General features: G+C 57.1%; 53 protein-coding genes and 1 pseudogene (2 of these 54 cut by a window edge). 35 read left to right on the plus strand and 19 right to left on the minus strand.

Annotated features, from left to right (window positions below):
* A protein-coding gene (locus CLV83_RS02935; protein ID WP_132287261.1) for a tRNA-queuosine alpha-mannosyltransferase domain-containing protein crosses the window boundary here: on the plus strand, positions 1-460 show its end. Its footprint begins 683 nt before the window's first position; the window shows 460 of its 1,143 coding nt (coding positions 684-1,143); the start codon falls outside the window, past its left edge; the stop codon is at positions 458-460.
* Here CLV83_RS02935 and CLV83_RS02940 read toward each other — a convergent pair whose 3' ends face one another.
* Positions 461-1,054 carry an NADPH-dependent FMN reductase gene (locus CLV83_RS02940; RefSeq protein ID WP_132287265.1) on the minus strand — a complete coding sequence of 198 codons (594 nt, stop codon included), beginning with the start codon at positions 1,052-1,054 and terminating at the stop codon, positions 461-463. It lies immediately after the preceding gene.
* 246 nt (positions 1,055-1,300) lie between these two features.
* Between CLV83_RS02940 and selD the strand changes: the two genes are divergently transcribed.
* From selD to CLV83_RS02985, 9 genes are all read left to right on the plus strand, one after another.
* Positions 1,301-2,371, plus strand: a complete 1,071-nt coding sequence (gene selD, locus CLV83_RS02945) for a selenide, water dikinase SelD (protein ID WP_132287268.1) — start codon at positions 1,301-1,303, stop codon at positions 2,369-2,371.
* Positions 2,368-3,477, plus strand: coding sequence for a tRNA 2-selenouridine(34) synthase MnmH (mnmH, locus tag CLV83_RS02950; protein WP_243642261.1), 1,110 nt, complete (start codon positions 2,368-2,370; stop codon positions 3,475-3,477). The genes selD and mnmH overlap by 4 nt, the downstream gene beginning before the upstream one ends.
* A gap of 24 nt (positions 3,478-3,501) precedes the next feature.
* Complete coding sequence (locus CLV83_RS02955) at positions 3,502-4,368, plus strand: putative selenate ABC transporter substrate-binding protein (RefSeq protein WP_132287274.1); 867 nt, start codon at positions 3,502-3,504, stop codon at positions 4,366-4,368.
* Between the two features lie 2 nt (positions 4,369-4,370).
* Entirely contained in the window at positions 4,371-5,126 is a 756-nt protein-coding gene (locus tag CLV83_RS02960; RefSeq protein ID WP_243642262.1) for an ATP-binding cassette domain-containing protein, read from the plus strand.
* Positions 5,123-6,643 carry a PhnE/PtxC family ABC transporter permease gene (locus CLV83_RS02965; RefSeq protein WP_243642263.1) on the plus strand — a complete coding sequence of 507 codons (1,521 nt, stop codon included), beginning with the start codon at positions 5,123-5,125 and terminating at the stop codon, positions 6,641-6,643. The genes CLV83_RS02960 and CLV83_RS02965 overlap by 4 nt, the downstream gene beginning before the upstream one ends.
* Before the next feature lie 10 nt (positions 6,644-6,653).
* Entirely contained in the window at positions 6,654-7,502 is an 849-nt protein-coding gene (locus tag CLV83_RS02970; protein ID WP_132287277.1) for a mechanosensitive ion channel family protein, read from the plus strand.
* A 445-nt stretch (positions 7,503-7,947) separates the two neighbouring features.
* Entirely contained in the window at positions 7,948-8,865 is a 918-nt protein-coding gene (locus tag CLV83_RS02975; RefSeq protein WP_132287280.1) for an MBL fold metallo-hydrolase, read from the plus strand.
* 84 nt (positions 8,866-8,949) lie between these two features.
* On the plus strand, positions 8,950-10,230 hold the full coding sequence (locus tag CLV83_RS02980) for an OprD family outer membrane porin (RefSeq protein ID WP_132287283.1): 1,281 nt from the start codon (positions 8,950-8,952) through the stop codon (positions 10,228-10,230).
* Positions 10,231-10,525: 295 nt separating this feature from the next.
* Positions 10,526-10,843, plus strand: a complete 318-nt coding sequence (locus tag CLV83_RS02985; protein WP_132287286.1) for a prephenate dehydrogenase — start codon at positions 10,526-10,528, stop codon at positions 10,841-10,843.
* Positions 10,844-11,156: 313 nt separating this feature from the next.
* On the opposite strand, the gene CLV83_RS02990 is transcribed toward CLV83_RS02985, so the two are convergent.
* Positions 11,157-12,542, minus strand: coding sequence for an HD-GYP domain-containing protein (locus CLV83_RS02990; RefSeq protein WP_279387516.1), 1,386 nt, complete (start codon positions 12,540-12,542; stop codon positions 11,157-11,159).
* A 446-nt stretch (positions 12,543-12,988) separates the two neighbouring features.
* Here CLV83_RS02990 and CLV83_RS02995 point away from each other — a divergent pair, with 446 nt between their 5' ends.
* Positions 12,989-13,780 carry an IclR family transcriptional regulator domain-containing protein gene (locus CLV83_RS02995; RefSeq protein WP_132287292.1) on the plus strand — a complete coding sequence of 264 codons (792 nt, stop codon included), beginning with the start codon at positions 12,989-12,991 and terminating at the stop codon, positions 13,778-13,780.
* 117 nt (positions 13,781-13,897) lie between these two features.
* On the opposite strand, the gene CLV83_RS03000 is transcribed toward CLV83_RS02995, so the two are convergent.
* Positions 13,898-14,914, minus strand: coding sequence for an NADP-dependent oxidoreductase (locus tag CLV83_RS03000; protein WP_132287295.1), 1,017 nt, complete (start codon positions 14,912-14,914; stop codon positions 13,898-13,900).
* Positions 14,915-15,006: 92 nt separating this feature from the next.
* Here CLV83_RS03000 and CLV83_RS03005 point away from each other — a divergent pair, with 92 nt between their 5' ends.
* From CLV83_RS03005 to CLV83_RS03020, 4 genes are all read left to right on the plus strand, one after another.
* Positions 15,007-15,909: a LysR family transcriptional regulator gene (locus CLV83_RS03005; RefSeq protein WP_132287298.1), complete on the plus strand. Its 903-nt coding sequence runs from the start codon at positions 15,007-15,009 to the stop codon at positions 15,907-15,909.
* Between the two features lie 106 nt (positions 15,910-16,015).
* The gene (locus tag CLV83_RS03010) at positions 16,016-16,237 is read left to right on the plus strand and encodes a VF530 family protein (protein WP_132287301.1); all 222 of its coding nucleotides are present in this window, start codon (positions 16,016-16,018) and stop codon (positions 16,235-16,237) included.
* A gap of 156 nt (positions 16,238-16,393) precedes the next feature.
* Positions 16,394-17,110, plus strand: coding sequence for a YebC/PmpR family DNA-binding transcriptional regulator (locus CLV83_RS03015; RefSeq protein WP_132287304.1), 717 nt, complete (start codon positions 16,394-16,396; stop codon positions 17,108-17,110).
* A 152-nt stretch (positions 17,111-17,262) separates the two neighbouring features.
* Positions 17,263-17,484, plus strand: a complete 222-nt coding sequence (locus CLV83_RS03020) for a cysteine-rich CWC family protein (protein ID WP_132287307.1) — start codon at positions 17,263-17,265, stop codon at positions 17,482-17,484.
* Positions 17,485-17,590: 106 nt separating this feature from the next.
* On the opposite strand, the gene CLV83_RS03025 is transcribed toward CLV83_RS03020, so the two are convergent.
* Positions 17,591-19,102, minus strand: a complete 1,512-nt coding sequence (locus tag CLV83_RS03025; protein ID WP_207894699.1) for a M28 family metallopeptidase — start codon at positions 19,100-19,102, stop codon at positions 17,591-17,593.
* Positions 19,103-19,657: 555 nt separating this feature from the next.
* Here CLV83_RS03025 and aqpZ point away from each other — a divergent pair.
* The 5 genes from aqpZ to CLV83_RS03045 all read left to right on the plus strand — a co-directional run bounded on the left by aqpZ (position 19,658) and on the right by CLV83_RS03045 (position 23,455).
* Positions 19,658-20,374, plus strand: a complete 717-nt coding sequence (gene aqpZ, locus CLV83_RS03030; RefSeq protein WP_104002498.1) for an aquaporin Z — start codon at positions 19,658-19,660, stop codon at positions 20,372-20,374.
* Between the two features lie 333 nt (positions 20,375-20,707).
* On the plus strand, positions 20,708-20,848 hold the full coding sequence (locus CLV83_RS22550) for a hypothetical protein (RefSeq protein ID WP_165900223.1): 141 nt from the start codon (positions 20,708-20,710) through the stop codon (positions 20,846-20,848).
* Positions 20,849-20,923: 75 nt separating this feature from the next.
* Entirely contained in the window at positions 20,924-21,676 is a 753-nt protein-coding gene (locus CLV83_RS03035; protein WP_132287310.1) for a metal ABC transporter ATP-binding protein, read from the plus strand.
* Positions 21,673-22,545 carry a metal ABC transporter permease gene (locus CLV83_RS03040; protein WP_132287313.1) on the plus strand — a complete coding sequence of 291 codons (873 nt, stop codon included), beginning with the start codon at positions 21,673-21,675 and terminating at the stop codon, positions 22,543-22,545. Before CLV83_RS03035 ends, CLV83_RS03040 begins: the two co-directional genes overlap by 4 nt.
* Positions 22,546-22,564: 19 nt before the next feature.
* Complete coding sequence (locus tag CLV83_RS03045) at positions 22,565-23,455, plus strand: metal ABC transporter solute-binding protein, Zn/Mn family (protein ID WP_132287316.1); 891 nt, start codon at positions 22,565-22,567, stop codon at positions 23,453-23,455.
* A 351-nt stretch (positions 23,456-23,806) separates the two neighbouring features.
* On the opposite strand, the gene CLV83_RS03050 is transcribed toward CLV83_RS03045, so the two are convergent.
* The 7 genes from CLV83_RS03050 to CLV83_RS03075 all read right to left on the minus strand — a co-directional run bounded on the left by CLV83_RS03050 (position 23,807) and on the right by CLV83_RS03075 (position 33,106).
* On the minus strand, positions 23,807-25,204 hold the full coding sequence (locus CLV83_RS03050) for a hypothetical protein (protein ID WP_132287318.1): 1,398 nt from the start codon (positions 25,202-25,204) through the stop codon (positions 23,807-23,809).
* Between the two features lie 113 nt (positions 25,205-25,317).
* Entirely contained in the window at positions 25,318-26,472 is a 1,155-nt protein-coding gene (locus tag CLV83_RS03055) for an iron-containing alcohol dehydrogenase (RefSeq protein WP_424399118.1), read from the minus strand.
* Positions 26,473-26,543: 71 nt separating this feature from the next.
* Positions 26,544-27,989 (minus strand): NAD-dependent succinate-semialdehyde dehydrogenase, encoded by a 1,446-nt coding sequence (locus CLV83_RS03060; RefSeq protein ID WP_132287324.1) that lies wholly within the window; start codon positions 27,987-27,989, stop codon positions 26,544-26,546.
* Between the two features lie 614 nt (positions 27,990-28,603).
* Positions 28,604-29,626 carry an ABC transporter substrate-binding protein gene (locus CLV83_RS03065; RefSeq protein ID WP_207894701.1) on the minus strand — a complete coding sequence of 341 codons (1,023 nt, stop codon included), beginning with the start codon at positions 29,624-29,626 and terminating at the stop codon, positions 28,604-28,606.
* Positions 29,627-29,656: 30 nt separating this feature from the next.
* Positions 29,657-29,860, minus strand: coding sequence for a hypothetical protein (locus CLV83_RS22670; RefSeq protein ID WP_207894703.1), 204 nt, complete (start codon positions 29,858-29,860; stop codon positions 29,657-29,659).
* A gap of 28 nt (positions 29,861-29,888) precedes the next feature.
* Positions 29,889-31,256: a sigma-54-dependent transcriptional regulator gene (locus tag CLV83_RS03070; RefSeq protein WP_132287327.1), complete on the minus strand. Its 1,368-nt coding sequence runs from the start codon at positions 31,254-31,256 to the stop codon at positions 29,889-29,891.
* Positions 31,253-33,106 (minus strand): sensor histidine kinase, encoded by a 1,854-nt coding sequence (locus CLV83_RS03075; protein WP_132287330.1) that lies wholly within the window; start codon positions 33,104-33,106, stop codon positions 31,253-31,255. Before CLV83_RS03075 ends, CLV83_RS03070 begins: the two co-directional genes overlap by 4 nt.
* A gap of 214 nt (positions 33,107-33,320) precedes the next feature.
* On the opposite strand from CLV83_RS03075, the gene CLV83_RS03080 reads away from it, so the two are divergent.
* The 6 genes and pseudogenes from CLV83_RS03080 (at position 33,321) to CLV83_RS22900 (ending at position 37,706) form a co-directional block, all read left to right on the plus strand.
* A complete protein-coding gene (locus CLV83_RS03080) occupies positions 33,321-33,755 on the plus strand; it encodes a DUF3465 domain-containing protein (protein ID WP_132287333.1) in 435 nt (144 codons plus the stop codon).
* 127 nt (positions 33,756-33,882) lie between these two features.
* Positions 33,883-34,155, plus strand: coding sequence for a PepSY domain-containing protein (locus CLV83_RS03085; protein ID WP_132287336.1), 273 nt, complete (start codon positions 33,883-33,885; stop codon positions 34,153-34,155).
* 334 nt (positions 34,156-34,489) lie between these two features.
* Positions 34,490-34,888: pseudogene (locus tag CLV83_RS22675) on the plus strand (ATP-dependent zinc protease family protein); the annotation flags it as partial.
* 78 nt (positions 34,889-34,966) lie between these two features.
* Complete coding sequence (rimK, locus tag CLV83_RS03090; RefSeq protein ID WP_207894783.1) at positions 34,967-35,899, plus strand: 30S ribosomal protein S6--L-glutamate ligase; 933 nt, start codon at positions 34,967-34,969, stop codon at positions 35,897-35,899.
* Between the two features lie 246 nt (positions 35,900-36,145).
* A complete protein-coding gene (locus tag CLV83_RS03095; protein ID WP_132287342.1) occupies positions 36,146-37,468 on the plus strand; it encodes a diguanylate cyclase in 1,323 nt (440 codons plus the stop codon).
* Positions 37,422-37,706, plus strand: a complete 285-nt coding sequence (locus CLV83_RS22900) for a diguanylate cyclase domain-containing protein (protein ID WP_132287345.1) — start codon at positions 37,422-37,424, stop codon at positions 37,704-37,706. Before CLV83_RS03095 ends, CLV83_RS22900 begins: the two co-directional genes overlap by 47 nt.
* Positions 37,707-37,850: 144 nt before the next feature.
* On the opposite strand, the gene CLV83_RS03105 is transcribed toward CLV83_RS22900, so the two are convergent.
* The gene (locus CLV83_RS03105) at positions 37,851-38,759 is read right to left on the minus strand and encodes an isocitrate lyase/phosphoenolpyruvate mutase family protein (RefSeq protein WP_132287348.1); all 909 of its coding nucleotides are present in this window, start codon (positions 38,757-38,759) and stop codon (positions 37,851-37,853) included.
* Positions 38,760-38,910: 151 nt separating this feature from the next.
* Here CLV83_RS03105 and CLV83_RS03110 point away from each other — a divergent pair, with 151 nt between their 5' ends.
* Both CLV83_RS03110 and CLV83_RS03115 read left to right on the plus strand, forming a co-directional pair.
* The gene (locus CLV83_RS03110; RefSeq protein ID WP_132287351.1) at positions 38,911-39,354 is read left to right on the plus strand and encodes a hypothetical protein; all 444 of its coding nucleotides are present in this window, start codon (positions 38,911-38,913) and stop codon (positions 39,352-39,354) included.
* A 425-nt stretch (positions 39,355-39,779) separates the two neighbouring features.
* The gene (locus tag CLV83_RS03115) at positions 39,780-40,679 is read left to right on the plus strand and encodes an aspartyl/asparaginyl beta-hydroxylase domain-containing protein (protein WP_132287354.1); all 900 of its coding nucleotides are present in this window, start codon (positions 39,780-39,782) and stop codon (positions 40,677-40,679) included.
* Positions 40,680-40,754: 75 nt separating this feature from the next.
* On the opposite strand, the gene CLV83_RS03120 is transcribed toward CLV83_RS03115, so the two are convergent.
* The 3 genes from CLV83_RS03120 to CLV83_RS03130 all read right to left on the minus strand — a co-directional run bounded on the left by CLV83_RS03120 (position 40,755) and on the right by CLV83_RS03130 (position 44,643).
* The gene (locus CLV83_RS03120) at positions 40,755-42,881 is read right to left on the minus strand and encodes a T6SS phospholipase effector Tle1-like catalytic domain-containing protein (RefSeq protein ID WP_132287357.1); all 2,127 of its coding nucleotides are present in this window, start codon (positions 42,879-42,881) and stop codon (positions 40,755-40,757) included.
* On the minus strand, positions 42,878-43,654 hold the full coding sequence (locus tag CLV83_RS03125; protein WP_132287360.1) for a DUF3304 domain-containing protein: 777 nt from the start codon (positions 43,652-43,654) through the stop codon (positions 42,878-42,880). Before CLV83_RS03125 ends, CLV83_RS03120 begins: the two co-directional genes overlap by 4 nt.
* Positions 43,655-43,812: 158 nt before the next feature.
* The gene (locus tag CLV83_RS03130; RefSeq protein WP_243642265.1) at positions 43,813-44,643 is read right to left on the minus strand and encodes a helix-turn-helix domain-containing protein; all 831 of its coding nucleotides are present in this window, start codon (positions 44,641-44,643) and stop codon (positions 43,813-43,815) included.
* Between the two features lie 215 nt (positions 44,644-44,858).
* Here CLV83_RS03130 and CLV83_RS03135 point away from each other — a divergent pair, with 215 nt between their 5' ends.
* The 3 genes from CLV83_RS03135 to ansA all read left to right on the plus strand — a co-directional run bounded on the left by CLV83_RS03135 (position 44,859) and on the right by ansA (position 48,851).
* Positions 44,859-46,340 carry an alanine/glycine:cation symporter family protein gene (locus CLV83_RS03135; protein ID WP_132287363.1) on the plus strand — a complete coding sequence of 494 codons (1,482 nt, stop codon included), beginning with the start codon at positions 44,859-44,861 and terminating at the stop codon, positions 46,338-46,340.
* Between the two features lie 94 nt (positions 46,341-46,434).
* Entirely contained in the window at positions 46,435-47,838 is a 1,404-nt protein-coding gene (locus CLV83_RS03140) for an aspartate ammonia-lyase (protein WP_132287366.1), read from the plus strand.
* Entirely contained in the window at positions 47,835-48,851 is a 1,017-nt protein-coding gene (ansA, locus tag CLV83_RS03145) for an asparaginase (protein WP_132287369.1), read from the plus strand. Before CLV83_RS03140 ends, ansA begins: the two co-directional genes overlap by 4 nt.
* A gap of 133 nt (positions 48,852-48,984) precedes the next feature.
* On the opposite strand, the gene CLV83_RS03150 is transcribed toward ansA, so the two are convergent.
* The 4 genes from CLV83_RS03150 to CLV83_RS03165 all read right to left on the minus strand — a co-directional run bounded on the left by CLV83_RS03150 (position 48,985) and on the right by CLV83_RS03165 (position 51,592).
* Entirely contained in the window at positions 48,985-49,626 is a 642-nt protein-coding gene (locus tag CLV83_RS03150; protein ID WP_132287372.1) for a hypothetical protein, read from the minus strand.
* A gap of 4 nt (positions 49,627-49,630) precedes the next feature.
* Positions 49,631-49,972: a YegP family protein gene (locus CLV83_RS03155; protein WP_132287375.1), complete on the minus strand. Its 342-nt coding sequence runs from the start codon at positions 49,970-49,972 to the stop codon at positions 49,631-49,633.
* 184 nt (positions 49,973-50,156) lie between these two features.
* Complete coding sequence (locus CLV83_RS03160) at positions 50,157-50,972, minus strand: AraC family transcriptional regulator (protein ID WP_132287378.1); 816 nt, start codon at positions 50,970-50,972, stop codon at positions 50,157-50,159.
* 14 nt (positions 50,973-50,986) lie between these two features.
* The gene (locus CLV83_RS03165; RefSeq protein WP_132287381.1) at positions 50,987-51,592 is read right to left on the minus strand and encodes a LysE family translocator; all 606 of its coding nucleotides are present in this window, start codon (positions 51,590-51,592) and stop codon (positions 50,987-50,989) included.
* Positions 51,593-51,970: 378 nt separating this feature from the next.
* Here CLV83_RS03165 and CLV83_RS03170 point away from each other — a divergent pair, with 378 nt between their 5' ends.
* The 4 genes from CLV83_RS03170 to CLV83_RS03185 form a co-directional block, all read left to right on the plus strand.
* A complete protein-coding gene (locus CLV83_RS03170; RefSeq protein ID WP_132287384.1) occupies positions 51,971-52,390 on the plus strand; it encodes a rhodanese-like domain-containing protein in 420 nt (139 codons plus the stop codon).
* A 438-nt stretch (positions 52,391-52,828) separates the two neighbouring features.
* On the plus strand, positions 52,829-54,271 hold the full coding sequence (locus CLV83_RS03175; RefSeq protein WP_132287388.1) for a rhomboid family intramembrane serine protease: 1,443 nt from the start codon (positions 52,829-52,831) through the stop codon (positions 54,269-54,271).
* Positions 54,258-55,607 (plus strand): DUF4013 domain-containing protein, encoded by a 1,350-nt coding sequence (locus CLV83_RS03180; RefSeq protein WP_132287391.1) that lies wholly within the window; start codon positions 54,258-54,260, stop codon positions 55,605-55,607. The genes CLV83_RS03175 and CLV83_RS03180 overlap by 14 nt, the downstream gene beginning before the upstream one ends.
* Before the next feature lie 113 nt (positions 55,608-55,720).
* On the plus strand, positions 55,721-57,671 hold the 5' portion of the coding sequence (locus CLV83_RS03185; RefSeq protein WP_132287394.1) for a primary-amine oxidase. 59 nt of this gene lie beyond the right edge of the window; only the first 1,951 of its 2,010 coding nucleotides appear in the window; it begins with the start codon at positions 55,721-55,723; its stop codon lies beyond the right edge, outside the window.

Raw genomic sequence — 57,671 nt, forward strand, 5'->3', positions numbered from 1 at the left:
CGATTTCCGTCTCTGTATCCTCGGCGAGCGCTTCCGTAACAGCCCAAAAGAGTTCGATACCATCGCCCGGGAGTTCAGCCACCGGCTTGACCAGTGCGGTTATGCCGAGAGCCGTGAAGCTTATCTGAGCTGGCTCAGTGGTGGTGATATCTTCCTCTCAACCGCGACCCATGAGTTCCAGGGCCTGTCTGTACTGGAGGCGGTGGCCCAGGGCTGTATACCGGCGTTACCGGCACGCCAGGCCTACCCGGAGCTGTTCAGTGAGGAATATCTCTATCGCGACTGTGGCGAGGATATAGATCGGGAGGCAGGTCTGGCGGCGGACCTGATTCAGAGTCAGGCTGAGGCACTGAAAAACGGCGCACTGGAGGCGCCGCCGGTAGCGGGATTCAGTTGGAGCGCGCTTAAACCTCTTTATGCGGAGCTGTTCAGCGCGCTTACTGCAATGGGAGCTGAATGATCAGTGTGCCTCTCCCTGCTCGCGCAGGATCTCTTCCAGGCTGACCTTGGCACAGACCGTATCCTTGAGAAACTCAATCAGATTACGGGCGGAGCTGCGGATCAGGTTTTCCATGTTCTCATCCAGGCAGTTGCCGTCCTCATCGAACACCTGCTGTACCTTGGCGACCGATACCACCATCGGCAGTGGCAGGGCGCCCACGTGGGAGCAGATGCCGCGCAGCTGTTCGGTGGATTTGATCGCGCCGATCACGCCGGCGGCGACGCCGAGGATAGAGACCGGTTTGTCGGCCAAAACGCTGGGAAAGCCCAGGTTGTCGATGGCCAGCTTCATTGGGCTGCTGATGCCGCCGTGGTATTCGGGTGAGGCGAGAATGACGCCGGTGGCGCCTTTGACGGTGGCCTGAAACGCTTCGATCGCTTTCGGTTTGCGTGCTTCCAGGCCTGGCAGTGGCAGGTCAAGTTCTTCGAGGTGGATCGCGCTTACCTCGACCTCCGGGTATTTCTTCAGTTCATCCAGCGCAACGGCCAGGGCTTTGGCGGTGTAGTTGCCGGGGCGTACGCTGCCGCAGATGGTGACGATTTTGATAGCCAAGGTGTTCTCCTTCAGCGGGTAGAGTTGAACAATCGGGTTCAGTTTAGTCGTTATAACCAGCGCCGGGTTCTGCGCAGAAACAGAACTCTTTTTTCATACCCCGCCTTTACGTGACAGTTAAAGTGATCGGATTGAGCGTTAGATAGAGAGTTATCGACGTTTAACCTCTTTACCTCATGGGTTTACACTGACAAATGCGGCGCTAGTTCGTATTATTCACCTCCCGATTTATCCCGGAGTCCAAGCATGTCTGACACCCCCGTCCGCCTCACTGAATACAGCCACGGTGCTGGCTGCGGCTGCAAGATCTCTCCCAAGGTTCTGGACCGTATTCTTGAGTCTCAGCTGTCGCTGCCGGATTCGCCCAACCTGCTGGTAGGCAACTCCAGTAAGGACGACGCGGCGGCCTACGATCTGGGGGATGGTCAGGTGGTGTTGAGTACGACGGATTTCTTTATGCCGATCGTTGATGACCCGTTCGATTTCGGCCGTATTGCGGCGACCAATGCCATCAGCGATATCTACGCCATGGGCGGCAGACCGCTGATGGCGATTGCGATACTTGGCTGGCCGATTGATAAGCTGGGACCTGAAGTGGCGCAGCAGGTGGTCGATGGCGGTCGCCAGGCCTGCGCCGATGCAGGCATCCCGCTGGCGGGCGGGCACAGTATCGATGCGCCGGAGCCGATCTTTGGTCTTGCGGTCACCGGACTTACCAGCCGTGAGCACCTGAAGCAGAACGACTCCGCCAAGCCGGGGGACAAGCTCTATCTTACCAAGCCGCTGGGCATCGGTATTCTGACCACAGCGCAGAAGCAGAAGAAGCTTCGTGATGAGCACGCCTTCCTGGCGCGGGACATCATGTGTCAGATGAACCGCATCGGCGCCGAGGTTTCCCGTCTGGAAGGCGTTAACGCTATCACCGATGTCACCGGCTTTGGTCTGATGGGCCACCTGGTTGAGGTGTGTGAGGGTAGCGGCGTTGAGGCGCGTATCGATGCGCAAGCGGTGCCGGTGATTCCCGAAGCGCTGGATTACCTGGCCCAGGGCTGCATCCCGGGCGGTACGCTGCGTAATCTTGACAGCTACGGTCATAAGCTCGCTGAAATGGCAGAAGCTGCGCGTCACCTGCTGTGCGATCCGCAAACCAGCGGCGGCCTGTTGATCGCCGTCGATCCAGCCAAAACCGAAGCGCTGGAAACACTGTTGGCAGAGCAGGGAATACATAACACCTGCATCGGTGAGCTGCGGCCCGCCTCCGGTGCTCAGCGCGTCTTTGTCGAAGGCGTGATTGTCGATAAAGAGGTATGCGCGTGAGCCATCGCCCGGACACCGGAGAGTTCCTTGAGATCTTCCTCAACGATATTCCGCTGATCGATACCCGTGCGCCGATAGAGTTTGAGAAGGGCGCCTTCCCGACCAGCGTCAGCCTACCGCTGATGACCAACGACGAGCGCGCCCAGGTCGGTACCTGTTACAAGCATCATGGCCAGCAGGCGGCGATCGAGTTGGGCCACAGTCTGGTCTGCGGCGAGGTTAAAAATGAGCGTGTATCGGCCTGGGTCGATTTCGCCGAGCGTAATCCCCAGGGCTATCTCTACTGCTGGCGCGGTGGGCTGCGCAGCCAGACCTGCCAGCAGTGGATGCAGGAAGCCGGCTGTGATTATCCGCGTATCAGTGGCGGCTACAAGGCGATGCGCCAGTACCTGCTGCGCGAGTTCGAGCAGATCTGTGAGCATCAGCCGAAACTGCTGCTGGCGGGTAAAACCGGCTGTAACAAGACCGATATGGTCAATGCCTTCACCTTTGGCGTAGATCTGGAAGGGCTGGCCCATCACCGTGGTTCCAGCTTTGGCCGCCTACCCGGCGGTCAGCCGACCCAGCTGAGTTTCGAAAACGCCCTGGCGATCGATCTGCTCAAGGCCAAGCATAGCCCTGCGGTGCAGGCTGGGGCGTCGATCCTGTTGGAGGATGAGGGGCGTCTCGTGGGGCGCTGTGCACTGCCACCGGTATTACAGCATGCCATGGAAATCAGCCCACTGATCGTCATGGAAGTATCACTGGAAGAGCGCGTCGAGCACAGTTTTCATAACTATATCCTCGATAAACTGGCGCAGTGGCAGCGGGTATCGGGTGAAGAGGCGGGTTTTGAAGCCTTTGCCGAAGATCTGACCCAATCACTTTATCGGGTGCGTAAACGTCTGGGTGGTGTGCGCTATCGTGAAACGGCTGAGCTGATGGAGCGAGCCTTGCTCAGACATCGTCAGGGTGATCCCGAGATGCACTGGGACTGGATCCTGGCGCTGCTGGTGGATTACTACGACCCTATGTATGACTATCAGTTACGCAACCGTAAGGGCAGGATCGAATTTATGGGCAGCCGCAAAGAGGTGCGTGAATACCTCGCGGCAAAGGAAGTCTAAGTTTATTACTGACAAGGAGCGACCATGTCACAAGCTAAATCCCTGCTTCGTAAAATTACCGCTGTAGCTGCGCTGCTGCCGGCCCTGGCCCAGGCAGATACCTTCGTTTTTACCGCCATTCCCGATGCTGACGAATCCCGCTTGCAGGAGCGTTTCGGTAAGGTAGCGGAGTACCTGGGCGAGCAGCTCGGCGTGGATGTTCAGTACATCCCGGTTAAATCCTACGCTGCGGCGATTACCGCCTTCCGTAACGATCAGGTTCAGTTGGCCTGGTTTGGCGGCCTGTCCGGCGTGCAGGCGCGCAAACTGGTGCCCGGATCCGAAGCGCTGGCCCAGGGTTACGAAGACCAGTTCTTCAAGTCCTACATCATCGCTAACACCTCAACCGGGCTGGAAGCGGGTGATGATCTGAGCGACGAGATCAAAGGCAAGACCTTTACCTTCGGCTCCAAGGGATCCACATCCGGCCGGCTGATGCCTGAGTTCTACCTGCGCGAGCACTTTGGCGCTGCGCCTGAAGAGGTGTTCTCCCGCGTAGGCTTCTCCGGCGATCACAGCAGCACCATCGCCCAGGTACAGTCTGGTGCCTATGAGGTCGGTGCCGTGAACTTCGCTGTCTGGGAGAAAGAGACCGAAGAGGGCAAGATCGACGCCGACAAGGTGAAAGTTATCTGGACCACGCCGACCTATCCCGACTACCAGTGGACCATCCGCGGCGATGTGAACGAGCGCTTCGGTGACGGCTTTAAGGCTAAGGTACGTGAGGTGTTGCTGGGCATGGACGATCCTGATCTGCTGGCCAGCTTCCCACGCGAAAGCTTTGTGCCGGCGTCCAATGATGATTACGTGCCCATCGAGGAAACCGCCAAGGCGATCGGCCTGCTGGACTGACGATGAGCGCGCTCCAAACCAAGAGTAAAACCGAAGGCAAAATGGTGTTTCGGCTGGCGAACGAGTCGCTGACGCTGGGCCGGAACCCCATACTGCATGGCATCGATATGGAGGTCAGCGCGGGTGAGAAGATCGCGCTGATCGGTCCGTCCGGTGCTGGCAAAACCAGCCTCCTGAACCTGCTGCATCAGCAGCAGTCAGGGCAGGTAGCGCTGCAGCCGCAGCAGACCGGACTCGTCGATCTGCTGTCGACCTACCAGAACATCTTTATGGGTGCGCTGGATCGGGTCGGTACTCTGCCGGCGCTCTGGAACCTGATCCGGCCGCTGGCGCAGCACCGCGCCGAGATTGAAAAGCTGGCCGAGACACTGGGGCTTGGCGACAAGCTCTGGCAATCGGTGGATCGGCTTTCCGGCGGCCAGCGTCAGCGCGTCGCCATCGGTCGGGCGCTGTACCGCCAGCAGCCGATTTTCCTCGGTGATGAACCGGTCTCCGCGGTGGATCCGCTGCAGGCAAAACTGCTGCTGGAGCATCTGCTCGATCAACATGAGACCGCCGTGGTCAGCCTGCACAACCGTCAGCTGGCGCTGGAACACTTCGACCGCCTGGTCATCGTTGTGGACGGTCGCATCGTCTGTGATGCGCCGGCTGCGAGCCTGAACGACGCCAAACTCGACAGCTTCTATCAGCAGGATCCAACGCCCGAACCTCCGGCGGAACCGGCCCCCGCCGGCGAGTGGGCGATCTCCGGTTCATGATCTCTCAACTGTTTAAACCCAGAGGCAACTCTTCTGCACGGGCGCTGAACGCCGTCTGCGGGCTGCTGATTCTGCTGGCTTTGCTGGCGCTGCCCTGGGCCGATATCGAAGTTTACTCGGTGGATCCCTGGATCGAGTTGGGCCGTATCGGCCGTGGCCTGGTGATGCCGTATTGGGACGGCTGGCAGATCCTATTGCAGGCAGTGGGGCAGACCATCGCCTTTGCGCTGCTGGCCGTGGCGATGGCCGTGCCGCTGGGGCTGGCCCTGGCGATGCTGTTCCACTGGCGTGCGGTGCGGATCTTCTGCGCCTCGATCCGTTCGGTGCATGAGCTGTTCTGGGGCCTGATCTTTATGCAGGTCTACGGGCTCAGTGCCACCACCGGCTTGCTGGCGATCCTGGTGCCCTTTACTGGGGTGTTCGCAAAGGTGTTTGCCGAGATCTTTGAGCAGCAGGACAGGGCGCCCGCAGAGACCCTGGGATCCGGTGCGCGTGGCATCAAGCGTTATGCCTATACGCTGATCCCGCAGTCCTGGCCGGCACTGACCAGTTATACCCGTTACCGCTTCGAATGCGCGCTGCGCTCCAGCGCGATCCTCGGTTTTATCGGTCTGCCGACGCTCGGTTTTCATCTGGAAACCGCGTTCAAGCAGGGCGACTACTCGGAAGCGGGTGCGCTGCTCTGGGCCTTTATCCTGTTGATCGCGACGATCCGCTTCTGGCTAAGGCCGAGGCTGTTACCGATCTATATTTTGGGTGCTATCTGGCTGCTGCCGGAGACCATCGGTTTCAGTAACGGCGGCTATCTCTGGCAGTTTATCAGCCAGGATATCTGGCCCAAGGCGCTGCTGGCGGGGCAGTGGAGCGAGGCGGCTGACTGGTATGCCGGCATGTTCAGCAGCCAGGTCTGGCCCGGTATCGTGCAGACACTGCTGCTGACCCAACTCGCGCTGGTATTGACCGCTATCGTCGTGCTGTTCACCTATCCCTTTGCCAGCCAGGCACTGGCCGGGCCGGTGATGCGCTGGCCCGGACGTTTCCTGCTGCTGGTGCTACGTTCCATGCCGGAGATGATTCTCGCCTTTGTGTTCCTGCTGCTGTTTGGTCCTTCCGGACTGCCGGCGGTGCTGGCGCTGGCGCTGCATAACGGCGGCCTGATCGCGTTCCTGGTGGCCAACGCCAGCGATGCGGAGTTTGGCAGCCGCCTGGGGCGGCCCGATGATCCCGGCGGCCTGAAACGCTACGCCTATCTGGAAACCCCGCGCCGCTTTCCGGCGATGCTGGCCTTTCTTTTCTATCGCTGGGAGGTGATCCTGAGAGAAAGCGCCATTATGGGGATTCTTGGTATCGCCACCCTGGGTTTCTATATCGACTCGGCATTCGAAGAGATACGTTACGATCGGGCGTTCCTGTTGATACTCGCTACTGCACTACTGAATATACTGGTTGATGCCGTATCCCGCCGACTGCGTCGCGCAGCGGGCGCCGATACGCCGCAACCGGGCCGAACCCACTAGGAAAGAGACAATGGAAGAGCAGGTGACCCAAGAACTGGCACAGTTCCAGGAGATCTACGGCATCGTCGTGGAATTTTTCGTTAACTACAGTTTCCACATCGTCGGCGCGATTCTGATCATGCTCGTCGGCCTTTGGGTGGCGGGCAAGATCTCTGGCATGGTGTTCGCGCTGACCCAGCGCCACAACCTGGATATCACCCTTAGCCGGTTTATCGCCAGCTGCGTCAAGGTGATCCTGGTGGCGATGGTGGCGATCGTCGCGCTGGGAAAACTGGGGATCAGTGTGACACCGCTGGTGGCCATGATCGGTGCCGTCGGTCTCGGCGCCGGTTTGGCGGTACAGGGGCTGCTCTCCAACTACAGCGCGGGTCTGACCATTGTGCTGACACGGCCCTTTGTGGTCGGCGATACCATCAGTGTGCAGGGCGTTACTGGCCTCGTGAAAGAGGTGCATCTGTCACATACGATGGTGACCAACGAGGATGGCGTCGAGATCTCCATCCCCAACAAGCACATCATCGGCGAGATCATCCAGAACTCCCACCAGCATATGCTGGCGGAACTGAGCATCGATATCGCCTACAGCGCCAAGCCCGAGCGTGCTATAGCCGCACTGAACCGGGCGCTGGCAGAGTACAGCGAAGAGCTCTGCCAGGACCCGACGCCCCAGGTAGGTATCGAGAAGTTCGCCGATAGCGGCATCACTATCGGGATCCGCGCCTGGATTCCCACCGAGCGTTACTACGAACTGCTCTACAAGGTGAACCTGTCGCTGTTTAATGCGCTGAAAGCGGAAGGTATCGAGATTCCGTTCCCGCAGCGCGAGGTACGTCTGCTGAATCCCCCGCCGGCGGCCTGAGGACCGGCTTTTCAGCACCGCCAGTCACAACCGAAAAGGCAGAGAACGAGCTGAGAAAAGCGCGTCTCTGCCTTTTTTGTGGGCGGCGTGTCAGGATCCACCGGCCCTTATCTTAAGGCTGTGCCATCAGGTGGCACACACACTGAAAACCAGTTTTCCCAGGTACTGATCTCGCTTAACTTTTAACCCTAAGAGTACTTAGCCATCAGATGACGCACTCATCGATGCAGCAAAACAATAATAATCAGCGAGCTTCACTATGAACCCTACCCAGCACACAGTCGCTCTGCCCCTCGTTCACACCGCGGTTCCGACCCTTGCTTTTCTTCTGCTCTGCCTGAGCACTCAGGCAGTGGCTAGCGCCTTTGCGCTTGCCTTATGAAGAGCGCCAGAGAGCGTTTTGAAGTTCGCTGCTCCTTAAAACAATAATTATCTGGAGAACTTGATGATGAAACCCAGGAAGTTGTTCGCTGGTCTTGCCTTTGCCGGCCTGTTCGGTCTTTCTGCCGTCTCTGCGCAGGCAGAAACCCAGGTGGTGATGCTCGGCACCGGGACACCGGTACCGGATGCCGACCACTCTGGCCCCTCTACCGCTGTCATCTATAACGGCGAAGCCTATATTTTCGACGTGGGTCCCGGGATGGTCCGCAGCGCGATTACCGCCGCACAGAAAAAGGGGATCGACGCCCTTTACCCCACCAAGATCAGGCGCCTGTTTATCACCCACCTGCATAGCGATCATATTCTGGACTACCCGGAACTGGCCTCTACCTACTGGTGGCGTCGAACCGAGGGTAATATCAGTGTCTGGGGCCCGACCGGTTTGAACGAGATGACCGATGGCTACTACCTGATGACCAAGCGCGATATCGAGTTGCGCACCACCGGTCTCAACCCGGTCAAGGATCCCACCGGCTACCAGTACAAAACCCATGAATACGATCAGGGTGGCTGGACCGTAAAAGATGGCGACGTCACCGTCGAAGCCTTTGAAGTCCCCCATGGCGATATCACCCCGGCCTTTGGCTATCGCATCACCACCCCGGACAAAACCATCGTGATCTCCGGCGATACCAGCTACAGCGAAAAGCTGGTCGAGATGGCCAAGGGCGCCGATATCCTGGTGCATGAAGTGATCTGTGAAGAGGGTTGGGAAAAACTGCCGGAGCACTGGCAGAAGTACCACGCCGCTGCCCACACCAAAACCGACATGCTGGCCCGCGTTGCCAACGAAGCCAAGCCGGGCCTGCTGGTGCTGACCCATGTGCTTAGCTACAGCGCGCCGCGCGAAAACACTCTCACAGAAGTGAAGGCGCTTTACGACGGCGAAGTCGTACTGGCTGAAGATCTGGATATCTACTGATCCCGCCGCTTTATCGACCGGTGGGTGACAAAGAGTCAGAGCCGGCTCTCTCAATAACAATAAGATGCTAAAAAGGTTGTAACTATGAAATTTAGTCGTGATCTCCTGCTGGCCAGCGCCGTTATGGCTGCCATGGGTACCAACGTACAGGCGGATTCCTTCCGCGAAGCGCTTACCGGCGGTAAGGTCAGCGGTGAAATCCGCAACGTCTATGTCGAGGGCTCTGCTTCCGATGCCCGGGGCGAAGCGGGGGCACTGAATAATTCTCATACCCTCGGTTCCGCACTTAACCTGAATTACGCCACCGGCAGTTTTCACGGCTTTAAGGCGGTAGTCGGGTTGCAGTCCGGCTGGGACTGGAACATCCATGATGAAGACAAGGGGCTGACCGTGGCCGGTGGTGAAGATGACAGCCGTGTCTCCATCGACTCCACCGATCTGCGACTGGCCTACCTGGAATATGCATTCGATAAGGAATTAACTGCAACCAGCCTGCGTATCGGCCGCCAGAAGATCGTCAGCCCGCTACTGATGAACAGCGGCGAGTTCGCCATGCAGGACTCCTTCGATGCGCTGGTGATCGAAAATCGCGACCTGCCGAATACCGTATTGAAGGCGATCTATGTGGATCGCTGGAACATGCGCTATGGCGACGATTCCAACGGCGCGGTAACCGAGGAAGATCAGGATTACGACGATGCGATCTACTCGCTCTACCTGAACAACAGCAGCCTGGCGGGCCTGAATATCGAAGCCCAGTGGCTTTCCAACGAGAACGACACACCGGCGGGCGATCCCCCGGCCGCGGTGGTTACCGCGGATCCCTACGATACCGGTTTCCTCGGCCTGACCTACAAGGTACCAAACTCCAGCTGGGTGCTCGGCGCGAAGGTGCTTACTGCCGATTACGAAAACCTGCCGGATACCGGTTACTGGGGCGTAAACGCCAAGACCACCATCGGCGGTGTTGAGCTGCAGCTGGGTTACACCTCGGTGGATGATGAGGCCAACTTCCCGGGATCACTGGGCCATGTGCCGATGTTCCGCAGCTATAAATCCGGCTTTATCGACGAGATCTTTGCTGGCCTCGATACCACCTCGATGAGTGTTGGCTATGGATTCGGGGTACCTGGCCTTAAAACCAAACTGATCTACTCGGGCTGGAAGCAGAGCGAAGAGGGCAGAATCAACAGCCGCAAGGATCTGGATGGCGGTTATGAAGCCGGCTTCGATATCCAGTACCAGTTCCAGGGTGTAGAAGGGCTCAGCGGCCGCTTCCGTACCTCCTACATGGACTTTGACCGTGATGCCGTCGATAACGACGATCTGCTCTACACCCGTATCCACCTGAACTACAAGTTCTGATGCAGTAACTGCTGTTGCAGCTGCAGGGGAGTCACCGCATTCCCCTTTATCCATCTGAGTTTTTGTACCCCCGCCGCTCACGCGACCTACTTTTTTGTATGCCGTCAAAATCTTAGCGTGAGCAGGCGGCTTTTTTCTGCCTGCAAACTTAACAACATCCAGCAGGGTGACTTGGTCGCGCAAGCAAGCCCGCGTTATCATGCGCCGCCTTAATGCCTGGCTATGCGGTCACCGTATGGCGACCGGCCCGGAAAGGCACGGGTAAGCCCGGCAAAACTCTACTGGATTTACAGCTATGAACGATTCTGACCGCCAAAACCTGATCAACCACCTGCGTGACAGCATCAAGGCCGCCTATCAGCAGGCCCTGGATGCAGATGCCCAGCTCGATGCCCTGGCCAATGAAAACCTGGCGCAGTTTGAATCCGTACTGAAACCCGGCAGCGGCTTTAGCTCTGAAGCGGTTCGCTTCCAGCCGTATGTTGAGGAACTGGGGCAGGACCTGTTGGCGCTTCAGGACAGCGACAACTTTACCGCCGATCTGGAAAAGCTGGCGCTGAAACTCAAACTGCTGCTGCAGACTTTGGCGCGTTTTAAAAGCTTCGATAAATAACTAGACAGGGGAGCGCATGAGTTTGGCGCCCCCTGCACTCAGACCTTTGGGAGCATCGCTCACAGCTTTGCTTAACCGCCGCCTTTCTGTTGTCTGTGCGGAGAGCATACGTGAGTACCTTCCGTAGCCGCGTTATGCGGTTGATGGAACTTCCTCAGTCTCGAGCGCCTATCTAGCTAATTTATAACTACGCCTGGCAATAAACGCGGTTTTTTAGATGGATTACAACGTAAACATGGCCATCGCTGATGATGGATACCGCTGGCGCACTGGGTTTCGGAGCAATGGCCGTCGATCGTCGATAGGGCCCCAGTCAACTGGCAGCGACAGGCAGTTCCTGGTCCATGTTTAACCGTTTTAGCGCGCTCTCCAACGCTTCGAAACAGCGCCTGTCTATCGCGGTACCGATCTCGGCTCGCATGATATCAAGCGCCCTGGGCACCGGGATCGGAGCGCGATAGGGACGGTCCGCGGTGATGGCATCGAAGATATCGGCGGTGGTTATAATGCGCGTCTCCATCTTAATCTCATCACCGCTGACACCCCTGGGATAGCCCTTTCCATCAAGCCGTTCATGGTGTGCCGCCGATACTCGTGCCAGCTCTGAAAATGCGCTGATCCGCGACAGTATCTCCTCGGTGAAACGGGCGTGGTCGCGCATCGCCACCCACTCTTCATCATTCAGCTTACCCGGCTTATCCAGAATCGAGTTGCTGACCCCAAGCTTGCCGATATCGTGCAGTAAAGCGCCGCGCTTGAGCCAGCGGCGTCGGACCGGGTCGATATCCAGCGCTTCACTGATCAGGTCGGTGTAGAGTCCCACGCGTTCACTGTGGCCAGCGGTATAGGGGCTCTTGGAGTCCACCACCTGACCAAAGGCCGCAGCGATCTGATCCATATAGTCGTCATCGAGGGATATCTCGTCATGCGCTGGCTCAAGAGCCAATACTCGCTGGGCCAGATCCTCGCTGCTCAATGCCGCCCAAAACGTCTCGTCATCGGCAAACGACTGCAGCGCCTTAACCAGTTCCGGGTCAAACCAGCTCCCTTTGCGCGCACTCACTTCGTCAATTGCGGCCTGAGCGCCATCGGCGACCTGAAAGACATCCACCACCTGCACCAGCAGCGCAATCCGCGCATAGAGGGGGATCTGCTCACCGGCAAGGTGCTCAGGTTTGCCCTTACCGTCCCAGTGCTCGTCCAGCGCGTGGATACCCTGAGCGACCGCCTCCGGAAAGCGCAGTTGGCGTGCGATGCTTGCGCCACGCTCGCAGCGGGTCTGGATCAGCTCGTTAGCGAGCTCCTCGCCATCGCGCATAATCGTGAGAATCGTGCGGAAGCGCTCCGCCACTCCCGCTGTCAGTCCGGTATGGCCCAGTACGAAACGCACCACCTGTGACAAGCTGCCATCGACACGCTTGAAATCGTGCTTGAACGTGAGATCGTCGGTTCGGTAAAGCTCGCAGATACGCGCAGCGTTGCTGCTGCAACCCAGATCCTTTAGCAGCAGGGTGTAGTAGAGCTCCCAGCGCTGCTCAACGGACATGCCGATCTGCTCTGCGATGCGCATTCCGATCCAGCAGCAACGCATACAGTGTCCTGCAGGTTGCCCCTCGGTCATGTCCAGTGCATGGCTGAGCGCCGCGATCAGTTCCGAAAGCTTCATCCCATCGCCAACGGTTGATTCAAATCGATTCACAGTCTCTCCCGCCTGTAGTTGCTGAAGCATCCCGTCAATGTAGACCTTTTATGGATATGAAACACACACAATTGATAAATTAAACTCTTATAATTCATAAGATTATGCTTCATCAATGGTGAAGCATACGAGCCTCACTCGTAAATCTAATGGCTGATGAGCAGCCACATAGATCTCGAAGCAGTCGCGCATACACTCATGGGACAGTTTCCAATGTGGCAAGAAAACTCGTCAGAGTTATACCTGTGCGACTGCTAAATCAGCAATTTAATGACCTCTCAGCTCTGGATATTTCCATGGAGCAGCACCAACGGCGAGATAGCCGACGCTGATATCCTGGACGGCAGTATAATGAGAGCGGTGTTTACTTGATCGAAAGCATACGAAGAGCATGGATTCGTTTTACGCCGTAATCAGCTTGAACGTTTTATTGGAGTGACTGAACCTTGGCCGATTCATCAACCAACCGATCACTGGAACGCGGCATCCTGTTGCTTAAACTGATCAATCGGCTGGGAGGAGTGACTCTGAGCCAGCTTGCTCGCGAGGCGGATCTGCCAAAATCCACGGTACGGCGACTGTTGCTGACGCTGCTGGATCAGCGCCTGATCCGCAAAAGCCTCGCCGATGGCCTCTACCGCTGCAATATCTTCCTGCCGCTGGAAAAAGACTACCAGCTCCCACCCCACGTCTGGCGGCTTTGTGATGTAGCCACACCGGTGATGCTTCGTTTGGTAGACGAAGTGCGCTGGCCTTCGGACCTGTTCGTGCGAGAAGGGATCTGCATGCGCTATATCGAAAGCACCCGCACCAGTACCCCGATCTCCCTTTACCCAAGCCGCCTCAATATCAAGGTGAAAATGCTCTATTCGGCAGGCGGCCGCACCTATCTGGCCTATTGCCCGGATGCGGAACGGCGAGAGCTGATTGAGACGATCCGCAAGGAACAGCCCTGCGATATCACCGACGAGGGGATCGACCGCATGATCGAACAGATCCGCCAGCAGGGCTACGGCACTCGCCAACCCGGTTACACCGGTGAAACCAAACCGGACGATGGCCTCAGCGTGATCGCCGTACCGGTTCTTAACGGCTCGCAACTGCTCGGTTGTATCAGCCTGATCTGTGTACGTGACTACATGACTGAGGCAAGGTTTGCAGAACGTCATCTGGCCGCGCTGCAGAGCGCAGCGCGGGAGATAGGGGAGAGGTATGGGCAGGCGGATTCGGAAGACTGAAGGCCAGTAGAAAGTAGGCTTGCGCTCATTTTTACCCGGAAAAAATCGGTCTTTGCCAAGCTTGATGGCAAGAGTTTTTGAGCAGGCCGATAGACTCTTGCCAAAAAAGCTTCCACTCTAATCAACCCGCAATACAATCTTACCTTGCAGATGGCCGCTCGCGGCACGCTCATGAGCGGCGGCGGCCTCAACTAATGGGTAAACAGAGTCGATGACTGTTTTTATGGTGCCGTCATTAAAAAGCCCGGCTAACGTTTGAAGCTGGCCACCATGAGAGCGTACCTGGGTTGCTGACACGGTAATATTGCGCGCTTCTGCCTTGGCGTAAGCATCAAAGCCAAGTGGGTAGGCCAGAAAGAGTGCGCCAGCCGGTTTGAGGGTTTGCAAAAACCGTTCAGCATGCTGTCCTCCCACTGTATCCATCACTAAATCCAAATCGCTGAAGCGCTCTCCCACATTGGTCTGGGTGTAATCAACCACTTCATCAGCGCCGAGTTCGTGCAACAGGTTTTGGTGGCGTGAGGAGGCAACGGCTATCACATGAGCTCCCTGCCATTTGGCCAGCTGAACCGCGTAGTGACCAACGCCACCGGCGGCACCGTTAATCAATACTCGTTTGCCTTTTAACGGCACAGGCTGGTGAGGCTGGCTTTGAAACGGGTTGGCAGCGGTATGGCCCTGCTCAATCAGAAATTGCCAGGCCGTGAGTAATGACATCGGAGCCGCTGCCGCTTGAAGGTGGTCAATCCTCGCAGGTTTTAACGCAACCTCAAGGGCCGGTGCGGTCACGTATTCGGCATAGCCGCTACTGTCGCCAAGCATTCCTTCGGGAAATCGGACCATGGCATAAACCTCGTCACCAATGGTAAAGCCCTCCACATCCTCGGCTATGGCTTCTATTACACCTGACACATCGCTACCCAGGATTAGCGGAAATTTTACCGTTGGCTGCCACTCTGGCGGCAGATCCTTAAAGCCTTCTCGAAGGTACCAATCCGGAGGGTTTATCCCAATAGCATGCACACGAATACGCACTTCCCCGGGGTTTAGTTCCGGCAGGGGGGCTTGTTCATATGTTAATACTTGCGGGCCGCCGAATTGGTGCTGGCGAATCGCATTCATCATCCTGGTCATAACGGGTCCTCAATAGAGTGTGGAGGAATTAAATGCTACCGTTTGTGACGTAGGTTTATAATTAACGTGAATATCATCATAGTTGTGACATCATGGAACATATTGGTCTTGAGCGCTTAACCGGACTTATCGCATTTGCCAGGGCGGGAGATCTGGGGAGCTACTCTGCTGCGGCCCGCTCACTGTCGATTACGCCATCGGCGGTGAGTAAAAGCGTGCAGCGGCTGGAAAAGCAGCTCGGAGTCGCACTGTTCACCCGCACGACCCGGTCGCTGGTGTTAACCCCCGAAGGGCAAGAACTACATCAACGGGCTCGGCGTTTGCTATTGGCAGCTGAGGAGATTGAACAGGCTGCGAGCACATTGCGGGCGGAGCCTTCCGGTGTGCTGCGTATCGCCGCGCCTGTGCCGCTGGGCATTCACCTGCTGGCACCGGCATTGCCGGTATTTCGCAAGCAGTACCCCGATATCACACTGGATTTGCGCTTAAACGACCAGTTTGTCGATCTCGTAGAGGAGGGGATTGATGTTGCCCTGCGGATCGGCGATCTAGCCGACTCTCGGCTTTTATCCCGTCGCCTGGCTGAGCAAAAACTGCGCTGCTTTGCGACGCCTGACTACCTGGCCAAGCGCGGTACGCCCGGCCACCCCGAGCAACTGACAGAACATGACCTCATTAACCTGCGTTTCCAAAGCTCAGGGCAGATGCTGCGCTGGCCGTTTCAGCTAGACAGCAAGGCGGTTGAGCTGATACCGGATGCGCAGATCATTGTGGATTCGAGCGATGCCTTGCTTGCGGCTTTGTTAAACGGGGCGGGAATAGGGATGACCTCTCAACTCCTCGCTCGACCTTATCTTGAAAATGGCTCCCTGGTACCTGTATTGGCGTCATTTACCGTGGAAAACCGGGTGATAACCGCTGTCTGGCCTCAAAGCCGGCGTGCGAACCCCGCAGTACGCGCCTTTTTGGATTTTCTGCCGACCCTGTTTGCTTAGGCGCTCAGGCGCCCCAGCATCTGATTGGGGTTCTGATTCGGGTTCAGATTGTGGTTTCTCTGGTAGACTACGCCTTTGAATTATCGCCCCGCAGGAACACCCACCGATGAGCCAAGAACAACCGAATAACCCTTTGCACGGTCTGACCCTGGAGAAGATCCTGGTGCGCTTGCAGGAGCACTATGGGTGGGAAGGATTGGATGAAGAGATTCGGATCAACTGCTTTTATAAAGATCCTTCCATCAAATCCTCTTTGAAGTTTTTACGCAGAACGCCCTGGGCGCGAGAAAAGGTTGAAGCGCTTTATATTAAAACCTTCTGCCAGTAAAACTTGTATCGCGTCAGGGCCCACATCAGGTTTCCGCTATAAGCTTAGCATGACCTCCCGCAGGGAAGAGGGCACACCGCGGAAATACGCAGTATTCAGATCGTGCAGATCGCAGTAGAATCGCCACCTTTAAGATCATTTCGGAGAATTCACCGCATGGGCAGAGCGTATCAGAACCGCAAAGAGTCGATGGCCAAAACCTCGGACATGAAGGCCAAGCTCTATAGCCGTTACGGGCGCGAAATCTATGTCACGGCCAAGTCGGGCGGTACTGACCCCGATGGTAACCTGGCGCTGCGCGGCCTGATCGATCGTGCAAAGAAGGAACAGGTTCCTGCGCACGTTATCGAAAAGGCGCTCGACAAGGCCAAAGGTGGTGGCGGTGAAGATTACTCTCCGGCGCGTTACGAAGGTTACGGCCCCGGTGGCAGCATGGCGATTATCGAGTGTCTGACCGATAACCCGAACCGTACTTTTGGCGACGTGCGCCAGGCGTTTACCAAGACCAAGAGCAAGATTGGTACTCAGGGCAGCGTTAGCCACATGTTCGATCACTGCGCCATTTTCGTCTTCTCCGGCGACGATGAGGAAGCGGTGCTTGAAGCGCTGATGGAAGGGGACGTGGACGTCACCGATATCGAGAACGAAGATGGTAAAATTACCGTCTTCGCTCCAAACACCGAGTACTTCAAGGCCAAGACCGCACTGATCGAGCGCTTCGGCGAGATCGACTTCGACGTCGATGAGATCCAGTTTATCCCGATGAGCTACACCAGTCTTGAAGGCGACGATGTGGCGCTGTTCGAGAAGTTTATGGCGATCCTGAACGATCTGGACGACGTGCAGCAGGTTTACCACAACGTCGAGATGTAATCGCGGCTGACTGCGGTCTGTTCAAGGTCCCACAACGGGAACGTTAAGAGGAGGTGCCAAGGCGCCTCCTTTTCTATTTAAGGGCTGCTAAAACGGCAGATCACCGAACCGCGGTTCGTTATCAGGCAGTCACAGGTATTCAGAGGGTAGATATGAGCACCGAAACACCTGATCCACTGGTTTGCCCTCTTTGCGGCACTGCTAATGCCTGCGTCAATCTGGGCGAGAAAGATATCGCCCGCACCTGCTGGTGCAATGATCCGGATATCAAATTCCCGCAAGAGCTGCTGTCGCAGATCCCCGCCGAGAAAAGAGGCAAGGCGTGTGTTTGCCGTGAATGCGCGTTGAAGTTCCAGAACCGTCTGTCTGAGTAACTTGCGCTCATTCACGCTGGCCTCTCCGAAAGCCAATCGCCTAAGGACAGCGCTGCAGTCAGGAGCGCCTGCGGCGACGCCCCTGATCTTTCGTGAGTTTTAGCGGTTAGCGTTTCAGCATGTTGCCCTGGTATTCCAGCTCAATAGTTTTCTTAATGGATTTGTCTGAACCTCTGTCGGTACCGTTGACCGAAGAGGTGGTCATGGCGAAGGTATACAGCGTGTGCGCCGCCGCATCGGACATCTGGTCCAGCGCTTCAAAGCTATAGTTGTCGAAGGTGTCGCAGGCCAGGTGGTAGCAGGGGTCCAGCTGTTCGCCGGCGGTCCCGCCATAGATCGCTTCCTGCTCCTCTGTTTTCAGTTCCTCCGCCCCGGTGAACAGGCCACCGGCCGGGATGCCCACCTCGATAAAGGGGCCGTAGTCGGAGCGACCGTCAAAGGCGGTGGGTTCGCTCGCTAAGCTCTGGCTGTCGAAATAATCCTTGAAGACTCTTTCGATATTGGCCGAGCCATTGGGGCCCGATATACCCGTGGCCGAGCCGTCGCCATCATAGATAAAACGGACAAAGTTGGGTGATGCCACCATATCGAAGTTGAGATTCAGCGCGGTGTTCTTGATCTCGCGCTTGGTCAGATTGGCGACGTAATGCTCGGCACCCAGGAGTCCCGCTTCTTCCGCGCCCCACCAGGCGAAACGCACCTTGTTGACCGGTTCACCCATGGCGGCCAGTTGCAGCGCCAGTTCCAGAACCATGCCGGAGCCGCTGCCGTTGTCGTTGATACCCGGGCCTTCCGATACAGAGTCCAGGTGTGCACCAGCGACAACGAGGCGATCATCGCGGCCTGCAGGGGTATCCGCCAGCAGGTTGGCAGTGGTCCGGTTCTCGGAAATCGCATCGACGAAGATGCGGCTTTCCACACCGCCAGCAGCAAGTTCAACACCGATATCAAAGGCAGCGCCCACCACCGGTATTGCGATGCTGGGTTCCTGTAGAGTGCCAAGGAAGTTATCGGTTCGTCCCGGTTGGCCCTCGTTAAAGATAATCACGCCGGTCGCGCCAGCGGCCGTGGCGTTCTGTGCTTTGATCAGAAAGCTGCAGCTGCCGCGCTGGATAACAGCGATATTGCCGGGGGAGAAACCTGCGAAGTCTTCGGGTTCACAGCCGCTGGTTGAGCTGTTGGCATCGCTGCCCGGCGGCAGCAACAGATCGACAGCTTCAGCTATAGCCGTCACGTCTCCGCTGCCGGAGTAGGTCATGGTGGCAAAGCCGTCTAAGCCAAAATAGGGGTAGATGAACGGATCAGGTGAGAGCTGCTCCAGGACCGCGGCTTGCTGCTCTTCGAAGTAAGGGTAATCGAACTCCTGTATCCATACCTCGTAGCCGGCACCCTCCAGCAGACCTTGCACGTACAGCAGGGATGCCTGGTAGCCAGGGCTAGATGCTTCTCGGGTTCCGCCGTTGGCATCGGCGATACTTTGGAGCTCCAGCATATGGTCAAGAATACCCGCCGGGCTTACGGCATCGCGATAGGATTCTGTATCAATGGGCACGGCGGAGTAGCTTTGCTGGGCGGCGAGTATCGCCGAGACGATCAGGGTCGTTTTCAGCAGTCTCATATGGACTCCTTGTGAAGCACTGCACCGAATCCAACGCCAGAAGCACTTCAGTGTCGGGGATCAAATGCTGGGCCTGTGTGTGGCGGCGCTATCCTTGGCTGCGAGGCACAACGGGCCATTAGGGGGTGGCGAGTCCGTTCGCGGTTCGATAGGCAATTTGCAAGCCGGTACCCGCAGGCTTTTGAATTGGTGAGGTTTTTTGATTCAGCGAGGGACGGCGTGAGATTAAGTGTTAAGCGGGCGATACGATTGCGTTGGAATACGCTTGGCAATTTTTATTTAAATTTATGATATTTAAATGTTTTTCTTGAGAATCGGCTGTTTCGATTCCGATACAGATGTATCGATAATGTTACAGCCGAGGAAGCAGGTCTTGGCACGGCTGAGCTTCTGTCTCTGTTTGGGGGCTCTCAAAAGGGTGGTAAGGAGAAACCGTTGATTGAGTCAGGTTTCTCTGCAGACGATTTCCCCTTCATTTAGACAAAACTGATCTATGCTGCATTGGGTGTTTCATGTGTAGGCAATGACGCCGCTACTCAACAATGGAGTGTTGACATGAACAAGTATGGCGCTGAGTTTTTTGGTACTTTCTGGCTGGTCCTTGGCGGTTGCGGCAGTGCCGTGCTGGCCTCGGCTTTTCCCGGTATGGGCATTGGACTGCTGGGAGTTTCCCTGGCCTTTGGCCTGACCGTTCTGACCATGGCGTTCGCCATTGGCCACATCTCCGGTTGTCACCTTAATCCGGCTGTCTCAATTGGGCTGTGGGCCGGTGGGCGTTTTCCGGCGAGCGAATTGTTGCCCTATATCCTTGCCCAGGTTTTTGGCGGCATAGTAGCGGGTGCGGTGCTTTATATTATTGCCAGTGGGCAGCCGGGGTTTGAGCTGTCTTCGGGCTTCGCCTCCAACGGTTATGGTGATCACTCTCCGGGCGGGTACAGCCTAATGGCGGCTCTGGTGTGCGAAGTGGTGATGACCCTGATGTTCCTGATCGTGATCATGGGCGCCACCGACGCCCGCGCGCCGGCCGGGTTCGCCCCGATCGCTATCGGCCTTTGTCTGACACTCATTCATCTGATATCCATCCCGGTCACCAATACCTCGGTCAATCCTGCGCGCAGTACCGGCGTGGCGATCTACGTGGGTGATTGGGCCCTGGCGCAGCTGTGGTTGTTCTGGCTTGCACCGATTGTGGGAGCGATACTGGGCGCAAGTATTTACCGCTTTATCGGAGCGGAAAAGCCAGCCCGGCAGGCGAGTCTCGCCGTTGAGTGATCCTGGCGGCAGGGCTTTCCGCTAAATGGGGAGCCTTGCTCTTACCTCCAAACTCTTACCTCCAAGCTCTTACCTCTAAGCTTGATGAGGTCTAAGCCCCTTAGTCCTAAACCCTACTAGCTCGAATGCCGCCTGGCCCTTTGGCAGGCCCCGAGTGCTGCGTTAAATGCCGGGCTTGCGGCTTCCTTTCGCCTTATCCCGTTTCGCTTTGAGATCTCCCGGTCGCGCGGCTGGCTTAGGGTTTTCAAATTCTTTCGCCTGGCTCTCTTTATTTTATGAAACGTTATAATGTAACATTTATAGAAATCGAGCCGTTGCCTGGAACATCCCTCAATGAAACCTTTCTCCTTGAAACCTCGCGATCCGTTTAGCTTCTCATTGTTTGCCTTGCCGGTTATCCATCGTTTTGCCGGCATTACGCTGCTGCTTGCAGTGCTCTGGATCGCTGTTGGTTGGGCCGTCTCTCTGCCTTGAAGCCTTTCTTTGCCAGACAGCTTTAACAGCCAACTTTACCAGCCAGTTTTAAGAGCCACCTTTCGGGCCCATGCCATGAGTATCGCACCCATACAATTCGATAACGTCACCCTGGCCTATGATCGTCATCCGGCGGTGCATCACCTTTCCGGCGCCTTTGAGCCGGGCAGTCTGACGGCAATTACCGGGCCTAACGGTGCTGGCAAATCGACACTGCTGAAGGCGTTGATGGGTGAGCTGTCGCCGGTAGAGGGGCAGATAAGTCGCAGTGGTCTGTCGGTGCGGGAGCTGGGTTATCTGCCCCAGGCCGCGGAGATTGACCGGCAATTCCCGATCACTGTAGCGGACGCGGTGATCCTGGGGGCTTGGCGTCAGATAGGCCCTTTCGGTGGCGTTAAGCGCGATATCGCCAAACGGGCGCAGCATGCGCTGGCCGCCGTGGGGCTTGAAGGATTCGAACGTCGTGCCGTGGGTGCGCTTTCGGCGGGCCAGTTTCAACGGGTGCTGTTTGCACGTCTGCTGCTGCAGGATGCGCGGGTGATTGTGCTGGATGAGCCGTTTACCGCCATCGATGCGCGCACCACCCGGGATCTGCTGGAGATCGTGGTGCGCTGGCAAGACGAGGGACGCACGGTGATCGCGGTGCTGCACGATTTTGATCAGGTGCGGGCCTACTTTCCAAATACATTGCTGCTGGCGCGGGAGCTGATCGGCTGGGGCCCGACGGCGCATACGCTGACCGAGACTAATCTGGTTCGCGCGCGGGCGATGGCAGAATCCTGGGATGAATCCGCTCATATTTGTACGCGTCCGGAGGCGGTCCAATGATGCTGTACACGGCGGTCGTCGAGCCCTTTGTGGAGTACGGCTTTATGCGCCGAGCGCTTGTGGCGTCCATGGCGCTGGGGCTGGGGTCTGGCCCGGTGGGTGTGCTGTTGATGCTAAGGCGTATGTCATTGGTAGGCGATGCCATGAGCCATGCGGTGCTGCCCGGTGCGGCGATCGGTTTCCTGGTGGCCGGTGGATTATCGCTGCTGGCGATGGGGATCGGCGGGCTGGTGGCCGGGCTCAGCGTGGCGCTGCTGGCTGGGTTGGTCAGTCGCACCACCAAGCTGAAAGAGGACGCCAGTTTTGCCAGCTTTTATCTAACCTCGCTGGCGCTGGGTGTTTTGATCGTCTCGCTGCACGGTTCCAACCTGGATCTGCTGCATATTCTGTTTGGCACCATTCTCGCGGTGAATGCGCAGGCGGTTTACCTGGTGGCCGGTATCGCGTCCTTTTCGCTGCTGGTGCTGGCGCTGGTCTACCGGCCTCTGGTCGCCGAGTGTTTTGACCCTGGTTTCCTGCGTGCCGTCGGAGGTATGGGGTCTTTTTATCACATCATCTTCCTGCTGTTGGTGGTACTGAACCTGGTGGCCGGCTTTCAGGCGCTGGGCACGCTAATGGCGGTGGGGTTGATGATGCTGCCGGCGGCGATTGCGCAGCTCTGGGCGCGCACGTTGCCGGGTATGTTCGCGGTGGCGGCCGGTTGCGCCTCGCTCTCGGGCCTGATCGGCCTGCTGGCCTCTTATCATCTGAGCACCGCCTCCGGTCCGTCGATCATTCTGACCGCCAGTCTCATTTATGCATTGTCACTGATTTTCAGCCCCAGTGGCGCGCTCTGGCATTTTGTAAAACGCTCGCATCTGACGGGCTAACCCTGTGGAGTTTGAAGTAATGAAAAAACGTTTTCTGGCGCTTGCCGTTCCCGCCGCTTTTACCCTGTCTGCCGCCATGCCGGTTCAGGCCGATACCCTGGATGTTGTGGCGAGCTTCACGGTGCTGGCGGATGTGGTGAAGAACGTGGGAGGCGATCAGGTCAATGTCACCTCGCTGGTGCCGGCCAATGGCGACCCGCATGACTTCGAGCCCTCGCCGGAAAATGCCCGTGCTCTCAAGCAGGCGGATGTGACCTTCCTCAGCGGTGAAAATTTGGAGATCTGGTTTGAGCGCCTGGCCGAGGCGAGCGGCAACACCCAGACGCCGGTGATCGTCTCAGATGGTATCGCGACCCATACTTTCGAGGAGGACGGTGAAACCATTATCGATCCGCACGTATGGAATAGTGCAGCCAACGTGCTGGTATGGATCGATAATATCGAGCAGGCGCTGGTTGCCGCCGCACCGGAAGATGCAGCCGCGATCCATCAGAGTGCGGATGCTTACCGCCAGAAGATCCAGGCGCTGGATGCCGATATCAAGGCGAAAATCGACGCCGTGCCGGAAGAGGCGCGTAAGGTACTGACCAGCCATGACGCCTTCGGTTACTACACAGCAGAATACGGCGTGCAGTTTATGTCACCGCTGGGTGTTTCCACCGAAACCGAGGCTTCGGCCGGAGAGGTGGCGCGCCTGATCGATCAGATCAAGGAAGAGGGCGTTAAAGTCTACTTTATCGAAAGCTCTAACGATGGTCGCCTGGTTGAGCAGATCGCCAATGCCACTGGCGCCAAGTCCGGTGGGGAGCTTTATCCCGAAGCGCTCTCCGCGGCAGACGGTGTGGCCCCGACCTATATCGAACTGATGAACTTCAACACGTCGCAGATTTTGAGCGCGATCGCCGAGTAAATGAGGGTCAATTGTTCCACCAGGAAAAAGGCGGGGCAGGATTGAAAGGGTAGAGGTCCCCCGGTTGCGACAATAGCCGGTTCGCTATCCCAGCGTGAGCACCGGGGTCTTGCACTGGCCTTGGCCAGTTTTAGCCTGACAGGCGAAAGCCTGTCGGGTTTTCTTTTATTTGGGCACCCAAAATCAGCCTGATCTTCAGCGCGCTGTCGATGCTGTTTGGCGGCATGTTCCACGGCATGGGGCGGCAGTAGTAAGGTCATGCGGCCAAAAAAAACGCTAGCAGTCGCAATGACCGCTAGCGTTTAGGCAGAAAAAGGCGCGCCGGCGGGGGTGAGGCCGGCACGCAAGCAATCAGGCAGCTTCCTGATCCTTCACGAGAGTGTCTTCCTTCTGATCCTTAACGAAGGTTTCGTCGGTCTCACCCTTGAAGAAGTCGCGACCGTAAACCAGCAGGCAGAGCACCACGCCAACGGCGAAGGCCCAGGTCGCGCCACGGGTAGCGAGCACAGCAGCAACGACGCCGGCGATACCCAGATCACGCTGTGAGCGCGCTTCCATCACACCGATACGGACGGATACGTAGCCCTGGATCAGCAGGGTCAGTGCCAGTGCCACGCCGAGAATCGGCTGCACCAGGGTAACGATCGGCATGAACAGCAGGCCGGTGTTGGTCCCCCAGCGGAATGAGCCGGCACCACCGATCAGCGAGTACATGGCGCGTTTGCCCTGGGTGAAGCGCTCAACGATAACCACGTGCATTGCTGACCAGAGCGGGCCGCACATCACCACGTCCGGGCCGAGAATGGACATGATGGAGTTACGCGCACCGAAGATCATGTGAGCACGGTCCGGGCTGTAATCCACTTTCTCGTCGGGGCGCTCATGATCCGCTTCTTCGAGGATCGCGCGGCTCTGCAGTACGTCACCGAACAGGACGATGTAGGCGGCCAGTACGGTCGGAATTGCGGTTACGAACATCTCGATCGGCGGGAAGCCGAGGCCGAACACAGTGTACTCATTCCACAGTGTAATGAAGTCTGGTGAAGAGAATCCCCACTCGATCTGCGGCCAGGAGGTTTCGCCCACGGTCGGCGCGATGACGATAGCCAGGGCGACAATCGGGAATACGCCCAGTTTGCCGATCAGGCTAAGCACCGGGTTGCTGTGCTTGATGCGCTGGAAATGGCGCGAAAAGATTACGTAGAAGGCGATGCCCACAGCCACGGAGATGGTGATCGGGTAGGTGTCGAAACGACCGTCCACCTTGAACACCGCGATAACCGCGGCGATACCGGCACCGATGATAACCCCGGACTTGATCGCCTGGGGTATGGCGCTGACTACGCGGTGCGCCATACCTGTGGCGCCTATCCCTATAGAAAAGAGACCGAGTAATAGCTGGAAGGATATCAACGCATAAATCCGCTCTTCGCCCTCCGGGAACGAGGCGCAGTAGGCCATCAGCAGAGGAATAGCAGGCGTAATCCAGCCGGGGACAACCGGGTCGCCGAACAGGTGGTGAGTCAGGTAGAGCAGGCCGTTCATCATGACCACGGCCAGGGCGACCTCAAACGGCATGCCCAGGAGCTCGGTCATCAACGGAATCGCCGCGAGGTCGACGGCGCACATCAGCAGGCCCTGGAAGTAATCCGGCCATTCGATGCGGTAGTGAATAAAGGGCAGACGGATCTTGAAAGGTCCGGCGCCCCAATATGGGGTTTCCTGGCCATCCACACGTTGTTTATGCATTTTTGTGTCTCTGGTTATTAGGTTAAGAGTTATTAGGTTCAGGGGTTTTCAGGGTTTGTGTGTAACAGCGCCCGGCCCCGGGTTAAGGTCCGGGCGCTCAGTGCGACACGCTGTTAGAACGCTTCCTTGTACAGCGCGAGCGCGTCGGCCTCGGTGACTTCCACCGGGTTGTTCTGCAGCAGACGGGTCTGCAGCATGGCGTCCTTGGCCAGAGTCGGCAGGCTCTCTTCGGTGACTTCCACGTCACGCAGACGCTGCGGCGCGCCGGAGCGGTTCATCAGGTCCTGCATGTGTTCAACGAAGGCGGCGGAGCGGGTGGCCACATCGGCATCGGATTTACCCAGCAGGTGATCGGCCAGTTCCGCGTACAGCGGTGCGGCTTCAGCCATGTTGAAGCGCAGCACAGGACCCAGCATCAGCGCGTTGGTCAGGCCGTGCGGCAGGTGGTAGTGGCCGCCCAGCGGGTAAGCCAGGGCGTGAACGGCTGCAACCGGAGAGTTGGAGAACGCCTGGCCGGCCAGGTTGGAACCCAGCAGCATCGCTTCACGGGCAGCGCGGTTGCTGCCGTCGGTGCAGGCGGTGATCAGGTTGTTGGTCAGCAGCGTCAGGGCTTCTTTGGCCAGCGCATCGGACAGCGGGTTTTTCTTGTGCGCAGAGGTGTATGACTCGATGGCGTGAACCATGGCATCGATACCGGTGGCTGCGGTGGCGCCGGCCGGCAGACCCACGGTCAGTTCGGCATCCAGCAGCACCAGGTCAGCGTAAAGCTGCTGCGCAACCACACCCATTTTGGTGGTTTCGCCGGTGGTCAGGATGGTGATGTTGGTGACTTCTGAGCCGGTACCGGAGGTGGTCGGCACCTGGATCAGCGGCGCGCGCTCGCCTTTGACGTTGCCGATACCGTACAGCTCGGACAGCGGCTGCTCGGACTTCAGCATCACGGCGACCAGCTTGGCCACATCCATGGATGAACCGCCGCCCAGGCCCAGCACGATGTCCGCACCGGCGCTCTTGGCACGATCGACACATTGCATCAGTACCGCTTCGGGCGGATCGGCCACCACATCATCGAATACGGAGACGGTGAAGCCCTGGGCTTTCAGAGATTCCTTGGCCGGGTCCAGCAGGCCGTTTTCGTGCAGAAACTTGTCGGTGACGATCAGCAGGTTGCGCTGTTCGAAACGGGACGCCAGCAGTTCGCCAAGGCGGCGGGCGCTGCCCCATTCCAGGTGCATCGATCCCGGGGTGTCGAAAGTGAAAGGCTTGATACCTTCAGTCATCTTGTTTTTCTCCTGCAGAATAGGTGTGGGCGCCGGGGTAGCGCCCGTCAGTGGTTGCCTTACAGCGCGCTGCAGACGTATTTGAGTTCCAGATATTCCTCGATGCCGTACTTGGAGCCTTCACGACCCAGGCCGGACTGCTTCACGCCACCGAAAGGAGCGACCTCGTTGGAGATCAGGCCGGTGTTGTGGCCGACCATGCCGTAGTCCAGGCCTTCGGAGACGCGGATCATGCGGCCGTGGTCATTGGTGTAGAAGTAAGCAGCGAGGCCAAAGATGGTGTCGTTGGCCATGGCCAGCGCTTCCTCTTCGGTATCGAAGGCGAACAGGGGAGCCAGTGGGCCGAAGGTCTCTTCCTGGGCGACCTTCATTTCGGTAGTCACGCCGGTGAGGATCGCAGGCTTCAGGAACAGGCCGCCGAGGCGCTCGCCGCCCTGGATCAGGGTGGCGCCCTTGGAGACGGCGTCTTCGATGTGCTCTTCAACCTTGGTGATCGCTTTCTCTTCGATCATCGGGCCGATTTCCACGCCTGCTTCGGTGCCGGCACCGATCTTCAGAGCGCTGACTCGGGCTGCCAGTTTTTCGGCGAACTGATCGTAGACATCGCGCTGAACCAGGATGCGGTTGGCGCAGACGCAGGTCTGGCCGGCGTTGCGGTATTTGGAGGCCATGGCGCCTTCAACGGCTTTATCCAGGTCGGCGTCGTCAAACACGATGAACGGTGCGTTGCCGCCCAGTTCCAGCGACAGCTTCTTGATGGTCGGTGCGCACTGGGCCATCAGCAGGCGACCCACTTCGGTGGAACCGGTGAAAGAGAGCTTGGTGACGTCGTCGCTGTCGGTCAGCACCTTGCCGAGCTTGCTGGCAGAACCGGTAATGATCTGCAGTACGCCCGCCGGGATGCCGGCACGCTGGGCCAGTTCGCCCAGTGCCAGTGCGGTCAGCGGAGTCAGGTCAGCGGGACGGACGATCATGGAGCAGCCGGCGGCCAGGGCAGGCGCGGCCTTGCGGGTGATCATCGCCGCCGGGAAGTTCCACGGTGTGATCGCAGCGGTCACGCCGATCGGTTGGCGCAGCACGGTGAGGCGCTGGTCGGCACGCGGCGCCGGGATGGTATCGCCGTAAACGCGCTTGGCTTCTTCAGCGAACCACTCCACGAAGGAGGCCGCATAGCCAATTTCGCCCTTGGCTTCGGTCAGCGGTTTGCCCTGCTCGGAGGTCATGATCAGCGCCAGGTCATCGGCGTTTTCGTTGAGCATTTCAAACCAGCGACGCAGCAGGGCAGAGCGCTCCTTGGCCGGGCGTGCAGCCCAGGCTATCTGAGCAACCTTGGACGCCTCGATGACTGCCGGAATCTCTTCAGGAGACAGCTTGGGAATCTCGCCCACAACGCTGCCATTGGCAGGGTTGGTGACCTGCAGTGTTTCCTTGGACGCGGCTTCAACCCACTCGCCATTGATCAGGCAGCGGTTTTTCAGCAAAGAGGGGTCTTTCAGTGTGGTCATAACCAACTCCAGTTCGGTCGTATGGATTTACATGTCATGCGCAATGTAAAGCGCACAACCAGAGTCCGCCCCGGCTAACGGCGCGCAAACGCCTGGGGGCTGAATGTCAGCTTGAAGCCTTGGCTTCGGGCTAGATGCTGGGTGATCGACCTGTCGACCGGCGCGCAGATTGGGCCGTCATCAACAGGGACAGGAATGCAGTGTGCGGCTGATTGCCGGATGGCTTGGCATCGCCGGGTAGAGGTGCTGAGGTAGCTGATGTACGTGTAAGCATTTGGGGTCGCCTCATTGTTCTTGTAGTAGGTACTGGGGTACGTACTCGGGCTCTTGGCCTTTGGGGTCGTGCTTAGCTTGTGGCTGCGCGCAATTTCTTTAATGAACTGTTTAACCGCGCAGCTTGGATTCGTGCTGCTCTTCTATAGCAACCGGGATGCCAGTTTTTGTTATTGTTCTAAGTCATTGTTTTAAATTGACTTAAGTGCATGGCGAATTTTTTTGAGCGGAGTGGTGAGCGGTATCCGCTCGGAATGGGCGAGAGGGATGAGCGGATACCGCTCGGTTTTTACGTTTGGAGCGCTGGCTCTGAACAGCGCACTGCAGCAGCCAGGGGTTGTCTAGCGGGGCTGCTTTAGAGCGTCAGGTGCGTAGGATTTCCAGTCGGTCAGCAGGTGGGTTGCCGGAGGCAGGCTGGTATCCGGGGCGCTGACGCCGATGGAGATCACCTGCTGGATCTGGTGAGTCTCGGCATCCATATAGGAAGTGAACCCCGGTGGATCTTCCGGCAGCTTGAGCTTGAGCTGTTCAAGTGTCTGGCGGATTTTCTCGTCACTGGCATCCGGCCCTGCCTGGCGGGCGGTTTCGGCAATGGAGAGAATGCCGGCGTAGGCGCCTTCGGCCGCATAGGACGGGTAGCGCCCGCTCAGCTCGAAAAAGCGCCGGGTGAACCAGCGGTTGTAGGGTGTATCCGGCCAGTTGTTGTGGTGGCGTGCCGCCAGGATCAGGCCATTGGGCATATCCTGGCCCAACGCCGAGAGCACCTCGTAGTTGCCGCCGGTATCAAAGTTGGCAAAGGGGGCGTGATCAAACAGCTCGGTTTTATTGGCCTGCTGGATAAAGGCGACCAGATCACCGCCCCAGAGCGAGTTGACGATCAGGTCCGTGGGCTGCTCGATCAATGCCTGGATATGCGGGGTGTAATCGGGTTCGTAAAGCCTGGGCCAGAGCGTCGTGACCAGCTCATAGCGCACACCCACGTTGGTGAGCGAACGGCGCAGATCGGCCAGCATGCTGTAGCCGTAGTCGTAATCCGGCCCCAGGTAGGAGATGCGCAGGGTGCGGCGCTGCGAGTTGCTGAAGCGGTCACGGATATAGGCGGCAGCCGCTTCCATCGACTGGCGGCTGTTGTTATTCAGGCGGAAATAGTAGGGCGATACCTCGCCATCGGTGAGCCGGGAAGAGCCGTGATCGGTGCCGATAAAGAAGGCTTTCTCTGTCTGAGCAACCTGGGATACCTGCCAGGCGATGGAGGAGTTAACCACGCCGCAGATAAACCGGGCGCCTTCATCCTGCACAAAATCGCGTACCAGCCGGGTGGCGCGGGAGGGCTTGGAGCGACTGTCCTCGATCAGCACCCGCATTTTGGGGTAGTCGCTTTCCTGCTGGGCGAGTCACTCGAATGCCAGCCTGATCCCCACGGCGCTGTCCTTGCCGTAAAGCCCGCCGCGTCCGTTGAGCGGAAACAGGCAGCCCACGGTGACTTCGGCTTCTTCCGCTGATGCGCCGATGGCTAGTTCTGCCTGTGCCTGGCGGACGCCGGTGACGGCGCTCAGTGCCATCACTATGGACAAGGTCATCAGAGAGCGGCACAACACGGCAGGCTTCCCCCTCAAAACTTATTCCTCAAGGCTTATCCCTCAAAACCGGTCCCTCAAGTCCAAGCCGCTGGATACGGCGCTTCAGTGCGTGACGCGAGATTCCGAGACGCTCTGCGGCCTGGCCTTTACGTCCACCGGTTTCACGCAGGGCTTCCAGAATCAGCTCCCGTTCGCGGGCTTCAACGGCGTCGGTGTAATCATCCACCGGCGGCTGCTCAGGCTCCACGGTGCCGAGATAGTCATCGGGCAGCAGGTGCGGCTGAATCTCCTCACCGGGGTAAAGGATCGTCATCCGCTCCACCAGGTTACGCAGCTCACGCACGTTGCCAGGCCAGTCATAGTGCTGCAGACGCTTGATGACCCCAGGGCTCCAGATCGGTTGGGCGCAGCCCTCCTGGGTCGCGAACAGCTCGCTGAAATACTTGATCAGCAGTTCCACATCCTCGCGGCGTTCGTGCAATGGCGGCGCCTGAATCGGCAGTACATTGAGGCGGAAGTAGAGGTCGGAGCGGAAGCTGCCGGCATCGACCTCGGCCTTGAGGTCACGGTTGGTGGCGGCGATCACCAGCACTTCGGCCTGGAGTTCACGACAGCCGCCGATGGGGCGGTAGCTGCGGTTTTCCAGAAAACTGAGCAGTTTGGCCTGCAGCGGTAGCGGCAGTTCACCAATCTCATCCAGGAACAGGGTGCCGCCGTCTGCCAAACCAATAAGGCCGGTGCGGCGCTGGTTGGCGCCGGTATAGGCGCCGCGTTCCGCACCGAACAGCTCGGCCTCGATCAGCTGCTCCGGCAGGGCGGCACAGTTGACCTCGATAAAGGGGCCATCCTTAAAGCGGATATCGTGCAGGCTACGGGCGATCAACGCCTTGCCGGTGCCCGAAGGACCGGTAATAAGTAGGGTTTTGGCGCTGCTGCCACCCACCTGTTCGATCATCTGGTGCAGCCGCTGCATCGGCTGGCTGTAGCCGACGAGCCTGCGGGTATGGCTCTGCTGACGGCGCAGAAAGGCGAGCTCGCGCGCCATGCGGGAGTGTTCGCTGGAGCGACGGATCTGCAGCACCAGCTCGTCCCAATCGAATGGTTTGGTGAGGTAGTCGATGGCGCCATCCTTTACCGCTTTCACCGCGGCGCGGGTATCGCCGTGGGCGGAGATCATGATCACCGGCACTTCCGGATGGGCGGCTTTCAGTTGCGTCAGCACTTCCAGGCCGGAGATATCCGGCAGCCCCAGATCGAGCAGAATCACATCGGGCTGGGTGGTCTCGGCCATGGCGAGACCCTCGGCACCGGTATGGGCTCCGACCACGGTCATCTGCTCATCGTGCAAGGCAAAACGGATGCTGCGCACCAGGTTATGCTCGTCGTCGATCACCAGCACACTGACAGTACTCATGCCTGGGGTTCCTTATTATTGGAGGTAAAGAGCTTTGGGGTAGAGTGCTTTGAGTTAGAAAACGTAGATGCAGAAAGCGTTGGGGTATCTGCAGTCTTTATTTGTTCATTATCGCAGTGCGGGAACCTGAGGGTTACCCGTGTGCCGGCTGTTATCTCTTTGCTGCTATCGCTGTTTCCCGTGGCGGTTTCGATGCTCAGCTGAGCACCGTTGCGCACCGCCAGTGTCTGGCAGATCGCCAGCCCCAGCCCGGTGCCGGTCTCCTTGGTGGTGAAGAACGGCTCCGTGGCGCGGCTGAGTATCTCTTCGGGCATGCCGGGGCCGTTATCACTGACGTACAGCGCTGTGTCCTTGTCGCTCTGACTGGCGGAGTAGGTAATTCTGCCGCCGCCGCGCATCGCCTGCAGAGCGTTCAGGGTCAGGTTCATCAGGATCTGGCGCAGCTGACCGGTATCCGCATAAACGCTGAGACCTTCGGGGCAGTCGATATCGATGAAAACATTCTGCCGCCGTGCCGAGGCGTTGACCAGCGCAGTCAGGCTGTCGAACAGTTCCGGCAGGGCTACCAACTCCCTCTGAGGGTCACGGGGGCGGGCAAAGTTGAGCAGGTTGCCGATGACATCGTTCACCCGGTCGATCTCCTCATCAAGCATCAGCAGCATCTCCCGATGCTCCGGGTTTGGCTCGCGCCTTACCAGCGCCTGCAGCGTGGTATGCATGGTGGTCAGCGGGTTGCGGATATCGTGGGCAAGGCCGGCTGCCACCTGGCCGAGGGATGCCTGACGCTCGATCTCCAGTGTCGAGCGGATCACCTGTTTGAGCTGATGACGCATCCGCTCGATGGACTGGGTCAGGCGGCTCATCTCGTCGCTGGAAACCTGGGCGATGGGACTTTCCAGATCGCCGGCAGCGACCTGTTCAACACTGTTTACCAGCGTATCGACCTGACGCTTGAGCCGACGGGAGATCGCCAGGTGAATGATCAGTAGCGCGGCAGCGGTGCCGATCACCAGCAGGATCAGCCAATAGCGCATCTGCGCGCTGGGTGGTTCTACCAGCTCCCGGTTCTGAACCAGCTGCAGGGTCCAGCCCGGCGCCATCTGGTAGCGGGAGATGATCTTCTGGGCGCTGTCCACCGGCTGACCGACGATATCGTAGGTGCGCCCGTCCGGTACGCTGATCAGTGGCTTGAATACGCCGCCGACCTGCAGCGTGCGCGGGATCGCCGTCAGCGTGTTGAAGCGCAGGATCAGCGCAATCGAGGGCGAATGCGTCTCCTGTTCCAACGTGGATGTCTGTACGTCACCACGCATCAGCAGCGCCGGCGGGCGGCTCCAGCTGTGTGGTTCCGGACCGATCAGTTCCACATTGTCGAACTGGCTCACCGGCATATCGCGCATCCGGGTGTAGCGCTCTTTGTTGAGTGCATCTTCCGGGAAGGTCCAGACCAGGTTCTGTTGCGCATCGAAAAAGGCGATACCGTAGAGCGTCTGATGCTCCGCCTGCAGAGTCAGCAGATCGCGCAGTTCCCGCGGCAGATAGGCGGCACCGCCCGGGGTGAAAATGCGCGGATCGTCGAACTGATCCGCCAGGGTTGCCAGTTCATACTGGCGCTCTTTCAGATAAACGCTGAACTCGTTTTCTGTCGCGGCCATGCGGGTGGCAAGGCGCTCATCGGTGATGCGAGTGACCAGCTGGGAAAAGTACCCGTCATACAGCGCCGCGAACGAGAGCAGCGGCACCAGTGCGGCCACCAGTGACAGCCAGAGGTAACGCGTCGACATCCGGTAGGGATGCGGCGAAGCGCTGCTGTTATCGTTACCGGTTTCTGAGGACAAGTTGATGGTCAAAGGTGGTTTCCGGTTGAGTCAGTGGCGTGCGGGCCTGTTGAAACTGGCGCTATGGTCGGCTAAGCGCAGCTAAGACTCAAGGGCTTGGTACATTGGCTTGGCCCGAAGCTAGAGCAGCATGATCGATCTTCGGCTTGGCATCACTCGCGAAACCGATCAGTATCGCCTGATCCATTAATTAAGCAGTCCCACAAGCACAGGAAGCCAGAGTGTCATGAAAAAACTGCTGATCGTTCTGCTGTTCGGTGCGCTGGCCTACGGTTATCTCGACCGCAACCCGGGGCTGTTTGAATCCTATACCCAACAAAGCAGCGCCGGCGATGATCAACTCACCCGCGCCTTCGAACAGCAGCTCAGCGACTACCAGGTTGAGGGCGAAGGTCGGGTGATCAAGGTGCTGCCGGATGATACCAAGGGCAGTCAGCATCAGCGCTTTATTCTGCAGCTGGCAACGGGACAGACGATCCTGGTCGCGCACAATATCGATCTGGCGCCGCGCATCCCTGGCCTGAGGGAAGGGGACCAGGTCAGGTTCTACGGCGAGTACGAATGGAACGATAAGGGCGGGGTAGTGCACTGGACCCATCATGACCCGGGCGGACGTCATGTCGGTGGCTGGCTCAGGCATGAGGGTGTTACTTACGAGTAACAGCTTTGACCGTTTTTCACATTGTTAACTCTCCCATGTGCAGCTTGATGAAACCTGAGTTCTGTAAAGCTGTCACAGCGGACAACAGCAAAGAAATCTGTTTCATCCGCGAGAAAAGGAGAGCCACATGAAGACTCGTCATCTAACGATTGCCACTGCATCGGTCGCAGCATCTCTGTTTGGTGTTTCGGCGGCGGTAGCCAGCGAGAAGCCGCCTGCGGATTCGCTGCCCCTGGCAGAGATCGTGACTACTATTGAGTCTCAGGGTTATGCACCGATCACCGAGATCTCCATGGACGATGGTGTCTGGGAAGTTGAAGCCTATAAGAACAATGAGCAGCGGGAGCTGCGGGTCGATCCGATGAACGGCAACGTGCTGTCGGATCGTCGCGACGACTGATCAGCGCAGCTACTGACAGCCGAGACTGAGCTTTTAGCTTGGAAGCAGGGCCGTGGGCCGTGTCCGCCGACAGGAGGGGGATGCAGCCTGCGGCCCTGTTTCGTTCTACCCTTACAGCAGCGCAGTATGTGTTTGGCTTTTTTAGTCGCCCTAAATCCTTCATAAATGAATGATATGAGTGTGTTTTTTCAGATTGTTTTCGGAACCCTCGGGCGAGGGCGTTACTGGTGTGAAAACATTGATGGAAAACTATGTTCGTGGCTGCAGTTCCCGGATAGACTGCGCGACATTCTGACCCGGCAGCCGGGTGATATTCTTAGCAGGATTACTAAGCGTGAAAGCAATTATCGGTAGTGAAGAGTGGTGTTCCTTTTCCGAGCTGGGTCTGCCGGCGATCAAGGCGCGTATCGACTCGGGTGCGAAAACCTCTTCTATCCATGCGTTCAACATTCAGACCTTCCGTCGTAACGGTGAGCTCTGGGTCAGTTTTGAGGTGCACCCGCTGCAGAACAACCGTCGTACCTCCATCCGCTGTGAACGGCAGGTAGTCGACAAGCGTTCGGTGAAAAGCTCCAGCGGTATCTCCGAAACCCGGTACGTGATCTCCGTGCCTATGGAACTTGGCGAAGAGCGCTGGGAGATCGAGCTGACGCTGGCCAACCGCGATTCCATGGGTTATCGCATGCTGCTGGGCCGCGAGGCGATGACCGGTCGTTTCCTGATCGATCCGGCGAACAGCTTCTGTATGGGCGAGCGCAGCAGCGATGAGCTGCAAAAGCTTTATGCCCGTGGTGACACGGTACGCAGCGGTCTGAAGATTGCGCTGATGGCCAGCAATCCTGATCTCTACAGCAACCAGCGGATTCTGGAAGCCGGTGAAGAACGCGGCCACGAGATGGTCTTCCTCGACATCAAACAGTGCTACATGAAGCTGGATGCCAAAAATCCGGAAGCGCACTACCGTGGTGGCAAGGTGTTGCAGGATCTGGATGCGGTGGTGACACGCATTCGCCCCAGCGTCACCTTCTACGGCTGTGCGCTGGCGCGTCAGTTCGAAAGCATGGGCGTACTGACTACCAATACTTCGGATTCGGTGATCAAAAGCCGCGATAAGCTGTTCTCGCTGCAGTTGATGCTGAAAAGCGGTATCAATATTCCGACGACCGGTTTTGCCAATTCTCCAATGGACACCAACGACCTGATCGAAATGGTGGGTGGTGCGCCGCTGATCGTGAAGCTGCTGGAAGGTACCCAGGGTCGTGGTGTGGTCCTGGCGGAAACTAAGAAGGCCGCAGAAAGTGTGATCAACGCCTTTAAGGCGCTGCGTGCCAATCTGCTGGTGCAGGAGTTCATCAAGGAGGCCGACGGCAAGGATATCCGCTGCTTCGTGATCGATGGCAAGGTGGTCGCTTCTATCCAGCGGACTGCCGCACCCGGTGAATTCCGCGCCAATATCCATCAGGGCGGTACCGCGAGCATCGTTAAGATCACCCCGGAAGAGCGCAAGCTTTCCATTACCGCTGCCAAGGCGCTGGGGCTGGATATCGCCGGCGTGGATATCATCCGTTCGAAGAACGGCCCTCTGCTGCTGGAGGTAAACTCTTCACCGGGCCTGGAAGGGATCGAAGCCGCTACCGCGAAGGATATCGCCGGCATGATGATCGCCTCCATCGAGAAAAAACTGGGCTGGAAAAAGGTGCTGGGTACGCCGGCGGACGCGGATCCGGCCGATACCGAGAGCTAGCTTTCGGTGCTACCGAAGGCATCGTAGGGTTTAAGTCACCCAGATATCAAGCAGCCGCAAGGCTGCTTTTTTGTGTGCAAAGTTCAGTAGAGCGGGTCGGCAAACCGCTTTTGCGTCTAAGTGATCGTCAGCTGCACAAATCTATCACGGGTGCCCAGGGTAAGTTTTCGATTAATGGCCTATGCTCAGCATTAGAATTTGCTTATAAATAGATACTAAATTCTTCTCTACAGGCTGAGCAGTTAGATGGCCTCATACCGTTCCCGACTTGAGTGGCTGACGCTACTCTTCAGCTTGGTTGTGCTGGGCAGCTACTTGTCGTGGTCGGTTGTTGAGCGAAGGTTTGATGTTCAAGCGCAAGAGTACGAGCGCTTAACGGCCCAGACGCAGATCGTCGATAATTACCTGAATGATCAGTTGGCGGCGATCAGTCGAGTGCTCGATATCATTCGCTACAGCGTTCCGGCCTGGCGTTCAGCCAACGATGGGATGGCTCATGCCAATCATGATCTGGAAGACTATCTAAACGCACTGATCGATGTGAACAACCTTTCTGTTTTCGATCGTGATGGCACCGTGATCGCATCCACCAAGCCTGAATTGCGGCATAAGAACTACCGGCAACGTGCCTATTTTCAAGCGACCCTTAGCGGTGAGAATCCAGATACTCTGCATATCAGCGAACCGGTCCTGGCTGTCACTGGCGTTTATGTGTTTCTGATCACCAAGCAAATTGTCGATGAGAACGGCGAGTTTGACGGGGTGGTTCTGGCGTCCGTGGATCCGCTTCATTTTCGTACAACGCTGCAATCAGTCAATTATGCGAGTGATATGTGGTCCGCGTTGGCGCATTCGAAAGGGAAACAGTTGATCATGATTCCCGAGCAAACGGGTCAGCGCGGCAAAAATCTGGCTCAGCCGGGTTCATTTTTTACACGCCATATTGAGAGCGGCCGTGATTTAAATGTTCTGATGGGCAAAGTTTATGCCACGGGTGAGGAGCGGGTGATGGCGCTGCGCACGATCCGCCCGGCAGGCCTCAATCTCGATCATCCCCTGATTCTGGCGGTTGGCCGCGACCTGGATGCCGTCTATGCGGGCTGGCGCGGCTTCGCGATTTCCCGGCTTCTGTTTTTCATACTGATTGCGGGGGTGTCCTGCTTTCTGATGCACCGTTTACAGCGCACTCAGCGGCAGACATTCGAAGCGCAGAAAGCCAGTGCAGCGTTGATTCAGCAACAGAATCAGCAATTGAATACCTTGAATGAAGAATTGAGAAGCCTGGCGCTGCATGACTCATTGACCGGGGTTGCCAACCGCCGCAGCTTTGATGAACGCTTCGATCTGGAATGGCGCAGGTACCGTCGCGACGCTATACCGCTCGCAGTCGTCATGATCGATATCGACTATTTCAAGGCATTTAACGATCACTATGGCCACGTGCTGGGAGATCAGTGCTTGCAATCCGTGGCTCAACAACTGCAGCAATACTCCGCCCGAGGCTCGGATTTTATAGCGCGTTTTGGGGGGGGAAGAGTTTACCTGCCTGCTTTCGAATACGGACTTTGAGGTAGCAAGGCAACATGCTGAGTCGCTCAGGCTGGCCATCGAAAGGCTGACGCTGCCGCACGAATGCTCTGAAATTTCGCATTACGTAACGATCAGTGTGGGCTTTGCCGTATGCATACCCGATGATGAGACCACCTCTGCGGATCTGCTGATGAAAGCCGATGAGTGTCTCTATGCGGCCAAGGCCAAAGGGCGCAACAGGGTCTTTGGTGTCAGTTTCGGGAAGGGGCTGTCTTGATCCTGATTCGCCAATTTTTAACCCGGTATTAGATGCGGCAATCTCAGGGTGGCTATCGCTGCTCGATAGCCCGATCGAGTATATCGAGCAGCAATAAACAAGTTGCCGGGTGCCGGGTAAAACCTACAGCGTATCGGGCGATATTTATTCGGATATATTCAGGTATTTTTTGATGGCACTGTCGAATCCTTCCTGTTCGGTGTATTTCCCGATCAGCGCTTTGTAGTTCAGCTCATCCGGTGACACAGTGCCGCCTGCAAGCATCGATAACGCCTGGTAAGTCGCAACGATCGAGGCTTCAAAGGGGGTATGACCGCTCAACAGCAGCTTCACATTGCATCGCTCATAGATTTCGTCGGTCAGAGTGTTGGGTTTGCCGTAGGTGATCAGCATTTTGGGCTTGTTGCTGGCGTCAGAGATGGCTTCCAGCTGGTCCTGATCCGTAACACCAGCCAGGCAGATGCCATCAACACCGGTTTCAGCATACTGGTGAACTCGTTCAGCCACTGCACCGATCTCTTCACCCGCTACTACCTGGGTTCGGGCAAGAATGCCGAAGCTTTCAGAGCTTCTCGCATCCAGAGCCGCGGCCAACTTATCAACCTGCTCTTTCGGTGAGATCAGCTGGGTTTTCATCTGCCCATAGGAGATCGGCAGCTTGGTATCTTCCAGGGTGACTGCTTTCGCACCTGCCATTTCCAGCTCTACCACCGTTCGCATCGTGTTGAGCGCGTTGCCGTAGCCCGCATCTCCATCAACGATGATGTTTAAGCTCGATGACTGGCTGGTTCGTTTGACGAGGTCACAGAGCTCGGTGGAGGTGAGTAGCATCAGGTCAGGTGTGCCCAGCATGCTCAGTGAGGCGACGGATCCACCCACCATCCCATAGTTAAATCCCAAATCCACGGCCATCCTGGCAGCGATAGGACAGTGCACAGACGCTAAAACTTCGTACCCTTTTGCATCATTAATGGAGTCAAGGAATGTTGTCATGGGAAACCCTACTGCTGAATTGGTTAAGGAGCGATCACGGTGAATAGCTCTAAAAAGCATAGGCTAATTGCTGTTTCTGACATCGGAATGAACAGAATTGCCAGGGTAATCTGCTAGAGCGTTCGGTGTTGCTCCGAATTTGTGCGGCTTTGGGTCGATGCGGAGTGCTTCAACCTGTAATCTTGGTTGTCAGCTTATCTATGGAAGTACCATGCCAACCCCCGTTATTCAGGAAGAAGTCACCGGCTGCGGCATCGCCTCTGTCGCCAATATTGTTGGTCAAAGCTATGCCGATATGAAGGCGCTGGCCAACCGTCTGGGGATCTATGCGACGGACAAGGCCCTCTGGTCTGATACCCAGTATGTGCGGCGCCTGTTGGCACAATTCGGGGTAAAAGCCTCCGCGGAGGAGATTGCGTTCAGTTCATGGCAGGAACTGCCGGATCTCGCGCTACTAGCGATCAAGCATCATGTGGAAGAGGGCAGAAATTTCTGGCACTGGGTGGTGTTCACACGGGAAGAGGGCCAGCCCCTGGTACTGGATTCTGCCAGCTATCTGCCTTCAAACATCCGCAGAGACTTCGACGAGATGCAGCCTGAATGGTATATCGAGGTGCTTTGTGACGAACTGCCTGATCCTGTCTATCAATCTTAATAGGGGGCTTTTTGACCGGGCTCTCCGAGACAGGTTTGTTCAAAGGTTTATACGCATTTGAGGTGCAACGCTCCTGAGATCATCTGCTCCGGTTGATCGAGATCGATTTATCGGAAGCGCGCAGATGTTTTGAGCAGAGTCCGTTAGGGTCGGAGATCGCCTGTTTCCCGGCATCGTTCAGGTGCTCTGGAAAATAGTTGATCCACAAACGGGGTAGCGCTGATTTCTGGTTGTTTGCTCTGCATGGCTTCTGCAGCGGCATTGCCGCGCTGCGCGGCCCCTAACTATCGGAGTTGTAACGGAAACCCTGCGTTGCATTCTTTAGGCCGAATTTGTGAGGGTCGGATACGCTGTTCGGGTTGGTCCAGTTCTCAGGATGCAGTAAATTAGCGCTTTCATATAAAGCGTTTTGAAGGGTTGCCTCCTTGGGTATTTATGTTTTCCTGGTTTTTGTTGTTTGCGCGGTCTACGTACAGAATCGCGGCAAGGTGCAGCATGCACAATTTCGCCGCAAATTGACCGATCACGCCAATCTGCTGGCACCGCTTAACTGTCTGTTTTATGCCTTCTCCAAAATCCGTAACAAGCCGTATATCGACACCCGTCAGTTTCCAGAACTCAACCAGGTAACCCAGAACTGGGAAATGATCCGTGACGAAGCGCTGGCGCTGAACAGCGCGTCGAGTATCAAGGCATCGGATGATCTGGACGATATCGGCTTCAACTCCTTCTTTAAAACCGGCTGGAAGCGCTACTACCTTAAATGGTACGGCTCAGACCTGAACTCTGCTCGCCAGAGCTGCCCGAAAACACTGGAACTGCTCAACCGGATCCCCTCAGTGAAAGGCGCAATGTTCGCGATGCTGCCACCGGGGGCACGCCTGGTAAAACATCGAGACCCCTACGCGGGCTCACTGCGTTATCACCTGGGGTTGGATACGCCGGGATCGGATGGTTGCTATATCGAGGTGGACGGCGAGCGATACAGCTGGCGCAACGGTGAAGCGGTAATGTTCGATGAAACCTATATTCACCATGCTGAGAACACCACGGATCATAACCGCATCGTGCTGTTTCTGGATGTGGTGCGCCCGGTGAGTTTTGCGCCTGTACAGTGGATCAATACCGGTTTTTCCAATCTTGTGATGGCGGCATCGGCCACCAAGAACGTGGATGGCGATAAGGTCGGCGGCCTGAACCGTGCCTTTGCCGGTATCTACAAGGTGCGCAGCCTGGGTAAGAGGATCAAAGCGTTTAATAAACCGCTGTATTACCTGATCCAGTATGCGCTCTACGCGCTGATCATCTACGGGATCTTTTTCTGATTAGTTTCGCAGAATTGAAAAGCCGGCTTAGGGAGTCTTTAGGGCACTCTAAGCCGGCTTTTTTACTTTGGTCTGTTAACTGGCCTTCAGCTCATTCTCGGTAGAGCGAATCAGGGCGAGGCGGCTGTCTTCGCGGTGAGAGTCTGGAGCCAGCAGGGCAAGTATCTGATCGTCGGCGCCGGCATAGACGCGGCGGAATCGGAGATAACCGCCACCCAGAATATAGTTTTCGCGTCCACCCAGTTCGCTCATTTCAGGTATGCGCCCCGTGCGTTCATAGTACTCCGCATAACTACGCTCTTCATCGCTTAGGTAGATTCCGCGCCGGCTTTCCCAGAACCTGCTGTTATCGATGATGTTCTTTCTCGCGACGAGACTATCTAGATAGGTGATCACCTCATCTCTTGTCAGCCACTTAATGAGGAAGCCCGCGATGGAGTCGTGCACATACTCATCCATCATGGTCTCGACGGCTGCGGGAGGTGTGCCCAGCTCGTCAGAAAACTCTTCGATGCGCTCCCAGTCGTCCACGACCGATGGATCCAGCAGGGATGGCGCCTTCTCAATCTGGTTAACAATCCATCCAGGTCCCATGACCAGGTAGTCCTTGATAAACAGTGCCGCTCTGCCAAAAAAGCCGGCACGCTTCAATGATTGCCAGGTTTCGAACCGTTCCAGCTCTTCGCGGAACTGGTTATAGGAACTGGCGAGGTTGTTTTGCTGATACTGAGGCGCGCGCTGATAGCTCTTCAGCGTAAACACACCCCCCTGACGATGATTGTTTAAACGCCACTCTATCCCCTTGCGCCAGTGCTCGCGCATTAGCGTGCCCGTATCCCCCGATTTGAGGTGGCATGTATCCAGATAAGCGTTGAAGTCGGTAATTGTTCGTGTCGAAATTTTGAAAGCATCCTGGTCATCCGGAAGCGCCAGCTCCAGCTTGAATGGGACGCCCGACAAGCGGGCATCCTTGTACATAACGGCCAGGGGTATCTTGGAAAGCATATCCCGGCCGATATTGTCGGTGCCCTTACCCTGAGAGCCGGGCCGATATCCGCCGCCGATATCGGAGTGAACGCCGGGGAAAACGATCTCTTCTCCATTACCGGGTTTGGATCGATCGTTATAGATCGAATCGAGAGGAAAGGAACGGCGGTTCTCATGGGCTGATACAAGATGCAGGCAGCGCGATACATTGGCGGGGATCGCCAACGATGTCTCTGCATCGCCCCAGGCCGCATGGCCATCGGCGATCGGTATCAGGTTGGCGATTCCCACCGAGGCCACCGTATCGAACAGGCCAAGGTAATCGAAGGTGACCGGAAAGCCCGCCAGGGTGAGCCCGGCGCTGTCTCTGCCGGTTAGTTCGGCATCGATTTCGCAGAGTTTCACCAGCCAGTTGGCAAAAGCGCGAGCCTCGGTGGCGCCCCTGGAGAAGCCAAAGGCGGACAGATAGATACGTTTTACGATGCTGGGGTCTTTGTTTTGTGGCTGAGCACCTTCCGGTCCGGTCATATGCGGTGCTATGGCTGTATGTAAAGTCCTCAGCCATTGAACCAAGGTTCTCGGAATGCGCTGATTTACCTGGTCAACGGCGGTTGCCCGCGTTGGTCTGGCAAAAGGGTCGCTGTTCAATGCCTGGGCATTCATTTCACCGCTTGAGCTGGCTCTGCGTACCATTTCATGGTCGATCAGTGATTGCTTCAGAAAGTAACGGCTGACCGCGTTGATTGCCTGGGCCAGCGCCCAGAGAATTCGTACCTGGCCCCACCGAGCCGTGCCGCCACCCAGCGTCTCATCCCAGAATCCTTCTCCAGTGTCCCCCAACTGCGTGAAGCGGGTACCTACGCCTGGGATGTAAATCCGGAAGAAATTATCGTAGTCGGCCAGGTTGGTTTGCCAGTCGGTCTGGGGTGGCAGTATTCCCGGGACGCTAAGGCCGGGGTAGGCGCTATACAGCCGGGCTACATTGCTGTGGCTATGATCGTTTTGGTTAAGGCTGTCTTCATAATTGTTGCCGGTGCCGTCGAAAAAGAAACCGAAGAAGAGGTTGGTGTCGCAGGGGGAGAGCGGTGCAGAGTTGATTTCTCTGCTCTCCTCAAAACTGTCCAAGTCGCTTATTTCTGAGGGTAAAAAGAAATCGTTCTTTGCCGACGGGTTAGCGTGACGTTGCTGAAGAGGCGAGGCTAGCGTTGAACTCATGGTCGTGCCTCCCTAAGCAATTCGATTCGCCGCTGATCATGCTTGATGAAGTTAGTTAGATATTCCTCTAAAAGCGGCTTGAATTTTGGGTCTTGCGGGCCGGAAAGGCCTTCAACTCTCTCTGACCTTGTCCTGGTAAATACTCCCCAGAATCTTTCTAGGCTCTTGCCTGGACTGTCCTTAAACTCAGCTAGGTTTTTTTGATTTCTTTCGAGGCGAGACTCGATGTCTGCTAGCTCCCGGTCGACTAGTTTTCTGCGATACTCATCCGAAGGCACTGGCCAGCCCTTCACCTCGCCGGGGAAGTCTTCATGGGGTGGATCAAAATTGCTGACCACCACATTGGCCTTTTCATCAGGCATAAACTGCACCCAGAGCGTGCCCTTGGCAGGAGTCTGGTACTCGGGGACATCGACACGGATGGTCTGATGCAGGGTTCCTTCTGCCTGGCGTCTTGCAAGAGATTCTGAGCGCTCGTCCGTTGTGTCACCCTCAAGTGGATAACTGACGACCACATCCACTTGCAGGCCTTCATGCCACTGCTTCGGAATCTGGTAACAGCAGGTGATGCCGCCGGCGGAGTAGGGGGCAAGGGATTCACCGCCGCCGCGGTTCTTTGGATCATTGGGATCGACCACGGAGTAGCCGCCAATACCCTGACCGGCATAATCGGCGGCTGAGATGTTCAGGCTGGTAAGCTCTTCTTCCTGAGAACAACCGGCAAGCCCGGTCAGCATTACTGCGCTCAGAAAAAGTTGAACGGGATATCGCATCAAATCACGCTCCTTGTGATGGTTGCGGTTTTCCTGAGAGCCTTGTTCTAAGGCTCAGGTTCAGCATGTGGGTGAAGATTATGCCATCTGAAAGCTGGCGAATCATTGACTCAACCGGTGGTGCCGGCAATGGGGAATTTGGACAGGCTGTTCGCTGTTTAGTGCCGTGCTCTGAACAAGGTTTCGCCCGGCGCCATCTCGTTTCTGACGGCTTCGCGTATCGAGCCGTCGATCTCTGCTGAGTCGGCTTCATATAGACCGCACATCGCCAGCGCCTTTCGCAGTCTGATGTCCTTGCCGAGATATTCGTACACAACCCTGGCGCAGCAGGGCATGCGTTCGCTGTTGTCCGACACCCCCATCTTCAGCCCGGTCAGCTTGGAGACCCGGTTGCGAAAGCTGGGAAACAGGATGGTCTGGGTGACTTCGTGGCAGTTCAGGGTTTCATAATCCACCAAAAAAAGCCGGTCCGTGAGGAGGTGCACTATGCCCTGGTAGCGGTTGTGGCAGGGCGCTTCATTGGCGTTGGTGCGCATCCGCTCGGTGCGCTGGAAGACTATCTGGCCGTCCTGTTCCTCCAGGCAAACCAGGTTGCGCAGCAGCTTTCCTGGTGTCGACATCGACAGGTAGTACTCGAAGTAATAGCCGAGGTAGCGCTGGATATCTGGGTTCGAACAGCGCGAGAGCTGCTCCATATGCGCGGCGATGCTTCCGTTGACTACCGGCTCTGCCAGCGTGGCCTGCGGACGCAGTTGTACCAGTCGCTCAAACTGGTTGTGCGGCAGCAATATCTCGTGGGTTTCGATGCCGAAAAATTCGCACAGACGGCGCAGTGTATTGGCCGAAGGCTTGTACTGACCGCTCAGGTAGCGATTGAACTGGGGCCGGTTGATATCCAGCCGTCGGCACACTTCCGCAATCGATTTGTAGTAACTGCACAGAAGGCGAAGGTTCTGGGCGAGATCTTCATGTATGGCGGGTTTGGTCATTACTAAGCCTGGGCGGAGTTTTATGTTGTGTCACGAAAAGCATCTAACTGCGATAGTGCTTTCTGATGCATCAATAGCGTCTAACTGCGTCAGTGTGTAGCCAGAGTGTCAAATTCTATCAGTGGCACTGCGCTGTTTAAATCACCCGCTGTGAAAACAAACCCGGGGAACGGTTTTAACGTTCCAACCATAAAAAGAGATAACGGAGTTTTGTCATGTTGGATCTCCTCAACGACATTCTATGGGGCAAGGTGCTGATCGCGCTGCTGATCATTGTCGGCATCGGCTTTACGCTGGCCTCCCGCTTTGTGCAGTTTCGCTACTTCGGACGTATGTTCCGCATCCTCGGTGCCAGCCAGGCATTCAAGAAAGACAAACACGGCCACCTGAGCTCTTTCCAGGCGTTGATCCTGTCCGTGGCCGGCCGTGTCGGTGGCGGTAATATTGCCGGTGTCGCTGTGGCGATCACCCTGGGTGGTCCCGGCGCGGTGTTCTGGATGTGGGTTGTCGGCATGATGGGTATGGCGACCAGCTTCCTCGAATGTACCCTGGCGCAGACCTATAAGCAGGCTGAGCCGGATGGCACCTATCGTGGTGGTCCCGCGCATTACATCACCCGTGGTATGGGCAGCAAGTTCAAGTGGCTGGGTGGTATCTACTCTGTTCTTCTGCTGGTGACCTTCGGCTTTGGCTTTACTGCGCTGCAGTCCTATGCGGTGGCAACCTCGGTGGGCGATGCCTTCGGCGTGCCGGTGTTCTACAGCGGTATCGCGTTGGCGATGATCGTCGGCCTGATTATCTTTGGTGGCGTTAAGCGTATCGCCCGTGTCGCCGAGGTTCTGGTGCCGGTGATGGCGGTGGGTTACCTGGCGATCGCCTTTGTCGTGCTGGGCATGCATATCGACCGTATCCCTGACGTGATCACCCTGATCGTGAAAAGCGCGTTCGGCCTGGAGCAGGCTGTGGGCGGCGGTATCGGTGCAGCGATCATGATGGGCGTGAAGCGCGGCCTGTTCTCCAACGAAGCCGGCCTTGGCAGTGCGCCGAACGTGGCGGCTGTGGCCTACGTGCCGCACCCGGCCAACCAGGGTGTGGTGCAGGCGTTCTCTGTATTTATCGATACGCTGATCATCTGCTCCTCTACCGCGTTCATCATTCTGCTGAGCAGCATCTATGACCCGTCTTCCGTGAGTGACGTCGGCGGTGTAGCGCTGACTCAGTCGGCGCTGGCGGATCATGTCGGTGACTGGGGCCGTAGTTTTGTCAGTGTCGCGCTGGTGCTGTTTGGTTTTAGCACCGTGCTCTACAACTACTACCTCGGCGAGAACAGCATCAACTTCTTCAGCACCGAGAACCAGAACCTGTTCAACGCCTTCCGCGTGGCGATCATCGGCCTGGTGTGCTGGGGTGCGACCACCGATCTGGGTACCGTATTCGCCTTCGCCGATGTGACCATGGGCCTGCTGGCGCTGGTCAACCTGATCGCCCTGATCTGCCTGTTCAAGCCGGGTCTGCGCGTGCTGCGCGACTTCGACAAGCAGATCGCAGACGGCATCGAGCAGCCGATCTTCGATGTGAACAAGTTCAGCGATATGGATCTGGACGAGAAAGCCTGGGAGATCGAGCTGGAAGACCTGGAGCGGCTGCGCCAGCGTGAAGCGAAGGTGTCCGGCGACGAGAGTCTGGCTTCAAACTGATCGGGACAGCTACCTAACTCATCGTAGCTTCCAAGGGCCCGGACTTTCCGGGCCTCTCTTTTTCTACGTGTTATTGCGCAGGTAAATAAAGCTTATGAAAACGCGTATTGAGCATGATCTTCTCGGCGATCTGCCGGTTCCGGCCGACGCCTGGTACGGTATCCAGACCCAGCGGGCACTGGATAACTTCTCCATTACCGGTGTGCCGATCAGCCACTTCCCGCAGTTCGTCAGCGCGCTGGCGATGGTGAAGTCAGCAGCGGCCCGGGCTAACCGTGACCTGGGTTCGCTGGCGCCGCACAAGGCGGATGCGATCATTGCTGCCTGCGACGATATTATCGCTGGCAAGCTGCACGATCAGTTCGTGGTCGATCTGATTCAGGGTGGGGCGGGTACCTCCACCAACATGAACGCCAACGAGGTGATCGCCAACCTGGCGCTGGAAAAGCTCGGCCATCAGAAGGGCGAGTACCAGTACCTGCATCCGAACGATGATGTGAACCGCTCCCAGTCCACCAACGATGCTTACCCGACGGCGGTCTGCCTGGCGATCCAGTTTGCTTGCGAGCCGCTGGAGCAGGCGATCATTCAGTTGAAAGGACAGCTTGAAGCCAAGGGCCGCGAATTCGCTGATATCGTCAAGATGGGCCGTACCCAGCTGCAGGACGCGGTGCCGATGACCCTCGGCCAGGAGTTCGAAGCCTTTGCGGTAAACCTGGGTGAAGATATCGACCGTCTGCACGAGGCCAGCCGCCTGCTGTGCGAGGTCAACCTGGGCGGTACCGCCATCGGTACCGGAATCAACACCCACCCGCGCTATCAGGCGCTGGCCGTACGTTACCTGGCAGAGATATCCGGAAGGCCGATTGTGTCCGCCACCAACCTGGTGGAAGCGACCTCGGACATGGGGGCGTTCGTACTCTTCTCCGGCATTCTCAAGCGCTTTGCCGTGAAGCTTGGCAAGATGTGCAACGACCTGCGCCTGCTCTCCAGCGGTCCGCGTACCGGCCTGGCCGAGATCCTGCTGCCGCCGATGCAGCCGGGCTCGTCGATCATGCCGGGTAAGGTCAACCCGGTGATCCCGGAAGCGGTCAACCAGACCGCCTACCAGGTGATCGCCAGCGATCTCGCCGTGACTCTGGCGGCAGAAGCGGGTCAGCTGCAGCTGAACGCCATGGAGCCGATGATCGTTTACAACATCCTCAACTCGATGAAGATGCTGGGCTCCGCCTGCACCATGCTGGACTCGCGCTGCATCCGCGGCATCAAGGCCAACGAGGAGCAGTGCGCCCGCCACGTGGACAACAGCATCGGTATCATCACCGCGCTGGTGCCCCATATCGGTTACTCCAACTCCACCCGTATCGCGACCCAGGCGCTGACCACCGGCTCCACCGTGCGCGAACTGGTATTGGCAGAAGGGCTGCTTGATGAGGCTGAGCTGGATCGTCTGCTGAGTCCGCGTGCCATGCTGGCGCCGGTGGCGGTTGCCTCATGAGTGCACGGGTTCTTGTGATCTACACCGGCGGCACCATCGGTATGGTGCCCTCGGAGCAGGGGTATGTGCCCGAGCCTGGTTTTCATGACCGGGTGCAGGCGCAGCTCGACAGCCTGGGCGAGGCGGCATTGCCGGAATACGACCTGATCGAACTGGATCGTCTCATCGACAGCGCCAACCTGGTGCCCAATGATTGGCGCGAGATCGCGCTGGCTATCGAGCAGAACTGGAAAAGCTACGACGGCTTCGTGGTGCTGCACGGCACCGACACCCTGGCGTACACCGCCTCGGCACTGTCGTTCATGCTGGAAGGCACCAACAAGCCGGTGATCCTCACCGGTTCGCAGATCCCGTTGGCGCAGCTGCGCAACGATGCGCTGGATAACCTGGTGACCTCGTTGATGCTGGCCGCCAGCCGCGAGATCTTCGAGGTGTGCGTCTACTTCAACGGTCGTCTGCTCCGCGGCAACCGCTCGCTGAAGGTACGCTCCAGCGGTTTCGATGCGTTTGATTCGCCCAACGCGCCCTGGCTGGGGCAGGCGGGCATCAACATCGATCTGCGGCCGGATCTGCTGTTGCCGCCGGGTCGGCCCTGTTTCCAGATTCCCGAGTTCGATCCGGCAGCTGTAACCGTGCTGACGGTATTCCCCGGTATGCCGGCCAGCCTGATCGAGGCGGCGGTAGATAGCTCTGCGGTGAATGCGCTGGTGCTGCAGACCTACGGCGTGGGCAACCCGCCGGATGCGGACGCGGCATTGATCGGTGCGTTGGAAGCGGCGGCCAAGCGCGGCGTCTGCATCCTCAATCTGACCCAGTGTCAGCAGGGTGCGGTAAGCCAGGGTGCCTACGCCACCGGCGCCACCCTGAACCGAATCGGCGTGGTGCCGGGCGCCGATATGACGCTGGAAGCGGCGTTCACCAAGCTGCACTACCTGCTCGCGCTGGGCGTCGAGGGTGAGGAGCTAGGTCAGTCGCTAAAAACGTCTCTGCGTGGGGAACTGAGCGAAAGCTAAGCTCTAATCTCGCGTCATCAAGGCGTGCGGTCCTGTTTCTGAGCAGGGCGCGCGCCTTTTTTATAGGCTGATCGACCGGGTCTAGCTGTAAGGGGGCCTGAGTGGCTCATGAATCCTTCGGTCAGCTGAGGCCCTAGCCGAACTGTGATCGTTGCTCTGTGCCGGGCGGTTCGGTCATCACCTCTGTTTTGCCGGGTTTCAGCTTATCCTCAAGCAGCGTCAGATAGAGGCGAAACTCTGCGAAAATCGCGTCGTAGACCAGAAATGCTTCTTCGCTATCCCCCCGTTTCATCTCGGCGATTTCACCGAAGAACCGGTTGAGCATTTTCAGCAGGGTGTCGATGCTCATCGCCAGCCAGGCATCGTTGGTGACCCATTTGTCGATGAATTCGTCGAGGCGAATGAAGGTGCGCTTCAGCAGGGGATAGTTGGTGCTGATCTCTTTGCTCTGCTTGAGCAGCAGATAGATCTCGTAGGTTTCATCGGCAAACTTGCGGGGCTGGCTCACATCCAATAGGTAGCGGCCGCGATATGTTTCAAAAAGGGTATCGAACCGTTCGGTAAAGCACTGCTCGCTATCCAGTTCTGCGAAAGGGGATAGTGTCTGGTCCAGCATCAGGTAGGTTTTGTTCAGCTCTGCGACCATCTGGTTGAACTGCTGGTTAAATTCGCCGGAACGGAGCAGCGTATTAACCGTGCGGGCGATACCATCCCACTCCGAGGCTGTGGCGCACACACTGGTCATTTCACGGATCAGGGTCAGTTCTGTACCCATGGCATCAGCTTCCTGCGGTCAGGTCGGTGATTTCGGCCACGCAGGCGTTGTCTTTCACCTGGTGCAGGGTGCTGTCAAAGTCCATCTGCGAACTGAACAGCTGGCTTTTGGCGATGATTTCGCCGCCACTATTCTTGATCACAAAAAAGCTGTCGCCTGCAGGAACCTTGCCCGACGCGATCAGATGTCCCATGAGGCTGCCGGTGCGCACATCGCTGATCGCCTGTTCGGCCTCCTGCCGGGACGGGTATTCGCCACCGATCAGAAGGTCGATGCCATCAGTGCCGACCAGGGTGAAATGAAACTGCTGCTCGGTGGTGGTCTTCAGTTCGAAGGTAGCTGGCATATCATTGTCCTCGGTATCAGATGCGGAATCAGGAATGGCTCATCATTCAGACTTCTGATAGTGCTTTTGCAAAGGTGGTGCCAGCGATTTTGTCTTGATACTAAAAGGTTTTTTTCACGGGAGTGGGTGGCGGATCAGAGCTTATGTGGCATTGCCGACATTGAGGTCGGGAGCAGGGTGTGTGCTAACCCCAGAACGACTGGTAAGTGCCCGGGGTCATCGCCAGCCGCTGTTTGAAGTGGCGGTGGAAGTGAGATTGATCGGCAAAGCCCAGTTGCGAAGCCACGTCATCAAGGCGTGCGGTTTGGTCTCTAAGCAGAGTGCGGGCCTTTTTGATGCGCTGATCGATCTGGTAGGCGTGTGGCGGTTGGCCGTAATGCTTACGGAACAAGCGTATCAGCTGATAACGATTAAGAGCGGCCTCCTGGCATAGCTGTTCCAGCGACAGGTTGGCCGCAAGATTATCGGTGAGCAGTTCGCTAACCCGACGCAGTGAGTTCGGCGGTGAGGCTTCCCGGCTAGCGTCCAGCTTTTCGGTGGAGAAAAAGGGGCTGAGAAAGGTGATCAATTCAGTCTCTGCCTCCAAAGCGCCGCCTGTTCCATCGACTACCCGGTAGAGCCTGTTGAAGTCGTTGCTGATCTCTGGCCTGTCGGCTAGAACCTCAGTGAACGGTTGGTAGTCCGACGAGCTGGGCGATAGTTCCCGCTGCAGCTTGCCCATCCATTGCGTATCAACAAACAGCATTCGATATGACCAACGTCCCTCATCCGGGTTGCAGGCGTGCAGATCCGAGGGGTTGATGGTGACCAGTGAGCCACCGCCTATGCGGTTAAGCTGATCGCGATTCTGGTACAGGGCGGCGCCCTGGTCGATCAGTCCGAAAGAAAACTCGTCATGGGAGTGAGCCCGGTAACAGGCAGAGGAGTTCGCAGCCAGACGCATCTCCACCGCCGGCAGGACAGGGCTGCGTTTGAGCCATAGGTTTTCGGATGACGTCATGGTGGAAGCCTTATTTACTCCAGCAGCATCAGGATAACCGCTACTGCCAGCAGCAGTGCCATCAGCTGATTGAAACGTCGTCGCAGCGCGGGACGGCTCAGTCTTTGGCCGATCAGGTGTCCTGCCAGTGCCCAGCAACTAACGCCGGCGAAGCAGCAGATAAAGGACACGGCGATAAACAGGCCTAGATAATAGCCCAGCTCCGGCTGGCTGGTCACATACAGGCTGATACCTGAGAGCGATACGATCCAGGCTTTGGGATTCAGGATCTGAATCAGTGCGCCACTGAATAAGCCGGATTTCGCCCGGTTGGCGGAGCTGTCCGTCACCTCATTATCCACCGGCGCGGTCGCAATCTTGAATGCCATGTACAACAGGAACAGGCCTCCCAGGTAGCGCATAGCATCGGCGAAGGTGGGTAGCAGCTGGCTTGCCAGTGACATGCCTGCACCGGCACAGATCACCACCAGCGTATAACCCAGGGATGCCCCGAGCACGTGAGGCATCGCCGCATTCCAGCCGGCGCGGGCACCGGTACTGGTCGCCACCAGGTTAACCGGGCCCGGCGTAACGGCGCCAACGAAGGCGAAGGTGATCATTGAGGCGATAAGCGTGAACATCGGCGTCTCCGGTATTAATTCGGACGCACTCTAGCCAAGCCTATAGCCGCTGTATTGAACGAAATTGCACCTGTTGTGGCTTTTGAGGGCTTGCCCGCATCTGCTTCAGTGCCTGTTGCCATGAAAACGACGGGCAAGTAAAGCCAGTCTCCTTGCGTAAAGGAGAAGTGACTTGGTCATTGATCGTTCCGGCGAGGCGATCCGTAAACTGTAGTTATAAGCTTGTTGGCGAATAAAGCGACGAGCGGATCGCTTTGACCCGAATCCTGTCTAACCCTTATCAGGGCGTAGAACCCATATACGAGTGTCTAAAGGTAGTATTAGAGTGTTCTTATGTTAACGTAAAGGGATACTAATCGCTGATAAAAGGAGCGAATAATGGCTAAACAACTGGCTGTCCTGTTCACCGTGTTGCCTGCGCTGTTGCTGAGCCTGGTTGTCCAGGCTGGTCCGCGGGAAGAGTCGGGATGGGATAAAATTGCCGACGGCGCTCTGCTGGTCGACGTGCGTTCCGAACAGGAATATAACCGTGGCCATCTTGAAGGTGCGTTACTGATTCCGTATCAGCAGATTGTTCAGCAGTTTGCTGCGCGTGAGATTCCCAAGGATCAACCGGTGGTGCTCTACTGCCGTAGCGGTAACCGCGCCGGCGTCGCGGAAGCTGCGCTGCGTGAAGCCGGTTACACCCAGCTGTTCAACGCCGGAGGCTATCAGGCTCTGGCGGCAAGTAAACCCGCTAGTCTGGCTGATGACGAGTCGGTCGCCTGCACGCCCGAGCAGGGTGAGCCCGCCTGCTGAAGCGGGCATGGCTCTTACTTTTGTGAACTGATATAGAGTGAACTGATAAAGAGTGCCGGCAGCGCGCCGGCACTGCTTTTCCCTGTTTGTGATCATTCCGCCCGCGCTTTCCCCTTAATAACCAAGTAACGCTCAAGCCTCGGTGGCAGGAGAGGCTTTAAGCGCCTGTCGCCCTCCTGTTTATGACGCCAGCGTTTGGCGCCAAGCCTTGTATTACCCGGAATTACGCGGTTGATCGCACCTTTGGATATCGATTCATACTGACCTGGGGCATTAGGTCAGTTTGGCTTATTTGGGTAATATGAGTCGCTTCCCGGCGACGCAAAGGATTTAGCGTATCGAGCCGGGATAGACTTCACCCGCAAGGAATCCTCGCTACAGAGGGATTGAACGGAAACGGAAGTCACCTCAAACGGCATTGAGAAGGCAGATTCAAGGATGATTATCGTACCTACCGAAAAACGGTTGGAGTGGAAGAATGCACCGGTGGTGTTGATCGCCATTCTGATCGTCAACCTGTTGGTCTTTCTGTTCTATCAGAGCGACGACGGGCAAAAGGCCGCACAGGCTATAGGCGGTTTGGCCGAGTCCCAGTATATCGAGCAGGAGTGGCCTGTTTTCCAGTTTTACCTGGAGGAGGAGGGGCGCTACGCGGATCTGGATCGGCTGCATGAGAGTTACGACGAGGGTTATCTGTCCGATATCGCCGAGTCGATGCTGATGGACACTGGTTACTACCGTTTTATCTCCGATGAGGCGCCCGATGTTTTTGGGCCGGAGCGTTACCCTGCCTGGCGGCTTGAACGAGCACGCTTTCAGGAGACCTTCGATTCCATCAGTAGCCTTGCCTATGGTCTGCGCGCCACAGATGTCTCACTCATTACCCTGATCAGCTACCAGTTTTTGCATGGTGGCTTCGATCATCTCTTCGGCAATCTTCTGTTTTTGCTGCTGGTCGGATTTGCGGTAGAGGCGGCCATAGGGCATATCAGGTTCCTGCTCTTTTACCTGATAGGCGGCGTTGGTGCCGGTCTTACGCATGTGCTGTTCTCGCTGGGCTCGGATGCGCCGTTGATCGGGGCGTCTGGTTCCATATCCGCAGTTATGGCGATGTATCTGGCCGTGTTTCGCTTGAAGAAGATCGAGTTTTTCTACTGGGTGCTGTTTTTTGTCGGCTATTTCCGGGCGCCGGCACTGCTGATACTGCCGCTATATATTGGCAAGGAGGTGTTTCAGTACCTCAGCGATGATGGCGCGCACGTGGCCTATATGGCCCACGCGGGAGGTTTTGTCGCAGGTGCCGCCCTGATAGGGCTCTCAATGCTGTTCAGTCGCAATACGGTCAACGAAACCTATGTCGAACAGGAACAGGGAGCTTCTCAGCGTAACCGTGGATTGGCGGAGGTATACCGGGCGATTGAAGGTCTGCGTTTCGATGAAGCGATCAAGCAACTGGCAGCGTTGATTGAGGCGGTGGGGATCGATTTTCAATTGGCGAGAGTGCGATACAACCTGGAGCGGATCAAAAAGGGCGAGCAGTTCCCCGCCAGCTTCTGTGCGCTGATGGCGCAGAAAAATCTGTCCGCCGCAGAGATCGGCGATCTCAACAGGGTCTGGCAGCAGGAAACACAATTGCAGGAGCTGCTGACTCAAGAGGAGCAACTGGAATTGGCGTTTCGTTTCACTACGCTGGAGGACCTGAAGGGGGCGGCGGGTATTGCTGATCGTCTATACGCCCAGGGCTTCAAGCTCAACGAGGTTTTACTGCTCGCGCAACGTCTGGCCATACGGTTTACCGAACTGCGCGACAAGCACAATGCCATGAAGTACCAGCAGTACGCCCAGCAACTGACTAAGGACGGTCACAATGGAATCGTGTAAATACCATCTGGATACCCCGCCGAATTTCAGTTGTGACGAGTGTCAGGAGAACTTCTGCACCCAGTGCGTGGATCACTCTATGGCCGGTGAGGCGCGCTGCTTTCAGTGTGGCGCGAGGCTGCGGGTGCGTGTTACCGCTGACAGTATCGAACCGCTCTCCAAGCGGCTGAAAGGGGCGTTTCGTTACCCGCTGCACTTGAATGCAGTCGCGTTCATTATCGGTTTGAGCGTTGTCACCACGCTGTTATCAGCGCTGCCGATCGGTGGCCTGTTGCAGTTTATTGCGCTGCTGTTCTGCAGCGGGCTGGCGATTAACTACAGCTTTCTATGCCTAAAGGCCACATCGGTAGGCCACATGGAACCGCCCGGTCTGGGGGAGGCGGTGGAGGGCTCGTTCAGTATCCTGATCCGGCTCTTTGCCGTGTTCTTTTTGATCGCCATGTCGTTCAACTATCTCGGGCAGTTCATGGGGCCGGTAACGGCTGTACTGTCGATCATTACGCTGGTCGTGGTCATGCCCGCGGTGTTGATGTGTTTTGCCATGAAAGACCATATTATGGAGGCGCTCAACCCGGTTAATGTTGTCGGGTTAATCCGCAAGACCGGATGGCCCTATTGGGTGCTGGTGCTTTTTCTGTTCATTATGCTCAGTTCGGTGTCGCTGCTCAGTGGCTTGATCGGCAATGAGCAGCATGCGCTTTCGGCCATAGTGCAGTCTTCGATCTCTTCCTACTACCTGATGGTTGAGTTTCATCTGATGGGATACCTGCTGTACCAGCACCAGGAGAAACTTGGCCTTGCGTCCGATGACATTGAGGAAAAGCTGCTCCAGCTGCAGAGTCCCGAGAAGGTGGCGCTGGCTCATGTCAATTTCTGTTTGAAAGAGGGTGACTACGAGCGGGTAGAGACTATCTTGCAGGATGCTATTTCCGCTGACCCTAAGAACACCCGTCTTTGGCAGCGGTACTTTGACGTGCTGTGCAAACTGGAAGATCGTGTGCGTCTGCAAAAGGTGGCCGATCGGTACTTTCATCATCTGCTCGATAGCGCGCAGACTTTCCGCATGCTGAGGGATGTGAAAAAGTTGCGGTCCCTGATACCGGACTATATGCCGGAATACGCGCATCTGCGTTTTCATCTGGCCAATGAGTACTACAACAGCGGTGACGCCAGAGCGGCCGTGCAATTGCTCGGTGGCATGCACCGACGCTTTCCGGATTATGCCAAGCTGGTCGAGGCATACGGGCTGATGAAACAGGCGCTTGAGGCGCTGCCTGGTATGGAGGCGCAGGTCAGCAAGTGCGAATCGTTGCTAGTGCATCTGCAGCGACAGTAGACGTGTGGTAACAGGGGAGGTTATCGCCGGCGGTCTTGCCGTTTTGTGATAATTCTCTCCGCACATTTCCCTAGGATGGAGTGAAGCTCACTTATTCTGTCAGAGGAAATGCCATGACTGCCTGCTGCTCTTCCGAGTCTTTCAAAGCTGAAACCTCCCCCGGCGTTATCGCCACCCATCCGCTCGATCCGCTCTCGGTAGAGGAACTTGAACTGGCAACGACTCTGCTAACGGAGCAGAAATCCCTCTCCAACGCCTGTCGCTTTCCGTACCTGCAACTGGCAGAGCCGCCGAAGGAAGAGGTTCTGGCGCATGAGCCTGGCAAGGCGTTTTCCCGTAAGGCGTTTGCTCTTGTGCTGGATAAGGATAGCGGAGAGATGGCCGAGGCGATCGTGGACCTGGTGCATAAAGAGGTGGTCCAGTGGACGGAGCTTGATCCAGCCGAAGCCGGCCAGGCGCCGATCATGATGGAGGAGTTTTTCACCTGCGTTGAAATCGTCCAAAAAGATCCCGGCTGGCGTGCCGCTGTAAAGCGCCGCGGTCTGACCGACGAGGATATCGAAAAGATCCAGATCGACCCCTGGTCTTTCGGTTACTTTGGCGAGGATCCGAAATATAAGGGGCGCCGTCTGATGCGCGGTGTGGCTTTCTACCGCGATGAGATGGTCGATAACGGCTATGCCCATCCCATCGAGGGGCTGGTGGCGATTATCGATTTGAATGAAGAGCGAGTCATTGACCTGCTGGATGACGGTCGCGATACCCCGATCCCCAAGACCAAGCGCAACTATGATACGCCGTCGCTAGGAGAGCCCCGGGAGGGGCTTAAACCCCTGCATATTGTGCAGCCGGAAGGGGTCAGCTTTGAGGTCGATGGCTGGCAGGTGAAATGGCAAAACTGGGAGTTTCGTGTGGGTTTTACGCCGCGCGAAGGTCTGGTGCTGAATCAGCTGAGCTACAACGACAAGGGCAAAACCCGGCCGATCATCTACCGGGCCAGTGTCAGCGATATGGCGGTGCCATACTCGGATACGGCCCTGAACCACTATTGGAAGTGCGCTTTCGATGGCAGTGAGTATGGCCTTGGCCGGCTTGCCAACCAGCTGGAGCTGGGCTGCGATTGCCTGGGGGCGATTCGCTACTTTGATATTCCCGCCGTGGATGACAAGGGCGAGCCGTTCCTGATGAAGAATGCCGTCTGCATGCATGAGGAGGACTACGGTACCCTCTGGAAGCACTATGAATTTCGTACTGGCGTGTTCGAAGTCCGTCGCTCTCGGCGTCTTGTAATCAGCTTCTTCTGCACCGTTGGCAACTACGACTACGGTTTCTACTGGTACCTGTATCAGGACGGCACGATTCAGCTGGAAACCAAACTCACCGGTATTATTCAGACCGCTGGTATGGTGCCGGGCACCAAGCCGGAATGTGGCGGCGGGCTGGTTACACCGGAGATCTATGGCCCGACCCATCAGCACTTTTTCAACGCGCGTCTGCACATGATGCTCGATGGTGAGCAGAACAGCGTGATGGAAACCAATTTCAGCCCGATGGAAACCGGCGAAGCCAATCCGTGGGGGACCGCTTTTAAGACCGAAGCAACTCTGTTCAAGACGGAGCAGGAGGCCGCTCGCCAGGCCAATGGCCAGACCGGTCGCTTCTGGAAGGTGATCAACCCCAATGTGAAAAACGAGGTGGGTAATCCCACCGGTTACAAGTTGGTAGCTGAGCACAACCCGGCCATGCTGGCGCAGCCCGACAGCTATATCGGCCGCCGTGCCGGCTTTGCCCGCAACCATGTCTGGGTAACGCCTTACGATCCCGATGAGCTATACGGCACCGGCAAATACACCAATCAGCATCCAGGTGATGGACTGCCGAAATATATTGAGCAGAACCGCAGCGTCGAGAACACCGATATCGTGCTCTGGCACACCTACGGTCATACCCATATCTGCAAACCTGAGGACTTCCCGGTGATGCCGGTGGAGTATGTGGGATTCACCCTGAAACCAAACAACTTCTTTAACGCCAACCCGGCCATGGATCTGCCCGCCAGCAAGG

It is taken from the genome of Marinobacterium mangrovicola, from assembly GCF_004339595.1.
Taxonomy (GTDB): domain Bacteria; phylum Pseudomonadota; class Gammaproteobacteria; order Pseudomonadales; family Balneatricaceae; genus Marinobacterium_D; species Marinobacterium_D mangrovicola.

Coding starts and splice junctions, on each gene's coding strand:
- selD (WP_132287268.1), top strand. CDS start 1,301: ATGTCTGACACCCCCGTCCGCCTCACTGAATACAGCCACGGTGCTGGC.
- CLV83_RS02955 (WP_132287274.1), top strand. CDS start 3,502: ATGTCACAAGCTAAATCCCTGCTTCGTAAAATTACCGCTGTAGCTGCG.
- CLV83_RS02960 (WP_243642262.1), top strand. CDS start 4,371: ATGAGCGCGCTCCAAACCAAGAGTAAAACCGAAGGCAAAATGGTGTTT.
- CLV83_RS02965 (WP_243642263.1), top strand. CDS start 5,123: ATGATCTCTCAACTGTTTAAACCCAGAGGCAACTCTTCTGCACGGGCG.
- CLV83_RS02970 (WP_132287277.1), top strand. CDS start 6,654: ATGGAAGAGCAGGTGACCCAAGAACTGGCACAGTTCCAGGAGATCTAC.
- CLV83_RS02975 (WP_132287280.1), top strand. CDS start 7,948: ATGATGAAACCCAGGAAGTTGTTCGCTGGTCTTGCCTTTGCCGGCCTG.
- CLV83_RS02980 (WP_132287283.1), top strand. CDS start 8,950: ATGAAATTTAGTCGTGATCTCCTGCTGGCCAGCGCCGTTATGGCTGCC.
- CLV83_RS02985 (WP_132287286.1), top strand. CDS start 10,526: ATGAACGATTCTGACCGCCAAAACCTGATCAACCACCTGCGTGACAGC.
- CLV83_RS03000 (WP_132287295.1), bottom strand. CDS start 14,914: ATGACCAGGATGATGAATGCGATTCGCCAGCACCAATTCGGCGGCCCG.
- CLV83_RS03005 (WP_132287298.1), top strand. CDS start 15,007: ATGGAACATATTGGTCTTGAGCGCTTAACCGGACTTATCGCATTTGCC.
- CLV83_RS03010 (WP_132287301.1), top strand. CDS start 16,016: ATGAGCCAAGAACAACCGAATAACCCTTTGCACGGTCTGACCCTGGAG.
- CLV83_RS03015 (WP_132287304.1), top strand. CDS start 16,394: ATGGGCAGAGCGTATCAGAACCGCAAAGAGTCGATGGCCAAAACCTCG.
- CLV83_RS03020 (WP_132287307.1), top strand. CDS start 17,263: ATGAGCACCGAAACACCTGATCCACTGGTTTGCCCTCTTTGCGGCACT.
- CLV83_RS03025 (WP_207894699.1), bottom strand. CDS start 19,102: ATGAGACTGCTGAAAACGACCCTGATCGTCTCGGCGATACTCGCCGCC.
- aqpZ (WP_104002498.1), top strand. CDS start 19,658: ATGAACAAGTATGGCGCTGAGTTTTTTGGTACTTTCTGGCTGGTCCTT.
- CLV83_RS22550 (WP_165900223.1), top strand. CDS start 20,708: ATGAAACCTTTCTCCTTGAAACCTCGCGATCCGTTTAGCTTCTCATTG.
- CLV83_RS03035 (WP_132287310.1), top strand. CDS start 20,924: ATGAGTATCGCACCCATACAATTCGATAACGTCACCCTGGCCTATGAT.
- CLV83_RS03040 (WP_132287313.1), top strand. CDS start 21,673: ATGATGCTGTACACGGCGGTCGTCGAGCCCTTTGTGGAGTACGGCTTT.
- CLV83_RS03045 (WP_132287316.1), top strand. CDS start 22,565: ATGAAAAAACGTTTTCTGGCGCTTGCCGTTCCCGCCGCTTTTACCCTG.
- CLV83_RS03050 (WP_132287318.1), bottom strand. CDS start 25,204: ATGCATAAACAACGTGTGGATGGCCAGGAAACCCCATATTGGGGCGCC.
- CLV83_RS03060 (WP_132287324.1), bottom strand. CDS start 27,989: ATGACCACACTGAAAGACCCCTCTTTGCTGAAAAACCGCTGCCTGATC.
- CLV83_RS03065 (WP_207894701.1), bottom strand. CDS start 29,626: ATGCGGGTGCTGATCGAGGACAGTCGCTCCAAGCCCTCCCGCGCCACC.
- CLV83_RS03070 (WP_132287327.1), bottom strand. CDS start 31,256: ATGAGTACTGTCAGTGTGCTGGTGATCGACGACGAGCATAACCTGGTG.
- CLV83_RS03080 (WP_132287333.1), top strand. CDS start 33,321: ATGAAAAAACTGCTGATCGTTCTGCTGTTCGGTGCGCTGGCCTACGGT.
- CLV83_RS03085 (WP_132287336.1), top strand. CDS start 33,883: ATGAAGACTCGTCATCTAACGATTGCCACTGCATCGGTCGCAGCATCT.
- CLV83_RS03095 (WP_132287342.1), top strand. CDS start 36,146: ATGGCCTCATACCGTTCCCGACTTGAGTGGCTGACGCTACTCTTCAGC.
- CLV83_RS03105 (WP_132287348.1), bottom strand. CDS start 38,759: ATGCTTTTTAGAGCTATTCACCGTGATCGCTCCTTAACCAATTCAGCA.
- CLV83_RS03110 (WP_132287351.1), top strand. CDS start 38,911: ATGCCAACCCCCGTTATTCAGGAAGAAGTCACCGGCTGCGGCATCGCC.
- CLV83_RS03120 (WP_132287357.1), bottom strand. CDS start 42,881: ATGAGTTCAACGCTAGCCTCGCCTCTTCAGCAACGTCACGCTAACCCG.
- CLV83_RS03125 (WP_132287360.1), bottom strand. CDS start 43,654: ATGCGATATCCCGTTCAACTTTTTCTGAGCGCAGTAATGCTGACCGGG.
- CLV83_RS03130 (WP_243642265.1), bottom strand. CDS start 44,643: ATGACCAAACCCGCCATACATGAAGATCTCGCCCAGAACCTTCGCCTT.
- CLV83_RS03135 (WP_132287363.1), top strand. CDS start 44,859: ATGTTGGATCTCCTCAACGACATTCTATGGGGCAAGGTGCTGATCGCG.
- CLV83_RS03140 (WP_132287366.1), top strand. CDS start 46,435: ATGAAAACGCGTATTGAGCATGATCTTCTCGGCGATCTGCCGGTTCCG.
- ansA (WP_132287369.1), top strand. CDS start 47,835: ATGAGTGCACGGGTTCTTGTGATCTACACCGGCGGCACCATCGGTATG.
- CLV83_RS03150 (WP_132287372.1), bottom strand. CDS start 49,626: ATGGGTACAGAACTGACCCTGATCCGTGAAATGACCAGTGTGTGCGCC.
- CLV83_RS03155 (WP_132287375.1), bottom strand. CDS start 49,972: ATGCCAGCTACCTTCGAACTGAAGACCACCACCGAGCAGCAGTTTCAT.
- CLV83_RS03160 (WP_132287378.1), bottom strand. CDS start 50,972: ATGACGTCATCCGAAAACCTATGGCTCAAACGCAGCCCTGTCCTGCCG.
- CLV83_RS03165 (WP_132287381.1), bottom strand. CDS start 51,592: ATGTTCACGCTTATCGCCTCAATGATCACCTTCGCCTTCGTTGGCGCC.
- CLV83_RS03170 (WP_132287384.1), top strand. CDS start 51,971: ATGGCTAAACAACTGGCTGTCCTGTTCACCGTGTTGCCTGCGCTGTTG.
- CLV83_RS03175 (WP_132287388.1), top strand. CDS start 52,829: ATGATTATCGTACCTACCGAAAAACGGTTGGAGTGGAAGAATGCACCG.
- CLV83_RS03180 (WP_132287391.1), top strand. CDS start 54,258: ATGGAATCGTGTAAATACCATCTGGATACCCCGCCGAATTTCAGTTGT.